This window comes from Intrasporangium sp. Soil_C_50 (genome assembly GCF_057656595.1).
The window spans coordinates 1-55574 of sequence record NZ_JBDGKB010000015.1; the positions used below are offsets into that span (position 1 = coordinate 1).

General features: G+C 72.5%; 53 protein-coding genes and 4 tRNA genes (1 of these 57 running past the window's edge). 22 read left to right on the forward strand and 35 right to left on the reverse strand.

The features are described from left to right. Positions 1 to 81 precede the first annotated feature (81 nt). Positions 82 to 1479, forward strand: coding sequence for an SRPBCC family protein (locus AC3A5R_RS20265; RefSeq protein ID WP_487622583.1), 1398 nt, complete (start codon positions 82 to 84; stop codon positions 1477 to 1479). A gap of 19 nt (positions 1480 to 1498) precedes the next feature. Here AC3A5R_RS20265 and yczE read toward each other — a convergent pair whose 3' ends face one another. After that, positions 1499 to 2215 (reverse strand): membrane protein YczE, encoded by a 717-nt coding sequence (yczE, locus tag AC3A5R_RS20270; RefSeq protein WP_487622584.1) that lies wholly within the window; start codon positions 2213 to 2215, stop codon positions 1499 to 1501. Between the two features lie 61 nt (positions 2216 to 2276). Between yczE and yczR the strand changes: the two genes are divergently transcribed. Together yczR and AC3A5R_RS20280 are read left to right on the forward strand one after the other, a co-directional pair. Next, positions 2277 to 3719: a MocR-like transcription factor YczR gene (gene yczR / locus AC3A5R_RS20275; RefSeq protein ID WP_487622585.1), complete on the forward strand. Its 1443-nt coding sequence runs from the start codon at positions 2277 to 2279 to the stop codon at positions 3717 to 3719. Between the two features lie 39 nt (positions 3720 to 3758). Continuing rightward, positions 3759 to 4775, forward strand: a complete 1017-nt coding sequence (locus tag AC3A5R_RS20280; RefSeq protein WP_487622586.1) for a magnesium transporter CorA family protein — start codon at positions 3759 to 3761, stop codon at positions 4773 to 4775. A 55-nt stretch (positions 4776 to 4830) separates the two neighbouring features. Here AC3A5R_RS20280 and ettA read toward each other — a convergent pair whose 3' ends face one another. The 6 genes from ettA to AC3A5R_RS20310 all read right to left on the reverse strand — a co-directional run bounded on the left by ettA (position 4831) and on the right by AC3A5R_RS20310 (position 12410). Next, entirely contained in the window at positions 4831 to 6513 is a 1683-nt protein-coding gene (ettA, locus tag AC3A5R_RS20285; RefSeq protein ID WP_323099568.1) for an energy-dependent translational throttle protein EttA, read from the reverse strand. 103 nt (positions 6514 to 6616) lie between these two features. Beyond that, entirely contained in the window at positions 6617 to 7192 is a 576-nt protein-coding gene (locus tag AC3A5R_RS20290) for a single-stranded DNA-binding protein (RefSeq protein ID WP_487622587.1), read from the reverse strand. A gap of 221 nt (positions 7193 to 7413) precedes the next feature. Continuing rightward, positions 7414 to 9168: a GTPase gene (locus AC3A5R_RS20295; protein WP_487622588.1), complete on the reverse strand. Its 1755-nt coding sequence runs from the start codon at positions 9166 to 9168 to the stop codon at positions 7414 to 7416. Then, entirely contained in the window at positions 9165 to 10874 is a 1710-nt protein-coding gene (locus AC3A5R_RS20300; protein ID WP_487622589.1) for a dynamin family protein, read from the reverse strand. Before AC3A5R_RS20300 ends, AC3A5R_RS20295 begins: the two co-directional genes overlap by 4 nt. Positions 10875 to 11003: 129 nt before the next feature. After that, positions 11004 to 11076: transfer RNA gene (locus tag AC3A5R_RS20305), tRNA-Arg, on the reverse strand. An 89-nt stretch (positions 11077 to 11165) separates the two neighbouring features. Beyond that, entirely contained in the window at positions 11166 to 12410 is a 1245-nt protein-coding gene (locus AC3A5R_RS20310) for a PrsW family intramembrane metalloprotease (RefSeq protein ID WP_487622590.1), read from the reverse strand. 84 nt (positions 12411 to 12494) lie between these two features. Between AC3A5R_RS20310 and orn the strand changes: the two genes are divergently transcribed. Together orn and AC3A5R_RS20320 are read left to right on the forward strand one after the other, a co-directional pair. Then, entirely contained in the window at positions 12495 to 13118 is a 624-nt protein-coding gene (gene orn, locus AC3A5R_RS20315) for an oligoribonuclease (RefSeq protein WP_487622591.1), read from the forward strand. A 112-nt stretch (positions 13119 to 13230) separates the two neighbouring features. After that, positions 13231 to 13306, forward strand: a tRNA-His gene (locus AC3A5R_RS20320). A 73-nt stretch (positions 13307 to 13379) separates the two neighbouring features. On the opposite strand, the gene AC3A5R_RS20325 is transcribed toward AC3A5R_RS20320, so the two are convergent. From AC3A5R_RS20325 to AC3A5R_RS20350, 6 genes are all read right to left on the reverse strand, one after another. Beyond that, positions 13380 to 14078 (reverse strand): class F sortase, encoded by a 699-nt coding sequence (locus tag AC3A5R_RS20325; protein WP_487622592.1) that lies wholly within the window; start codon positions 14076 to 14078, stop codon positions 13380 to 13382. A 35-nt stretch (positions 14079 to 14113) separates the two neighbouring features. Then, on the reverse strand, positions 14114 to 14929 hold the full coding sequence (locus AC3A5R_RS20330; RefSeq protein WP_487622593.1) for a DUF4397 domain-containing protein: 816 nt from the start codon (positions 14927 to 14929) through the stop codon (positions 14114 to 14116). Between the two features lie 181 nt (positions 14930 to 15110). Then, the gene (locus tag AC3A5R_RS20335) at positions 15111 to 16628 is read right to left on the reverse strand and encodes a lipase family protein (RefSeq protein ID WP_487622594.1); all 1518 of its coding nucleotides are present in this window, start codon (positions 16626 to 16628) and stop codon (positions 15111 to 15113) included. 177 nt (positions 16629 to 16805) lie between these two features. Next, on the reverse strand, positions 16806 to 17258 hold the full coding sequence (locus AC3A5R_RS20340; protein WP_487622595.1) for a hypothetical protein: 453 nt from the start codon (positions 17256 to 17258) through the stop codon (positions 16806 to 16808). Then, a complete protein-coding gene (locus AC3A5R_RS20345) occupies positions 17255 to 18730 on the reverse strand; it encodes a right-handed parallel beta-helix repeat-containing protein (protein ID WP_487622596.1) in 1476 nt (491 codons plus the stop codon). Before AC3A5R_RS20345 ends, AC3A5R_RS20340 begins: the two co-directional genes overlap by 4 nt. 150 nt (positions 18731 to 18880) lie before the next feature. Further along, positions 18881 to 19756, reverse strand: a complete 876-nt coding sequence (locus AC3A5R_RS20350; protein ID WP_487622597.1) for a GNAT family N-acetyltransferase — start codon at positions 19754 to 19756, stop codon at positions 18881 to 18883. A 139-nt stretch (positions 19757 to 19895) separates the two neighbouring features. Between AC3A5R_RS20350 and AC3A5R_RS20355 the strand changes: the two genes are divergently transcribed. Genes AC3A5R_RS20355 through AC3A5R_RS20365 form a run of 3 tightly spaced genes read left to right on the forward strand, consistent with a single transcriptional unit; the run spans position 19896 to position 21928 of the window. Then, the gene (locus AC3A5R_RS20355) at positions 19896 to 20303 is read left to right on the forward strand and encodes a YciI family protein (RefSeq protein ID WP_487622598.1); all 408 of its coding nucleotides are present in this window, start codon (positions 19896 to 19898) and stop codon (positions 20301 to 20303) included. Between the two features lie 3 nt (positions 20304 to 20306). Beyond that, entirely contained in the window at positions 20307 to 20693 is a 387-nt protein-coding gene (locus tag AC3A5R_RS20360) for a YciI family protein (RefSeq protein WP_487622599.1), read from the forward strand. Next, positions 20690 to 21928 carry an RNA polymerase sigma factor gene (locus tag AC3A5R_RS20365; RefSeq protein ID WP_487622600.1) on the forward strand — a complete coding sequence of 413 codons (1239 nt, stop codon included), beginning with the start codon at positions 20690 to 20692 and terminating at the stop codon, positions 21926 to 21928. The genes AC3A5R_RS20360 and AC3A5R_RS20365 overlap by 4 nt, the downstream gene beginning before the upstream one ends. Before the next feature lie 50 nt (positions 21929 to 21978). Here AC3A5R_RS20365 and ppsA read toward each other — a convergent pair whose 3' ends face one another. Beyond that, the gene (ppsA, locus tag AC3A5R_RS20370; RefSeq protein WP_487622601.1) at positions 21979 to 24408 is read right to left on the reverse strand and encodes a phosphoenolpyruvate synthase; all 2430 of its coding nucleotides are present in this window, start codon (positions 24406 to 24408) and stop codon (positions 21979 to 21981) included. 74 nt (positions 24409 to 24482) lie between these two features. After that, positions 24483 to 25340: a pyruvate, water dikinase regulatory protein gene (locus AC3A5R_RS20375; RefSeq protein WP_487622602.1), complete on the reverse strand. Its 858-nt coding sequence runs from the start codon at positions 25338 to 25340 to the stop codon at positions 24483 to 24485. Between the two features lie 243 nt (positions 25341 to 25583). On the opposite strand from AC3A5R_RS20375, the gene AC3A5R_RS20380 reads away from it, so the two are divergent. Both AC3A5R_RS20380 and AC3A5R_RS20385 read left to right on the forward strand, forming a co-directional pair. After that, a tRNA-Lys gene (locus AC3A5R_RS20380) sits at positions 25584 to 25656 on the forward strand. Between the two features lie 112 nt (positions 25657 to 25768). Beyond that, on the forward strand, positions 25769 to 26410 hold the full coding sequence (locus tag AC3A5R_RS20385) for a hypothetical protein (RefSeq protein ID WP_487622603.1): 642 nt from the start codon (positions 25769 to 25771) through the stop codon (positions 26408 to 26410). Positions 26411 to 26435: 25 nt separating this feature from the next. On the opposite strand, the gene AC3A5R_RS20390 is transcribed toward AC3A5R_RS20385, so the two are convergent. Then, complete coding sequence (locus AC3A5R_RS20390; protein ID WP_487622604.1) at positions 26436 to 27179, reverse strand: ABC transporter permease; 744 nt, start codon at positions 27177 to 27179, stop codon at positions 26436 to 26438. Further along, positions 27176 to 27904, reverse strand: coding sequence for an ABC transporter ATP-binding protein (locus tag AC3A5R_RS20395; RefSeq protein ID WP_487622605.1), 729 nt, complete (start codon positions 27902 to 27904; stop codon positions 27176 to 27178). Before AC3A5R_RS20395 ends, AC3A5R_RS20390 begins: the two co-directional genes overlap by 4 nt. A 207-nt stretch (positions 27905 to 28111) precedes the next feature. Here AC3A5R_RS20395 and AC3A5R_RS20400 point away from each other — a divergent pair, with 207 nt between their 5' ends. The 4 genes from AC3A5R_RS20400 (at position 28112) to AC3A5R_RS20415 (ending at position 31520) form a co-directional block, all read left to right on the forward strand. Next, entirely contained in the window at positions 28112 to 29290 is a 1179-nt protein-coding gene (locus tag AC3A5R_RS20400) for a sensor histidine kinase (protein ID WP_487622606.1), read from the forward strand. Further along, a complete protein-coding gene (locus AC3A5R_RS20405; RefSeq protein WP_487622607.1) occupies positions 29287 to 29994 on the forward strand; it encodes a response regulator transcription factor in 708 nt (235 codons plus the stop codon). Before AC3A5R_RS20400 ends, AC3A5R_RS20405 begins: the two co-directional genes overlap by 4 nt. A 38-nt stretch (positions 29995 to 30032) precedes the next feature. Next, positions 30033 to 30539 (forward strand): hypothetical protein, encoded by a 507-nt coding sequence (locus AC3A5R_RS20410; protein WP_487622608.1) that lies wholly within the window; start codon positions 30033 to 30035, stop codon positions 30537 to 30539. A gap of 99 nt (positions 30540 to 30638) precedes the next feature. Next, positions 30639 to 31520 carry a hypothetical protein gene (locus AC3A5R_RS20415; RefSeq protein ID WP_487622609.1) on the forward strand — a complete coding sequence of 294 codons (882 nt, stop codon included), beginning with the start codon at positions 30639 to 30641 and terminating at the stop codon, positions 31518 to 31520. Between the two features lie 21 nt (positions 31521 to 31541). Here the strand turns inward: AC3A5R_RS20415 and AC3A5R_RS20420 are convergent, their stop codons facing one another. From AC3A5R_RS20420 to AC3A5R_RS20435, 4 genes are all read right to left on the reverse strand, one after another. Further along, complete coding sequence (locus tag AC3A5R_RS20420) at positions 31542 to 31835, reverse strand: GroES family chaperonin (protein WP_083707007.1); 294 nt, start codon at positions 31833 to 31835, stop codon at positions 31542 to 31544. Between the two features lie 65 nt (positions 31836 to 31900). After that, complete coding sequence (locus tag AC3A5R_RS20425; protein WP_487622610.1) at positions 31901 to 32155, reverse strand: DUF3618 domain-containing protein; 255 nt, start codon at positions 32153 to 32155, stop codon at positions 31901 to 31903. Positions 32156 to 32185: 30 nt separating this feature from the next. After that, on the reverse strand, positions 32186 to 32659 hold the full coding sequence (gene bcp, locus AC3A5R_RS20430; protein WP_487622611.1) for a thioredoxin-dependent thiol peroxidase: 474 nt from the start codon (positions 32657 to 32659) through the stop codon (positions 32186 to 32188). Positions 32660 to 32712: 53 nt separating this feature from the next. Continuing rightward, positions 32713 to 32792: transfer RNA gene (locus tag AC3A5R_RS20435), tRNA-Leu, on the reverse strand. Between the two features lie 40 nt (positions 32793 to 32832). Between AC3A5R_RS20435 and AC3A5R_RS20440 the strand changes: the two genes are divergently transcribed. Continuing rightward, positions 32833 to 33237, forward strand: a complete 405-nt coding sequence (locus AC3A5R_RS20440) for a RidA family protein (RefSeq protein ID WP_487622612.1) — start codon at positions 32833 to 32835, stop codon at positions 33235 to 33237. Here AC3A5R_RS20440 and AC3A5R_RS20445 read toward each other — a convergent pair. The 7 genes from AC3A5R_RS20445 to clpS form a co-directional block, all read right to left on the reverse strand. Beyond that, complete coding sequence (locus AC3A5R_RS20445) at positions 33218 to 34789, reverse strand: molybdopterin-dependent oxidoreductase (protein WP_487622613.1); 1572 nt, start codon at positions 34787 to 34789, stop codon at positions 33218 to 33220. The genes AC3A5R_RS20440 and AC3A5R_RS20445 overlap by 20 nt on opposite strands. Further along, the gene (gene rdgB / locus AC3A5R_RS20450) at positions 34786 to 35406 is read right to left on the reverse strand and encodes an RdgB/HAM1 family non-canonical purine NTP pyrophosphatase (RefSeq protein WP_487622614.1); all 621 of its coding nucleotides are present in this window, start codon (positions 35404 to 35406) and stop codon (positions 34786 to 34788) included. Before rdgB ends, AC3A5R_RS20445 begins: the two co-directional genes overlap by 4 nt. Next, positions 35403 to 36143 carry a ribonuclease PH gene (gene rph / locus AC3A5R_RS20455; RefSeq protein ID WP_487622615.1) on the reverse strand — a complete coding sequence of 247 codons (741 nt, stop codon included), beginning with the start codon at positions 36141 to 36143 and terminating at the stop codon, positions 35403 to 35405. Before rph ends, rdgB begins: the two co-directional genes overlap by 4 nt. Before the next feature lie 96 nt (positions 36144 to 36239). After that, positions 36240 to 37109: an aldo/keto reductase gene (locus tag AC3A5R_RS20460; RefSeq protein ID WP_487622616.1), complete on the reverse strand. Its 870-nt coding sequence runs from the start codon at positions 37107 to 37109 to the stop codon at positions 36240 to 36242. A 97-nt stretch (positions 37110 to 37206) separates the two neighbouring features. Continuing rightward, a complete protein-coding gene (locus tag AC3A5R_RS20465) occupies positions 37207 to 37974 on the reverse strand; it encodes an MBL fold metallo-hydrolase (RefSeq protein WP_487622617.1) in 768 nt (255 codons plus the stop codon). 122 nt (positions 37975 to 38096) lie between these two features. Next, positions 38097 to 38753: a DUF2017 domain-containing protein gene (locus tag AC3A5R_RS20470; protein WP_487622618.1), complete on the reverse strand. Its 657-nt coding sequence runs from the start codon at positions 38751 to 38753 to the stop codon at positions 38097 to 38099. Next, positions 38753 to 39055 (reverse strand): ATP-dependent Clp protease adapter ClpS, encoded by a 303-nt coding sequence (clpS, locus tag AC3A5R_RS20475; RefSeq protein ID WP_076259177.1) that lies wholly within the window; start codon positions 39053 to 39055, stop codon positions 38753 to 38755. Before clpS ends, AC3A5R_RS20470 begins: the two co-directional genes overlap by 1 nt. 158 nt (positions 39056 to 39213) lie before the next feature. On the opposite strand from clpS, the gene AC3A5R_RS20480 reads away from it, so the two are divergent. Next, positions 39214 to 40464 carry a nicotinate phosphoribosyltransferase gene (locus AC3A5R_RS20480; protein ID WP_487622674.1) on the forward strand — a complete coding sequence of 417 codons (1251 nt, stop codon included), beginning with the start codon at positions 39214 to 39216 and terminating at the stop codon, positions 40462 to 40464. A 3-nt stretch (positions 40465 to 40467) separates the two neighbouring features. Further along, the gene (locus AC3A5R_RS20485; RefSeq protein WP_487622619.1) at positions 40468 to 41088 is read left to right on the forward strand and encodes an isochorismatase family protein; all 621 of its coding nucleotides are present in this window, start codon (positions 40468 to 40470) and stop codon (positions 41086 to 41088) included. Between the two features lie 141 nt (positions 41089 to 41229). Here AC3A5R_RS20485 and AC3A5R_RS20490 read toward each other — a convergent pair whose 3' ends face one another. Further along, positions 41230 to 41889 (reverse strand): IclR family transcriptional regulator, encoded by a 660-nt coding sequence (locus tag AC3A5R_RS20490; RefSeq protein ID WP_487622620.1) that lies wholly within the window; start codon positions 41887 to 41889, stop codon positions 41230 to 41232. A gap of 16 nt (positions 41890 to 41905) precedes the next feature. After that, positions 41906 to 43177 carry a homogentisate 1,2-dioxygenase domain-containing protein gene (locus AC3A5R_RS20495; protein WP_487622621.1) on the reverse strand — a complete coding sequence of 424 codons (1272 nt, stop codon included), beginning with the start codon at positions 43175 to 43177 and terminating at the stop codon, positions 41906 to 41908. Between the two features lie 94 nt (positions 43178 to 43271). Between AC3A5R_RS20495 and AC3A5R_RS20500 the strand changes: the two genes are divergently transcribed. From AC3A5R_RS20500 to AC3A5R_RS20510, 3 genes are all read left to right on the forward strand, one after another. Beyond that, the gene (locus AC3A5R_RS20500) at positions 43272 to 44114 is read left to right on the forward strand and encodes a hypothetical protein (RefSeq protein ID WP_487622622.1); all 843 of its coding nucleotides are present in this window, start codon (positions 43272 to 43274) and stop codon (positions 44112 to 44114) included. 74 nt (positions 44115 to 44188) lie between these two features. Continuing rightward, on the forward strand, positions 44189 to 45427 hold the full coding sequence (gene fahA, locus AC3A5R_RS20505; protein ID WP_487622623.1) for a fumarylacetoacetase: 1239 nt from the start codon (positions 44189 to 44191) through the stop codon (positions 45425 to 45427). Positions 45428 to 45483: 56 nt separating this feature from the next. After that, positions 45484 to 46332, forward strand: a complete 849-nt coding sequence (locus AC3A5R_RS20510) for a DinB family protein (RefSeq protein WP_487622624.1) — start codon at positions 45484 to 45486, stop codon at positions 46330 to 46332. A 62-nt stretch (positions 46333 to 46394) separates the two neighbouring features. Here AC3A5R_RS20510 and AC3A5R_RS20515 read toward each other — a convergent pair whose 3' ends face one another. From AC3A5R_RS20515 to hppD, 3 genes are all read right to left on the reverse strand, one after another. After that, on the reverse strand, positions 46395 to 47972 hold the full coding sequence (locus AC3A5R_RS20515; protein WP_487622625.1) for a DHA2 family efflux MFS transporter permease subunit: 1578 nt from the start codon (positions 47970 to 47972) through the stop codon (positions 46395 to 46397). Between the two features lie 199 nt (positions 47973 to 48171). Further along, positions 48172 to 49017, reverse strand: coding sequence for an RDD family protein (locus AC3A5R_RS20520; protein WP_487622626.1), 846 nt, complete (start codon positions 49015 to 49017; stop codon positions 48172 to 48174). A gap of 91 nt (positions 49018 to 49108) precedes the next feature. Beyond that, positions 49109 to 50341, reverse strand: coding sequence for a 4-hydroxyphenylpyruvate dioxygenase (gene hppD / locus AC3A5R_RS20525; RefSeq protein WP_487622627.1), 1233 nt, complete (start codon positions 50339 to 50341; stop codon positions 49109 to 49111). A 107-nt stretch (positions 50342 to 50448) separates the two neighbouring features. Between hppD and AC3A5R_RS20530 the strand changes: the two genes are divergently transcribed. Beyond that, positions 50449 to 50976, forward strand: a complete 528-nt coding sequence (locus tag AC3A5R_RS20530) for an Lrp/AsnC family transcriptional regulator (protein ID WP_487622628.1) — start codon at positions 50449 to 50451, stop codon at positions 50974 to 50976. After that, positions 50973 to 52307, forward strand: a complete 1335-nt coding sequence (locus tag AC3A5R_RS20535; protein ID WP_487622629.1) for an alpha-amylase family glycosyl hydrolase — start codon at positions 50973 to 50975, stop codon at positions 52305 to 52307. The genes AC3A5R_RS20530 and AC3A5R_RS20535 overlap by 4 nt, the downstream gene beginning before the upstream one ends. A 74-nt stretch (positions 52308 to 52381) precedes the next feature. On the opposite strand, the gene AC3A5R_RS20540 is transcribed toward AC3A5R_RS20535, so the two are convergent. Next, positions 52382 to 54235, reverse strand: coding sequence for a bifunctional metallophosphatase/5'-nucleotidase (locus tag AC3A5R_RS20540; protein WP_487622630.1), 1854 nt, complete (start codon positions 54233 to 54235; stop codon positions 52382 to 52384). Positions 54236 to 54397: 162 nt separating this feature from the next. Next, positions 54398 to 55574 carry the 3' portion of a DEAD/DEAH box helicase gene (locus AC3A5R_RS20545; RefSeq protein WP_487622631.1) on the reverse strand. It continues 584 nt past the right edge of the window, so only the last 1177 of its 1761 coding nucleotides appear in the window; its start codon lies beyond the right edge, outside the window; its stop codon occupies positions 54398 to 54400.

Genomic DNA, 55574 nt, shown 5'->3' on the forward strand with positions numbered 1-55574 from the left:
CTCACCTCACCCGGAGGTTCTCCTCGTCGTCAACGCCGAGGTGTCACCAACCTGCTGGCCGAGTACACCTAGGGTGGGGCCATGACGGCCTTCGCTTGGCAGCGCACCCGGTCCCAGCACGTCGAGGCCCCCGCCGCGGCGGTGTGGGACGTCGTGTCCGACCTGCGGCGCTGGCCCGAGTGGGCCACGTCCATCGGCGGCGTCGAGGCCCCGGAACGGCTCGCGCCCGGCTCGACCGCGCACTACCTCCCCGCGGCCCGGTGGGCCGCCGAGCTGCACGGAAGGACGGCACCGCCGCTGCGCGTCGTCGACGTCGAGGCCGGCCGCCGGCTCGTCGTCGAGCAGCCCAACCCGGTCGGCGCGATGCGCGTCGAGTGGACCGTCGAGCCCTCGGGCGGGGCCGCCTGCTCGGTGACTCAGCGGGTCACGTGCACCGGGCCGCTGTCGCCGCTCGTCGTGCGCGGCGTGGCCGGCCCCCTTGCCCGGCAGTGGCCGGAGTCGGTGACGCGCCTCGCCGCGCTCGCCGGGGTGCGGCCGCCGCCCGACGCGCTGCGGGTCGTCGTCGCCGGCGGCTCGGGCACGCTGGGGCGAGCGCTCTCGGCCGACCTCGCCTGCCGCGGCCACGAGGTCGTCGTGCTGACCCGCTCCCCACAAGACGACCTGCCACACCGCCAGCTCCCGTGGGACGGCGAGACCGTCGGACCGTGGGCGGACGTGCTGCGCGAGGAGCCCGCCCGCACCGCGGTGGTCAACCTCGCCGGTCGCCTCGTCGACGTCCGCCCGACGGCTGCCAACGTCCGCGACCTGCGGGAGTCGCGAGTGCGGCCCACCCTCGCGCTCGTCGAGGCGAGCCGCTCGGCGCCGTCGCCGCTCGCCGCGTGGGTGCAGGGGTCGACGACCGCGATCTGGTCCGATGCCGGCGAGACGCTCGTCACCGAGGGGACGCCGCTGCCGACCGGCACCGACGCGCTGCCCCAGATGACCGGGGTGGCCCGTCCGTGGGAGGACGCCACCGACGGGGCGAACGCCTCGCGGCTCGTGCTGCTGCGCACCTCAATCGTCCTGCACGACGGCTCCCCGGCCTTCGACCGGCTTGCCGGACTGACGAAGCTGGGCCTCGGCGGTCGCGTCGGGTCGGGACGTCAGTGGTTCAGCTGGGTCCACGCCGACGACTGGCTCGCGATCGTGCGACGCGCCCTGGGCGTCGATCCAGGGCCGACGCTCGACGGCGTCGTGGTCGCGGCGGCTCCCGGGCCGGTGCGCAACGCCGACCTCATGGCTTCGCTGCGCCACCACCTGAACCGGCCGGCCTCTCCCCCGACGCCCGAGCTGCTCGTGCGGGTCGGGTCGGTACCGCTGCGGACCGACCCAGCCCTCGGCCTGACCGGGCGGCACTGCACGAGTGCGGTGCTCGCGGCGTCAGGCTTCACGTTCGCCCACCCCGACCTCGACGGCTCCCTCGCCGACCTGCTGTCCTGACCGCGAGGGGACGCGTCGGTCAGTCGGCAGGGCAGGGCGCCGGCACGGGTGCTGCCGCCGTGACGGGGGCGGTGTCGAGGCGGTCCTCGATCGGGTCGGTGCCGAGGTCGACCGTGAGCCGGGGCAGGTAGAACTGAACGAGCGGGCCGATCGACACGGCATACAGCACGGTGCCGAGGCCGACCGCGCCGCCGAGCAGCCACCCGACGAGGAGCACGACGACCTCGATCGTCGTGCGCACGAGGCGGATCGACAGGCCGGTGCGGCGGGCCAGGCCCGTCATGAGGCCGTCGCGCGGGCCGGGGCCGAGCTGGCTGCCGATGTAGAGGCCACCGGCGATGCCATTGAGCACGAGGCCCGACAGCAGCAGCGCGGTTCTCGCCCACCACGCGTCGGGCTGGGCGATGAGGGCCAGGCCCGCGTCGGCGGCCAGGCCGATGACGACGACGTTGGCGACGGTGCCGAGCCCGGGCCACTGGCGCAGCGGCACCCAGAGGAGCAGCACGAGGGCGCCGACGACGATGGTCACCTGACCGAACGTCAGCGGCACGTGGCTCGCGACGCCCATGTGGAAGACGTCCCACGGGTCGAGCCCGAGCGCGCCGCGCACCATCATCGCCATCGAGACGCCGTAGAGCGTCAGCCCCACGAGCAGCTGGGCGATGCGCCGCGGCAGGTGGGGCGCCCGCAGCTGGGCGACCGGACCGAGGTTCCGCAGGGGCACGTGGCGTCTCATGGTCACCATGCTGGCCGGGATTGGACTGCCCGTTAAGGGCCAGTCGTGCGACAGTGGACCCATGCGCTCCGTCTCCGCCCGGACCATGTCGGCGCTGCTCGGCGCCGAGCCGCTCCCCCGCCCGGCCTACCGCGGCCTCGCCGACGCCGTGCGCCGGCTCGTGTCCGACGGTCGCCTCCTCGTCGGCACCCGGCTGCCGAGCGAGCGCACCCTCACCGCCGAGCTCGGGCTGAGCCGCACGACCGTCGTGGCCGCTCTCGACGCCCTGCGTGACGAGGGGTTCGTCGTGACGCGACGCGGCTCGGGCAGCGTCATCGCGCTGCCGACCGGCGCGTCCGGACTCGCGCTCTCCGGCGCCGGGCTCATCCCCACCGACGTGCCGCCTGACGTCATCGACCTCACCTATGCCGCCCTTCCCGCGGCCGCCGGCATCACCGCCGCCTACGAACGCGCCCTCGCAGAGCTGCCGCGCCACCTCGCTACAGCCGGCTACCAGCCGCACGGCCTACCCGAGACCCGCGCCGCGATCGCCGAGTGGTTCACCGGGCGCGGGCTGGCCACCTCGGCCGACCAGGTCGTCGTCACCTCGGGCGCGCACGCTGGGCTGTCGACGGTGCTGCGCGCCGAGCTCGACGTCGGCGACCGCGTCCTCGTCGAGACCCCGACCTACCCCAACGCCGTCGTCGCCGTCCGGCGCTCCGGCCTGCGCCCCGTGCCCGCCCTGCTGACCCGCGACGGCTGGGACCTCGACGCCATCGAGATCGGCCTGCGGCAGAGCGGGGCCCGGATGGCCTACCTCATCCCGGACCACCAGAACCCGACCGGCCTGCTCATGGATGCCGGCACCCGCACTGCCGTCGGCGAGGTGCTCGCCCGGGGCCGCGCCGTGCCCGTCGTCGACGAGACGTTCGTCGAGCTCGGCCTCGACCAGCCGGCCGGCGACCGCGTCGCACCGTTCGCGGCGTCGGCTCCCGGCACGTTCACGCTCGGCAGCGCCGGCAAGACGTGGTGGGGCGGCATCCGGGTCGGGTGGGTGCGCTCGCCGCGCGAGGCCGTCGGGTCGGTCGTCGAGTCGCGGCACAGCCTCGACCTCGGCAGCGCCGTGCTCGAGCAGCTCGTCGTCGCGGACCTTCTGCGCCAAGGCGATTCGGTGCTGGACGAGCGACGCCGCGAGGCGCGCACCCGGCGCGACGCCATGGTCGTGGCGCTGCGCCGTCACGTGCCCGACTGGCGCTTCGACGTGCCGGTCGGCGGCCTCAACCTCTGGTGCGAGCTGCCTGTCGCGCGGGGCGAGCAGCTCGCGCGCGTGGGCGAGCAGGCCGGCGTCCGCCTCGCGCGCGGCAGCCAGTTCGCCGCCGCCGGCGGGCTCGGACGCTGGGTGCGGATCCCGTTCTGCGTGCCGGCCGACGAGGCCGACGAGGTGGGCCGACGCCTCGCGGCGGCCTGGGACCTCGCGCTCGCCGGCCGACCCAGCCGCGACGACGCGCCGCCACTCATCGCCTGACCCGCCGGTCCCGCCGCCCTCTCCTGCCACACTGGGAGCGTGAGCCAGGCTGACGCGACGGTGCGAACGCGCCGCTGGGAGGACGGCACCGTCCTCGAGGAGGACTTCCCCCTCGAGGAGGTGTCCGACCACCTCGACCGCGAGGGGTCGCTGCTCTGGGTCGACCTGTGCGAACCCGACCGCGCGCACCTCCAGCGCCTCGCCGACGAGCTGGGCCTGGACCCGCACGCCGTCGAGGACGCCGTGACCGTCGGCGAGCGACCCAAGGCCACCCGGCACGCCAAGCACACGTTCCTCACCGTGTACGCCACCCGGCTCGACGCGCCCGACGACGACCCCGCGTCCCGCGACTCACGCCTGCGCCTCACCCGCATCTCGGCGTTCGTGCTGCCGCGCGGCATCATCACGGTCCGCTCGAACAGCTCCTTCGACATGGACCCGGTGCTCGAGCGGTGGAACGAGGACCCCGACCTGCTGCGCTTCGGCGTCGGGGCGCTCGTTCACGGCCTGCTCGACACCGTCGTCGACGGGCACTTCGAGACGATCCAGCAGCTCGACGACGCGATCGAGGGCCTCGAGGACGACCTCTTCGACGACCGCGGGCACTCCCGGGTCGTCCAGGTGCGCACCTACCGGCTGCGCAAGGAGCTCGTGGAGCTGCGTCGGGTCGTGCTGCCGATGCGCGAGGTCGTCAACGCCGTGCTGCGCCACCGCAGGGACCTCGACGAGCGCCGGCCCGAGCTCGACGGGTTCTACGAGGACCTCTACGACCACGTCCTGCGCGCCGCCGAGTGGACCGAGTCGCTGCGCGACATGGTGACGACGGTCTTCGAGACCAACCTGTCGCTGCAGGACGCCCGGCTCAACACCGTCATGAAGAAGCTGACCGCGTGGGCGGCGATCATCGCCGTGCCGACGGCCGTCACCGGCTGGTTCGGGCAGAACGTGCCCTACCCCGGATTCGCCTCGCAGGCAGGCGTGCTCGTCAGCGGCGGGATCATCGTCAGCGTCGCGACGCTGCTCTACGTCGTCTTCCGCCGCAAGGGCTGGATCTAGCGCGACGGCCACCTCCCCGGGAGTCCGGGGAGGTGGCCGTCAGGGGCTGCGAGTATCAGTCGCGCGTCAGCTTGCGGTAGGTGACGCGGTGCGGGCGCGCGGCCTCCGGGCCGAGGCGCTCGACCTTGTTCTCCTCGTACGACGCGAAGTTGCCCTCGAACCAGTACCACTTCGCCGGGTCGTCCTCGGTGCCCTCGTAGGCGAGGATGTGCGTGGCGATGCGGTCGAGGAACCACCGGTCGTGCGTGATGACGACCGCGCAACCGGGGAAGTCGAGCAGCGCGTTCTCGAGGGACCCGAGCGTCTCCACGTCGAGGTCGTTGGTGGGCTCGTCGAGCAGGAGCAGGTTGCCGCCCTGCTTGAGGGTGAGCGCGAGGTTCAGACGGTTCCGCTCGCCACCGGACAGGACGCCCGACAGCTTCTGCTGGTCGGGCCCCTTGAAGCCGAACTGCGAGACGTAGGCGCGCGAGGGGATCTCGACGTTGCCGACCTTCATGTAGTCGAGGCCGTCGGAGACGATCTCCCAGAGGTTCTTCTTCGGGTCCAGGCCCTCACGGCCCTGGTCGACGTAGGAGATCTTGACCGTCTCGCCGATCTTGACCTCACCCGAGTCGGGCTGCTCGAAGCCGACGATCGTCTTGAACAGCGTCGACTTGCCGACACCGTTGGGACCGATGACGCCGACGATGCCGTTGCGGGGCAGCGAGAACGAGAGGTTGTCGATGAGGACGCGGTCGCCGAAGCCCTTCTTGAGGTTGGCGACCTCGATGACCGTCGAGCCGAGGCGCGGGCCCGGCGGGATCTGGAGCTCCTCGAAGTCGAGCTTGCGGGTGCGCTCGGCCTCGGCCGCCATCTCCTCGTAGCGAGCCAGTCGTGCCTTGCTCTTGACCTGACGGCCCTTGGCGTTGCTGCGAACCCACTCGAGCTCCGTCTTGAGGCGCTTGGCGAGCTTGGCGTCCTTCTTGCCCTGGATCGTGAGGCGCTCGGCCTTCTTCTCGAGGTACGTCGAGTAGTTGCCCTCGTACGGGTAGAGGCGCCCGCGGTCGACCTCGGCGATCCACTGCGCGACGTTGTCGAGGAAGTAGCGGTCGTGGGTGACGGCGATGACGGCGCCGGGGTAGGACTCGAGGTGCTGCTCGAGCCACAGCACCGACTCGGCGTCGAGGTGGTTGGTCGGCTCGTCGAGCAGCAGCAGGTCGGGCTTCTGCAGCAGCAGCTTGCACAGCGCCACGCGGCGGCGCTCGCCACCGGAGAGGTTGGTGACGGGCGAGTCGGCGGGCGGGCAGCGCAGGGCGTCCATCGCCTGCTCGAGCTGGGAGTCGAGGTCCCACGCGTCGGCGTGGTCGATGTCCTCCTGCAGCTTGCCCATCTCGGTGAGCAGCGCGTCGTAGTCGGCGTCGGGGTCGGCCATCTCGGCCGAGATCTCGTTGTAGCGGTCGAGCTTGGCCTTGATCTCGCCCGCACCCTCCTCGACGTTGCCCAGGACGGTCTTGTCCTCGTTGAGCGGCGGCTCCTGCAACAGGATGCCGACCGTCGCGCCGGGGGCCAGGCGGGCCTCGCCGTTGCTGGGCTGGTCGAGTCCGGCCATGATCTTGAGGATCGTCGACTTGCCGGCGCCGTTGGGACCGACCATGCCGATCTTCGCACCCGGGTAGAACGACATGGAGACGTCGTCGAGGATGACCTTCTCGTTGTGCGCCTTGCGCGCACGGGTCATGGTGTAGATGTACTCGGCCATGCGCAGAAGGCTATCTGCCGCACCGCGCACGGCCGAATCGCCCTCGCCCTCGCCTGGAAGAAGCTGACGGGGTGGACGGCGCGGAACGGCAGGTCGGCAGCGCTCAGGCGGGCACCTGCTCGATGTCGTAGTCGTCGGTCTCGGGGTCGCCGAGCAGCGACGAGGAGTCGTGGCCGTCGCCCGCCGCGTCGACCTCGTCCGAGCCGTCGAGGACGACGCCGTTCTCGTCGACGTTCGCCGGGCGGCCGTCGCCGGCCATCTCGGCGACCGCGTCACGGACATCGGGGTCCGCGGTGCGGTCGTGGCCGAGGGCCGCGGCGCGGCTGATCCGCTCGAAGGCGGCTCGCCCCCACGACAGGTCGTGCCCGACGTGGTCGGCGTCGATCTCGGCCGAGGTGCGCTGCTGGCCGTCGGTACCGAGGTACTGCTTGATCGAGAGGTTGCCCTCGACGACGACCGGCTGGCCCTTGTGCAGCGAGGCGGCCACGTTGGCGGCCAGTGCGTTGAAGACGATGACGGAGTAGAAGCTCGTGTCGAGGTCGACGAACTTGCCGTCGGCCGTGCGGCGGAAGGGCGTCGTGGCGATCCGGAAGGTCGTGAAGACGTGGCCGCTGCGGCCGAGCCGCTCGACGGGGTCGCTGACGACGTTGCCGTGGACGGTGACGCGGGTCTCGTTCATGGGCAGTGCTCCCTGTTCGGGTCCGGCCCGCGGGCCGGCTCGGTGTCGGCGGGCGGCGACTGCCACCCGCGACCACCGTGCCGTGCCGGGAACGAGCACGCCGAGAGGTGGCTCCTCACCTGTGGACGGAGCCCCCTGCGAGACAGGGGGTGTGGACGAGCCACCGGCCGAGCGACCCGCCGAGCCGGGCGCCGAGCCACCCGAGGGCGGCGCGACCGGCGTCAGCGAGTCGCCGCGTCGAGGTGCTCACGGGTGTCGCGATGGCGCGCCAGCACCTGGTCGACCGGCACGAGGACCCGGTCGTCGGCGACGGCCGCGACCGCGTCGCTGAGGCGCCGCGCGACGACCTTGCGTCGACGCCGCGCCCCCACCTGCGCCCAGGCCCGCGACAGCGCGCCGAGCACGAGCCCGAGAACGACACCCCCGAGGAGCAGCACGAGCGGCAGCGGCAGCACCCACAGCGTCGGGACCTCGGGGCGCGGCAGGGCGAGCACGCCCATGACCCAGAGCACGACGTACCAGAGCAGACCCCCGAGGGCCGCGAGCCCGAACACCCACTGGAGGGCGTCGACGACGAACCACCAGATCCGGCGGCGGTCCTGCAGCGGGGTGTCGACCATGGCGCGGTCGAGCGCGTCGGCGAGGCCCTCCTCGCCCTGTCGGACCGAGTCCTCGACGGCGGTGCCCCAGCGCACGGGGAGGTCGTCGGCCGCCTCGCGCACGAAGGAGCGCGTCGCCAGGTCGACCGCCGAGACGGCCGCTGCGGTCGGCGCCGGGATCGAGGAGCGGCCGAGGGCCGCCCGCACGTCGTCGCCGCCGATCTCCACGGAGATCGGGCGGGCCCCGGCGCGGTCGAGGCGCAGCCGGCGGATCGGGTCGGGCGTCAGGGCGCGGGCCCACCGGGCGTAGAGCCACGCGGTGTGGCCGAAGGCCGCGCGTCGGTGGTCACGCTCGACGGCGTCGAGGACGATCGGCACTCCGGCGGCCCGGGCGAGCGACGCATCGAGCTCGGCACGCGGCAGGCGCCCGACGTCGGGCTCGTGGTCGGCGACACCGCTTCGGAGCGTCGTGGCCGCTGCGACGACGTCGGCGCTGAGGCGCTGGCGCGCCGCGGCGTGGCCGGCGACGACGTTGGCGATGCGCTGGGCGAGCTCGGCGACGCCCTGGCCGGTGACGGTCGAGGTGGCGAGCACCGCAGGACGCGCCACGCCGTCGGCCTCGAGCAGCTTGGCGAGGTCTGCGGTGAGGGTCGCCGTGGCGTCCTTCGGGAGCCGGTCCACCTGGTTGAGCACCCCGAGCGTCACGGCGTCGTGGTGCGAGAGGTGGGTGACGAACTCGTCGTGCAGCCTGGCGTCGGCGTACTTCTGCGGGTCGGTGACCCACACGAAGACGTCGACGAGACCGAGGATGCGCTCGGCCTCCTCGCGGTGGGCCTCCTCGCGCGAGTCGAAGTCGGGCAGGTCGAGCAGGACGAGCCCGTCGAGCGAGCCGACGACACCGGCCACAGCCGAGGAACCGGCCGAGGCGGACGCGTCAGAACCGTTGGGTCCCAAGGCATCCGGGCCGTCAGCCTGCTTCTTGTCGCCGCTGATGTCGGCACCGACGCCGTAGCGGGCCTTGACGCCGAGCCAGTCCAGCAGACGGGTGGCGTCGGCATCGCCCCAGACGGCGGCCGTGGGCTTGGACGTCGTCGGACGGCGTGCACCGATCGTCGCGACCTCGGCGCCGACGAGGGCGTTGAAGAGCGAGGACTTGCCGCTGCCGGTGGCGCCCGCGAGGGCCACGACCGTGTGGTCGGCGCCGATGCCCGAGCGCTCGACGGCACGGTCGACGACGCGTCGCGCACGGTCGGACTCGGTGGGGTCGAGCTGCTCGCCGCCGGACAGGATCGCCCGGGACAGTGCCGTGGTGCGGGTGCCGAGCTCGGCGGCGCTGACGCGGGCCACCTGGGCGCGGCCCATCCGGATGGGGCTCATCGGGCCTCCTGGACGGCCGCGGCCGCCCGACGCAGCGCGGTGGCGTGTTCGGTCTCCGGCTGCACGGTGCTGACGGCTCCTTCGAAACGGGTCTGCTCGGCGGCGTACAGCGCCTCGACGCGCTCGACGAGCTGCTCGCGGGCCTTGCGGGCGAGGTCGCGCACGGCCTGGTCGCCGAACACGGCCTCGAGCAGCTTCTGCCCGACGACGGCCGTGCCACCCGCGATGCCGACCTCGGCCCCGGTGATGCCGGCGGTGCTCGCGAACGTCACGAGCATGAGGACGACCCCGAGCCCGTTGACGCCGTAGGCCATGATCCGCGCGGTGGTGCGTCGGTCGCGGCCCTCGTCGCGCACCATGGCGAGGATGTCGCCCTGCCAGTCGCGCACGAGGCGGGCGATGCGGTCCTCGATGTCGGGCGTCGACCGCTTGAGCCCGGGGTGCGTGGAGAGCAGCTGCTCCCCACCGGGCAGCGCGTGCCAGGCACGGGTGGCAGTCCGGGCAGCCACCTCGGCGCGGTCGGCGACGAGGGTCGCGACGCCCGACTGGAGGGCCTCGCCGAGCTCGTCGGCCTTGGCCGGGCCGCCCTTGAGGAAGGCGGCGAACCGGTCGCGGACGCGCGAGACGGTGGACTCGACCTGGCGGAAGAACTCCCCCGTGCCGACGAACTCCTGCCAGCGGGCGAGGACCTCACCGCGCAGGAGGGTGCCGTCGGCGACGGCGTCGCGGACGGCGTCGACGGCCTGGCCGTAGGCGCTCGACGCGGCGCCGGCGAGGGCGCCGGCGGCGTCGCGCTGGGCGTCGGTGGCGGTGACGACGGCGTCGACGCGTCCGGTGAGCACGTCGAGGGCGCCGTCGAGGGTCTGGCGCACGACGGCGGCCCGCGACTGCGCGTCGCCGGCGAGCGCGGCGAGCCACCCCTTGAGCCGGTCGGTCTGGTCGCCGGGCAGCAGCCCGTCGTGAAGCGGCGACTCGACGATGGTGAAGATCGGTGCGGTGCCGAGGCCCTGCTCGCGCAGCATCGAGGCGAGGTGGGTGCGGATGTCGTCGAGGGCGTCGGCGGCGACGCGGTCGAGGACGATCGCCACGGACGCGCCGCGCTCGGACGCCTCGCGCAGCAGCACCCACGGCACGGCGTCTGCGTAGCGGGACGCCGTCGTGACGAAGATCCACAGGTCGGCGGCGGCGAGGAGCTGGCCGGCGAGGTCGCGGTTGGCCTCGACGACGCTGTCGACGTCGGGGGCGTCGATGACGGCCAGGCCCGCCGTGACGGCGTCGGTCGGCACGAGGCGCAGGGCGCCGGGACCGTCGGAGGCGTTGTGGCGCCCGGTGATCCGGGCCAGGCTCGGCAGGATCCGGGGCCCGGCGAACCACCGCTCGTCGTCGGGGTGGTGCACGAGCACCGGCGAGCGCGTCGTCGGGCGAAGGATGCCGGGCAGCGTCACCTCGCGACCCACGAGGGAGTTGACGAGCGTCGACTTGCCGGCGCCCGTGGAGCCGCCTACGACGGCGAGCAGCGGCGCATCGAGCGAGGCGACGCGCGGGATGACGTAGTCGTCGAGCTGGGCGAGCAGGCGTCGGCGCGTCAGGCGCGCGGCGTTGGCCCCCGGGAGGTCGAGGGGGAAGGTGACGTCGTCGATGGCAGCACGCAGTGCCCCCACCGCCGAGAGAAGGCGGGCGCCACCCACCCCTGACTCACCTGCCACGACCCAATCCTCCCGTGTCACGCCATCACATCCAAACCGGACGAACGGCGTGTTCCGGACGCGCGTCGCAGTTTTCTCCGGCTGCGGACCTGCGGCCGCCCGGCCGCGATCGGGTCCGTACCCGTTCGGCGCCCCCGGCAGGACTCGAACCTGCGACCAAGAGATTAGAAGGCTCTTGCTCTATCCGCTGAGCTACAGGGGCACAGCCCGTTGCGGGCGCGGTCCAATGATAGGCACCCGCCCCGTCGCCCCCGCGCCCTCAGGCCCTCCCGCGCCCGGCGCGTCACGGGTTCACGTGACGGGCGAGCCGACGAACGCGCGGCGGTGCGCCGTGATCGACTCGAGCAGGACGAGCTCGCGACCCTGGGCGTCGGGCTCAGCGGTGCCGTGCACGAGCCGGGAGCGCAGGAGGGCAAGGTCGCTCGCGCTGTCCTGGAAGGCCTCCATCGACCGCTTCGCCGGCCGGCCGCCGGTCTGCCGCGCCCACTGCCGCGCGGCCCGACGCAGCCGCAGCTGCGAGAGCATCGTGACCTCGGCGTGGGTCAGCCAGCCGGCGTCGGCGTACGGCGAGAGGTACTGGCCGATGAGCCGGCCCTCGCGGCGACGCAGCCACACGAGGAAGCCGACGAAGGCGAGGAAGAGCGGCACCTGGTAGGTGGCGTAGGCCTCGAAGAAGCCCTCCATGCCCGCAAGCGCCGACAGGTTCCACAGTCCGTGCAGCACCATGGCGCAGAGCCAGCCGACGACGACGGCGAGCACGCGGGTGGCGGGCCGGCGCGCCGACACGGCGATGCCGATGCCGATGCCGGTGAGGGACGTGAAGAGCGGGTGCCCGAACGGGCCCATCAGCCCGCGCACGAGGAAGGTGGCGGTCAGACCCTCGTTGCCGAACTCGTTGTAGGCCTGGCCGAGGTAGAGGATGTTCTCGCTGAACGCGAAGCCCGCGCCGATGAGCCCGGCGTAGACGATGCCGTCGATGATTCCGTCGAACTCGCGGCGACGGAACAGGTAGATGAGCAGGATGCCGAGGCCCTTGAGGGTCTCCTCGACGACCGGCGCGAGGTAGACCGCACCGGTCGCGAGCGGGTCGGTCCACCGCGCTTCGACGAGCAGCTGCAGGCCCAGGGTGTTGAGGAAGAAGGCGCCGACGACGGCGACCAGAGCGCCCCAGAGGAAGGCGAACACGAGGTAGCGCGTCGGCTCGGCCTCGTACCGGTCGAGCCAGAGGTAGGTCGGCACGATGACGAGCACCGGGATGATCGCCATGAGTGCCGAGGTGATGATGACCTGCGCGGTGAGCCGTTCGCCGAGGATGCCGACGAGGACGAGCAGGCACACGAGGAACACGGAGGCCGCGACGCCGATCGTCAGCAGCGAGCGCAGCACCGGCCGACGCGTCGGGTTGCGGGCCGCGCTCCACTGCGACACCGCGCTCCCACCCGGCCCGGTCGGGGCCGGCCGTCCGGTCGTCACGTCCTCCGTCACGTCCTCCGTCACGTCCTCCGTCACGTCCCCTGTCACGTCCCCTGAGGTCATGGCCGAAGGCTAGTGCAGGGCCCGTCGCGGGCGCGGGCGCAAACACCGCGGTGGGTCCGGGCGCCCAGCCTCTATGGTGGTCCGGTGAGCGAGACGAACCACCGCGCCATCGCGGACCGCATCATCTGGGTCGACTGCGAGATGACCGGGCTGTCCCTGCAGTCGGACGCCCTCGTCGAGGTGGCCGCCCTCGTCACTGACTTCGAGCTGAACCAGCTCGGTGAGGGCGTCGACGTCGTGATCCGCCCGCCCGACGAGGCGCTGGCCCAGATGGACGACTTCGTCCGCGACATGCACACGACGTCCGGCCTCATCGAGGAGCTCGCCGGCGGCGTCACGCTGAAGCAGGCCGAGGACCTCGTCCTCGACTACGTGCGGACCTTCGTGCCCGAGCCGCGCAAGGCCCCGCTCGGGGGCAACACCGTGGCCACCGACCGCGGCTTCCTCGCCCGCGACATGCCCGACCTCGAGCAGTACATGCACTACCGGATCATCGACGTCAGCTCGATCAAGGAGCTGTCCCGGCGCTGGTACCCCCGGGTGTACTTCAACGCGCCGAAGAAGTCGGGCGGGCACCGCGCTCTCGCCGACATCCGCGAGTCCATCGCCGAGCTGCGCTACTACCGCCAGGCGGTGTTCGTCCCGCAGCCCGGCCCGGACAGTGCCACGGCGAAGGCGCTCGCGCAGCCCCACGTCATCGAGCACTGACGCGGTCGCCGAGCCCTCGCCGGGGTGGTCACGACCACCCCTTGGGGCCGTGTACGATTGGCGTCGCTGTCCCACGACGCCGAGCTCTCGGGCCCGGCTCGCGGCATGCATGGTGGGTGTAGCTCAGCTGGTAGAGCACCTGGTTGTGGTCCAGGTGGCCGCGGGTTCAAGTCCCGTCACTCACCCCATGTCCCCCGCACGAGCGGGGCGTGTCTGTGGCCCGTGCCCTTTCCGGAGGGGCACGGGCCACAGTGCTTTTCGTCAGGCCGGCCGTGCCACGACGACGACGTTCTCGTCGTAGCGCCGCTGGACGGGATCGAAGCGGCCGCCGCAGGTCACGATGTGCAGGCTCGGCGGCCCGTCGGTGCGGAACAGTGCCGCGAGGTCGAGCCGTGCCTTGCGCACCGCCTGGACCTCGATGACGACGTACCGGTGTGCGGTCGGGCCGGCGTCCAGGACGACGGTGTCGCCCGGGCGCACGTCGGACAGACGACCCAACGGGCCCGTGCCGTACCACGGTTCGTCGAGGTGGCCCGCGATGACCGTCGCGCCCTGCGCGTCACCGGGGGTGGCACCGAACCGGTACCACCCGGCCTGGGCCGGGCTGCGCGGCAGTGCCATGGCACCGTCGGTGGCCACGCCGACCGGGACCACCGGCATCCTCACCCCGACAGCGTCGATGACCAGCGCGGTCGGTGTGGAGGACGACGGCCGGGTCGCGCTCGGCGTGGCGGGCCTCGCGACGACGAGCGGTCGAGCGACCCCGGTCGGCGCTCCGGCAACGGGAGCGCCATAGCCCTCGCTCGGCGCCGGCGCCGGCACCTGCCAGGTCGGCGTGACAGCCGTCTGTCTCGTGCCGAGCAGGGCGGCGCCGAGGGCCGCGGCGTCGCCGGCCTGCGGGCGCGTCACCCACGCCGTCAGCAACCCGGCCGCGAGGGCGGCGACCACGGCGGCCGCCACCCTCGCCGTTGTGGTTCCGGTTCGCACTGGGCCTGTCAGCGGGTCGGGACGGCGCGACGCCGCGCGAGCAGGACGGCTCCGGCAGCCAGCGCCGCGGCGCCGCCGATGCCGGCGTACCGGGCGAGGTCGGCCGCGGCCTGGCCCTGGCCGCCTTCACCGGCGGGGATCCCGCCGGGGGCCGAGTGCATGCCCCCGATGGTCTGCACCGCCAGCTGCAGGTTCGTGTCCTTCGCACTGCCCCAGGCGTAGACGATGGTGTTGGCGCCTTCCTTGAGGGTGAGGTCCGCGGGGCCGATCGCCACCGTCGAGGTGCCCGCCAGGACGACGTCGGCCTTGACCGTGCCGGCCGGCACCACGCCGGTCGCCTGGTTCGGGTTCGTCAGGTTCTTGAAGACGGGGGCGCCGTTCGCCCGAACGTCGACGGCCGGCGCGGCCGCGACGTGACGGACCGTGACCCGGGCCTTGCCGGCCGGCACCATCGAGGTGTCGTTGACGAAGGGCGTCAGTTCCGGCTTGCCGGAGGCGTCGAGGTGGGCGACGACCGTGACGTTGGCGCCACCGGGGACCTTGACGCCGTCGGCCTGCATGATCGCCTTGCCGGACGCGCCGGCGCCGGCCGCCGTCACCTTGAGGTCGTAGGTGCCGGCCGGCAGCATAAGGGGGTCCGTCAGGGTCCCCGGCTTGAACCCGGTCAGCAGCGCCTTGCCGTTGGCATAGACGTCGACCGTGGCACCCGGGACCGCGTGCAGGATCGAGACCGTCGCCTCCGAGGCGGCATGGGCCGGAAGAGCGGCGACGGCGAGGGGGGCCAGCGAGAGTGCGGCGACGGCCGCGACACGAGGGGTCTTCACGAGCTTTCTCCTTGCTCTGGTCAGTCCGAGACGGTGATCGAACAGCGAGGCTGCTGCTGCTGCCGTCGCTGTCTGGTCTTCGACGCGACGTGTCGTCCGGATGGGCCGGAGCCGGGATTTCTTCTCCCCCGGGTGGGGCGGTGGTGGACCGCCCGCATGCCCGGTGTCCGCGCGACCGGCGTCAGCAGGTGTCGCGGGCCGGATCTCCCCGGAACCGTTCCTCGGTCCACCGGAGGAGGTCGGCGACCGCGGGTGAGTCCGGCTCGACGAGCGCGACGTGGTCACGTCCGGCGTAGGTGCGGTAGTCCACGGGGTAGCCGGCCTCGCACCGGGCCCTGACGTAGGCGTCCTGCGAGGCGGCGAACAGCTCCCCGCCGGTCACCGAGCCGAGGTTGTCGATGAGGCCGGGCAGGTTGCTGGCCGGGGCCAGCGCTGCGACGCCGTCGAGCCTCACGTCCGGCGCATAGGTGGGCGCGAGGATCCCGGTCCACAGCGCGGCGTGGCCGCCCTGGGAGTGCCCCCACACGACGGTGTCGTCGGCCAGGGTCACCTCCTTGAGCTGGTGCGCGGCCCGGACGGCGTCCAGGACCGAGCGGCCCTCGCCCTCACCGATGAGGTACGGGTGCGGCCCCGCGGTGCCGAGGCCCACGTAGTCGGTGGCGACCATCGTCCACCCGCGGTCGATGACCTTGTCCTGGATCATCATCGCGCCGGAGGACAGGCTGTCGGGCAGGATCGACGGCGCACACCCGCGCGCGAACCCCGTCGTGCCGTGCGCCCACGCGATGACGTCGCTCGGGGCCGATCCGGGCGTGCCCGCCAGGGCGGACGACGGAGCGATCACCAGACCACTGGCCGCGGCCGGTTGTCCCTGGTCGCGGGTGGTCGTGTAGAGGATCCGCCAGGCCGATGCTCCCGCCGGGATCTCCGGGTTGGTGTACGGCTCGCTGCGCAGCAGCTGCCCCGGCGCCCGGGGGACGTCGGCGGGCGGCTCGTAGAAGGCGTCCGGGGAGGGCGCACCCCGGTGGAGCGCCAGACTGACGACGAGCAGCACGACGGCGACCACGGCCCCCAGCGTGGTGCCCGTGAGCCGCAGCCGGCCGCCCTCCGGCGCCACGCCCCACGACGGACGCCGCAGCAGCTGGACGTCCTCGCCCTTGACGGCGGCGACGGTCTGACGCACCCCGGTGATGAGCATGCGCGCACCGAACACCACGGCGATGACGAGCAGGGTGACGTCGGGCCAGGAGAGCGCCAGCAGGCCGAACACGATCGAGGCGGAACCGCCCACGACGCCGTTCGCCCGCGCTGTGCCGCCGAGGCGCCGCGATGCCGCCAGGTCGGCGATGCCGTGCACGAGCAGTGTCAGCGACACGACCACGGCGATGATCCGGATCGTGGCCGCGGGCCAGGCGAGGATCGACACCCCGGCCACGACGTACGCCCCCGCTCGCAGCCAGGGCCAGGCGCCCTCGGCCGGGTCGCGGCGCAGCACCTCGGCGATGCTCGCGACAACGAGCGACGCCACGAGCAGCACGACCAGCACCGCCAGCGACGCGAACGGCCTGAGCACGAGCGCTGCCCCCAGCAGGCCCAGCACCACGCCGACCAGCAGTCGGAGCCACCTGAGCAGCGACCACTGGCGCCCGTGCTCCTGCCCCGACGACGACTCGTCCAGGTCGACCGTGGGCGCGCCCACCGACCACCTCCTGCATCGCTCTCGCCGCGGCCGGACACCCGTCCGCGTCCCGCCGGCTGGTTCGGAGGACCAGCATGACGACGCTAGCAACGTGGACGGCATCGATGGCATCAGGCAGACCCGAACCACCGCGGCGAGCCGGATCCGGCGATCGTCCAGCCGAACGTGATCGCGGCGTCAGCGGGCGCAGAGCCGGCGCAGCGCGGCGAGGTCGTCACGGACCATGACGCCGATGTCGGCGCGACGCGCGGCCTGGTCCGCCGAGGCCGGCGACGCCACGGCGACCCGGTAGGCCGCGAGGTCGTCGGCGAGGTTCTGCGCCAGCTCCCGCACGTCGTCGGAGGTCGTCGACCGCGCGACGGCGACGGCCCGCCCGCGCGCCCCGCTCGCCGCGTCGGGCCCGGCACCGGGCGCGGTCCCGGCGACCGCAGCGGACAGGACGCTGCCCATCGAGGCGCAGTCGGACACGATCGACGAGACGGGCGGAGGGCCGCCGCTGCGCGACGGTACGGTGCCGGCGTCGCTGGCCGCGCCGTTCGCGACGACGGCTGTCGCCACGGCGACGCCGATCGCGACGGCGAACCCGGCCACGGGGTGACGGCGCCGCAGGGATGCTGCTGTCGGGCTCATGGCGTGCTCCCGGTGGAGGTGGTGGGCTGGTACTCGTACGCGCCGCGGTCGTCATAGCTGCGGACCCCGACGCCGGTGTTCGGCGTGGAGGGGTCATCGACGCGCGGCTGCCCGGCCGCGTCGGTCGCGAGGTGACCCGGCGCCCCCGAGTTCGCCGAGTCGATGGCGGGCGAGCCGGGCTTGAGGGTGAACACCCCTCCGGGCGCGTTCGCGAAGCGGGGGTCCGCCTGCAGCCCACGAGGTTCCTGGCCGCTCGCGGACCGGAAGGCCGACAAGGAGGTGTAGGAGGTCGAACCCCACACCATCATCGTCCCCGCGACGCTGAGGTTGACGAGGTCGAAGTCGACGCTCGTGCCGATCTGCGAGGTCGCGTCGACGCGGATGTTGCCGCGCGTCCTCGGGCACTTGAACGTCCCGCCGGCGCCGTCCGGGCACCCGATGGCGTTGTCGACGGCGATGTTGTCGGCGATGGTGTAGCCGGCGGTGGTGCCCGAGGCGACGCCCTCGAGGTTGATTCCCGCGGACACGTTGGCATAGACGGTGTTGCCGACGACCGAGCCGCCGGTGACCCCGTAGTTGTCGATGCCGTGGTCGCCGGTCAGGCAGCCGGCCGTGTTGCCGGTGGGTGGAGCGCTGCAGTTGCTCTGGACCGTGGTCGTGAACCCCATGTTGTGGTAGCTGACGTTGTCGACGACGGTGTTGCCGTCACCACCGGGATACGACTGGATGCCCGAGTCCTCGTTGTCGTGGACGAGGTTGCCCCTGACGACGTTGCCCGGCGCGCGCAGGTCGATGCCGACCGCGTTGCGCACGTAGCCGTAGGCGTTCCACGAGCTCTCGTTGCCGACGATCTGGTTGCCGGTGGAGCCGTTCGTCAGGAAGATCCCCGACGCCGAGTTGTTCGTCACGAGGTTGCCGCTGACCACGGAGCCGGTCATCGCGTTGAGGTACATCCCGTAGGCCGTGGACCCCGACACCCGCTGGCCCGAGGTACTCACGGTGTTGCCCGTGACCGTCACGCCGGTGGCGTTGTAGACGTAGATGCCGTCCCTCGGAGAGTTCTGGATCGTGAAGCCGGACACCGTGATCCAGCTCTGGTTGGAGATCGTGAAGCCGTGCTTGGCGCCGGAGATCGTCACCGCGGCGCCGGGCGCCGGCCGGAACACGATGGGCGAGCCCGAGGTGCCCGAGTGCCACGGGAACACCTCGTCGGTGTACGTGCCGCTGGACACGAGCACGGTCTGGCCGGCCACCGCGACCTTGGCGGCCTTCGCGATGGTGCAGTAGGGCACGCTCGCGGTTCCGGTGCCCGCGTCGGAGCAGCCGGCGCCGCCGACGTAGAGGGTCGTGACGGCACCGTCGGCGGCCCCGAGCGGCACCGCCGCCAGACCCAGGCCTGCGACGAGGACACCGGCCGCCAGGGCCGCGCTCCGTCGAGGTGTTCGCGTGTGGTCGAGAGCCGCTGGTGCCATCGCCGGAACCCCGTTTCCGTCCGTCGTGCGTCTTGCCCGTCCAGTGTGGGCAGGACAGCCGGCGGTTCCCCCGGCCGGGTGCCCGAGCTCGCCGTACGTCAGGTGCTGTACTCCCCCGCCAACACCTCGATGCCGGCGTGACCGGCGTCGTCAGGCGTACCGGCGCAGGTCGCGGGAGTCGTCCGTGCGCGTGAACCCGGCCCGGACGTAGGTGGCGACGCCGCCGACGTTCGCGCTCGGGGTGCAGACCGTGGCGCTCGAGCTGCCCATCCCCTGCAGCACCGACGCCGCCGCGAGCGTCACGGCGGTGCCGTGCCCGCGCCCGCGGTGCTCGTGGTGCACGCCGAGCGGCTCGATGAGTCCGGGCCGGCCGGGGCCGGCAGACCACACCGTCGCGGCGGCGACCGCGACGTCGTCGGCATCGTGCACCACGAGGCAGCGGGCGTCGGCGTAGGCGGGCCCCGAGGCCACGGCGTGCCAGCGCTCGGTGGTGAACGTCGAGCGTGCGAAGGCGGCGCGGTGCACTGCGACGCGGGTCCCGATCGCCGCGTCGTCGCCGGCCTCGACGACCTCGACGCGGAGCCCACAGTCCTCGACGGGCCGGGCGAGGCTGCGCGCCAAGGGAGCCCACGGCTCATCCGGCACCCAGCCGTCCGCGAGCAGACGCTGACGGAAGGCGCCGCCGAACCGTGCCTCGACGGCGACGGAGCCGTCCGGCAGCACGCCGCGGCCGGGCATCGACACGTCGGCGACGAGCCGGTCGGCGAGCTCGGCGTCGTGCCAGCCCGAGGGCGTGACCGCGAGTCGCAGCACCGTCGACTCGTCGAGCAGGCCCACCGCGACCACCTCCCCGTCGCGGCTCCACGTGCGCAGGGCCGCGGCCATCGCCTCGGCCCCGAAGCCCTGGTTCCAGCCGAGGTCTCCGGGGTGCAGCTGGACCGGGCTCCCCTCGTGCTGCCACGAGCGGAGCGCCCCCAGCATGTCGTGCAGGTCGCCGGGCTCCGGCGTCGTCAGCTCGAAGGTCACCCGGCGATCCAACACCGCCGACCCGCTCCGTCTCGCATCATTTTCCGCAAGGGTGTCGTATCGGGACCGGCGTGTTCGTGGACAGGGTGACGGCGGCCGACCCGGCCACCGGACGACAACGACGACGAGGAGGCATCAGATGCCCGAGTACCTCATCAGCTTCAACGACGAGTGGGTGCAGGAGCACACCGAGGACGAGATCAGGGCCAAGGCGGTCACCAGCAAGGCAGTGGTGCGCGAGATGCAGGAGCAGGGGGTGCTCATCTTCAGCAACGGCGGCCTCGACGCCGACACCGCCATCTGCAGCGTCGTGGCGCAGGAGGGCCGGCCCGTGTTCACCGACGGCCCCTTCGTCGAGACGAAGGAGCACCTCGGCGGCTTCTGCGCCATCGACGTGCCCGACGACGAGACGGCGCGCTACTGGGCCGGGCGCCTGGCCGTGGTCCTCGACTGGCCGCAGGAGATCCACCGCTTCCGCGGCACGGGCATGGCCCGCGCCGAGCCCTCGCAGCCCTCGCAGCCCTCGCAGCCCTCGCAGCAGGACTGAGCCGTGCCGCGGTACCTGCTGTCGGTGTTCGGACCGGCCGAGCCGGCCGAGTTCGGCTCCTACCCGACGCGCGAGGACATGCTCGAGGCCTTCGCGGACACCGGCGCCTTCAACGACCGGCTCCAGCGCGACGGCCACTTCGTCTTCGCCGACGGGCTGGAGCCGGCCTCGACCGCCACGACCGTCGACGGCCAGCACGAACGGCCGGTCTTCACCGACGGGCCCTACCTCGAGACGAAGGAGCACCTCGGGGGCTTCTGGATCATCGAGGCGGCCGACCTCGACGTCGCCCTCGCCCTGGCGGCCGAGGGGTCCAGGGCCTGCCGCGGCGTCGTCGAGGTGCGACCGTTCCGCAGCGCGGAGTCCGTCCAGGCGCTCGTGGAGCCGTGACCGACGTCGCGCAGGCGATCACCCGGGCCCACTACGAGGAGTGGGCCCGGGTCGTCGCCGGCCTCGCCCGCCGCTTCGGCGACCTCGACGTCGCCGAGGACGCCGCGGCCGAGGCCTTCGCCGCTGCGGCCGAACGGTGGCCACGCGACGGCGTCCCACCGAACCCGGGCGGGTGGCTCACCACCACCGCCGCCCGCAAGGCGATCGACCGGCTGCGCCGCGAGTCCACGCGCGACGCCAGGCACCAGGCGGCCCTCATGCTCCACGACGACACCCCGGCGCAGCCCACCGGCCCGGTGCACGACGACCGGCTCCGGCTCGTCTTCACCTGCTGCCACCCCGCCCTCGCCCTCGAGGCCCGGGTGGCCCTGACCCTGCGCCTCCTCGGCGGCCTCACCGTCGCCGAGATCGCCCGCGCCTTCTTCGTCCAGGAGACGGCGATGGCCCGTCGGATCACCCGCGCCAAGGGCAAGATCGCCGCGGCGCACATCCCCTACCGGGTGCCCTCCGCGGCCGACATCGAGGAGCGCCTCGCCGGCGTGCTCTCCGTCGTCTTCCTCGTCTTCAACGAGGGCTACCTCACGGGTGGGGGCGACGACCCGCTGCGCGTCGACCTCACCGACGAGGCCATCCGGCTCGGCCGCCTCCTCCGGGCGCTGCTGCCCGACGACGGCGAGGTCGCCGGGCTGCTCGCGCTCATGCTCCTCATCGACGCGCGTCGGTCGGCGCGGGTGTCGAGCACCGGCGAGCTCGTCACGCTCGTCGAGCAGGACCGCGGGTCGTGGGACCACGCCCTCGTCGCCGAGGGCACCGCGCTGCTCCGGGAGCGGATCGACGCCGTGGCCGCCGGCGGCGCACCGCCCGGGCGCTACCAGCTGCTCGCAGCGATCAACGCGGTCCACACCGCCGCCCCGACCGCCGGCGACACCGAGTGGTCGCAGATCGTCGCCCTCTACGGCCGTCTGGCCCGCATCGACGCCTCGCCGGTCGTCCGTCTCAACCGGGCCGTCGCGCTCGCCGAGGTCGACGGCCCTGCGGTCGGGCTCGCCGAGGTCGACCGGCTCACGGGCGACCTCGACGGCTACCACGCCTTCCACGCCGCGCGCGCCGACCTGCTCCGACGCCTCGGACGCAGCGGCGAGTCACGCGCCGCCTACGACCGGGCCATCGGGCTGACCGGCAACGCGGCCGAGCAGGCCTACCTGGCGCGCCGGCGCGACCAGCTCGGAGGCTGACCGCGCCGGACGCGCCGGACGCGCCGGACGCGTCGGGGCGCCGTCCGCCCTCAGCCCTGCGACGGGACCGCGGCCGCCTCCTTGCGGTGCCGGGCGAGGCGCAGCCACGTCTCGACGACGGTGTCGGGGTTGAGCGACATCGACTCGATGCCCTGGTCGAGGAGCCACTCGGCGAGGTCCGGGTGGTCGCTCGGGCCCTGGCCGCAGATGCCGACGTACTTGCCGCGCTCGCGGCAGGCGGTGATCGCCATGGCGAGCATCTTCTTCACGGCAGGGTCCCGCTCGTCGAACGAACCGGCGACGAGCGAGCTGTCGCGGTCGACGCCGAGCGTCAGCTGGGTCAGGTCGTTCGAGCCGATGGAGAAGCCGTCGAAGTGGTCGAGGAACTCGTCGGCGTTGACGGCGTTGCTCGGCACCTCGCACATCATGACGACCTGCAGGTCGTTCTCGCCGCGGACGAGGCCGTGCGAGGCGAGCAGGTCGATGACAGCGGCACCCTCGGCGACCGTGCGCACGAACGGGATCATGACCTTGACGTTGGTCAGGCCCATCTCGTCGCGGACGTACTTGAGGGCCTCGCACTCCATCGCGAAGCACTCGGCGAAGTCGGGCGAGACGTACCGGGCGGCGCCGCGGTACCCGATCATCGGGTTCTCCTCGTGCGGCTCGTAGCGCTCACCCCCGAGCAGGCCCGCGTACTCGTTGCTCTTGAAGTCGGACATCCGCACGATGACCGGCTCGGGCGCGAACGCCGCCGCGATCGTCGCGACGCCCTCGGCGACCCGCTGCACGAAGAACTCCCGCGGCCCGGGGTAGGCCGCGATGTGGGTCTCGATCTCGGCCTTGAGCGCCGGCTCCTGGTCGTCGAGCTCGAGCAGGGCGCGGGGGTGGATGCCGATCTGCCGGTTGATGATGAACTCGAGCCGGGCCAGGCCGACGCCGTGGTTGGGCAGCCGCGCAAACTCGAACGCCTGCTCCGGCGTGCCGACGTTCATCATCAGCTTGACCGGCAGGTCGGGCATGTCGTCGAGGGCGGTCTCGCTGACGGTGAAGTCGCGCAGCCCCTCGTAGACGAAGCCGGTGTCGCCCTCGGCGCACGAGACGGTGACCTCGTGGCCGTCCTCGAGGGCCTTGGTGGCCGAGCCGGTCCCGACGACGGCGGGGATGCCGAGCTCGCGGGCGATGATCGCCGCGTGGCAGGTGCGGCCACCACGGTTGGTGACGATCGCGCTCGCGCGCTTCATGATCGGCTCCCAGTCGGGGTCGGTCATGTCGGCGACGAGCACCTCGCCCGCCTCGAAGTCGTGCATGGCCTCGATCGAGTCGAGGACGCGCACGCGTCCGGCCCCGATCTTCTGGCCGATGGCACGACCCTCGACGACGACCGGCCCGCGCTCGTCCATCCGGAACCGGCGCAGCGTCGAGCCGGACTCGCGCGACTGCACGGTCTCGGGGCGTGCCTGCAGGATGTAGAGCCGGCCGTCGACGCCGTCGCGGCCCCACTCGATGTCCATCGGGCGGCCGTAGTGCTCCTCGATGCGGAGGGCGTGCCGGGCCAGCTCGGTGACCTCGTCGTCGGTGATCGACAGCAGGTGTCGCTGGTCCTCCGGCACCGGCACGAACTCGGTCGTGCGCCCGACGCTCGCGTGGGACGTGTAGACCATCTGGGTGGCCTTGCCCCCGACGCCGCGCTTTAGGATCGCCGGACGCCCCTCGCGCAGCGCGGGCTTGTAGACGTAGAACTCGTCGGGGTTCACGGCGCCCTGCACGACCGCCTCGCCGAGGCCGTAGCTGCTCGTGACGAAGACGGCGTCGCGGAAGCCCGACTCGGTGTCCATCGTGAACATGACCCCGGAGGCGCCGATGTCCGAGCGGACCATCCGCTGCACGCCGGCCGACAGGGCCACGACCGAGTGGTCGAAGTCGCTGTGGACCCGGTAGGCGATGGCACGGTCGTTGTAGAGCGAGGCGAAGACGAGCTTGATCGCGTGCAGCACGTTGTCGATGCCGCGCACGTTGAGGAAGGTCTCCTGCTGGCCAGCGAACGACGCGTCCGGCAGGTCCTCGGCCGTGGCACTCGAGCGGACGGCGAAGCTGGGCTCCTCGGCACCCTCGCCGGACGCAGCCTCCGGGGCCGCCTGCTCGTCGACGAGGCGCTCGAAGGCCCCGCGGATGTCGCGCTCGAGGTCCTCGGGGAAGGCCTGCTTCTCGACCATCTCGCGGATGCTCGCGCCCACCTCGGCGAGGCGACGCGTGTCGTCGACGTCGAGGTCGGCCAGCAGCGCGTTGATGCGGTCGGCGAGGTCGTCCTCGGCGAGGAAGCGGCGGTAGGCGTCGGCGGTCGTGGCGAAGCCGTCGGGCACCGACACCCCCGCCTTGGCCAGGTGCTGGACCATCTCGCCCAGCGAGGCGTTCTTGCCGCCCACCGACTCGACGTCGCCCAGTCCCAGCTCGGCGAACCTCACCACGTTCTCGGTCACTGCAGGTCCTTCCGGTTCCGGCCCGCGGCGGCGGGCCTTGTTGTCGTGCACGGGTTTTCGCTCTGGTTTGTGGGTCAGGCGCCGTCGCCGAGGCGACGAGCCTGCATGATGACGGCCGAGATCTCCTCGACCGACATGTTCGAGGAGTTGACGACGGGTACGCGGTGGGCCTTGTACATCGCCGCCGCGCGGCGCAGCTCGTAGCTGCACTGGGCGAGGCTGGCGTACGTCGAGCCGGGGCGACGCTCCCCGCGGACCTGGCTCAGGCGCGCGGCCGTGGACAGCAGCCCGAAGCACTTGGCGGCGTAGGGGCGCACCGGGCGCGGCAGGTCGCTCGACCCGAAGTCCTCCTCGACGAGCGGGTAGTTGGCGACCTTGATGCCGTGCTGGAGCGCGAGGTAGATCGACGTCGGGGTCTTCCCGCAACGGGAGGGCGCGATGAGGATGAGGTCGGCCTGCTCGAGGTTGCGCATGCTCTGGCCGTCGTCGTGCTCCATCGCGAACTCGACGGCCCGCATCCGCGCCTCGTAGCGACCGACGTCGCCGACGCCGTGCAGAGCCCCGACATGGTGGGCGGCGTTGACGTGCAGCACTCGCTCGACCGTGACCAGGTGCGAGCCGAACAGGTCGATGAAGGCGCACCGCGTCCGCTGCAGCTCGGCGCACACCTCCTCGTCGGAGACGGTGGAGAAGACGAGCGGCGTCACCGTGTCGGTCATCGCGGCGTCGAGCTCGGCGACGACCTCGCGAGCCCGCTCGACCGAGCGGATGAACGGGATCTTGCGACGGACGAACCCGACCGTCGGGAACTGCTGCAGCATCATGTTGCCGAGCGTCTCGGCCGAGATGCCGGTACCGCCGGCGAGGAAGAAGGCCGGCGTGGGTGCGAGGGTCGGCCCGGGAACGGACACGGGCGTCGACAGTGAGGCCACGGGGCCACTGTCGCACAGCCCGATCATGCGGCCGTCCCCGATGAGCCCCCTCGGACGCCGGACACCGCCGCCGGAGCACGTGCGCCTTCCGTGACGTGACGCACCTCACCGGGCTCAGCGGCGCCGCGCCATCGACGGGACAGGTCGCGGGAGGGCGCCTCGGGCCCCTCCGGACGCCGCTCTCGGCGGGTGCCGGCCCGATTTTGTCGGGCGAGCCTCTCACTGCTAACGTTTCCCCTCGTTGCGCCGCTAGCTCAATTGGCAGAGCAAGTGACTCTTAATCACTGGGTTCGGGGTTCGAGTCCCTGGCGGCGCACTTGTGAGAATGCACAGCGAAGGCCCCGGAGACAGTGTCTCCGGGGCCTTTGCCATGCGGCCCGTGCGGGAGGAGCGTTGACCGCCCGCGCGGCAGAGAAGACGCTGGTCCCATGCCGCCCCTCCCGGACCTCAGGCTCGTCGACGACGTCCACGTCGCCGTCGTCTTCGGCGGGCCGGGTGGACCGGAGGAGGTCTTCGTCCTCGACCTCCACCTCGCTGACCCTGCCGAGGCCGCCGATGACGCCACCTACCTGTCCGCGTTGTCCCGCGTCGTCTCCCTGGTCGGCCCAGGTCAGGGCTGCACGCTGCGGATCGGCCGCGAGCACCGGCTCGGCGACCGGAGGACCAGCGCCGTCACCGTCTGCCTCTCGCTACCGATGCCGCTGCCCCGGGCCGACGAGACCGACCCCGCCGAGCGCAGCCACGAGCAGCAGGCGCTCGAGGTGGCCGTCGCGGTCGCCTTCCGGGCCGTCATGAACGAGACGGCGGACGCGCCCACGCACGTGCTCAGCCACGACGAGGCCATGGCGACTGCACGGCGCCGGCTGGCCGACATCTACCCCGACGTGCTGAGCCGGCCCCTGTCGGTCAGCGCCGAGCAGCATCTCGGCAGCGAGTGGGCGGTCCGCCTCGTCGGGCCGTCCGGCCCCGGCTTCGACGTCCGGATCGGCTTTGTCGACGGCCACCCGGGCACGACACGGGTCCGCCGGATCCGGACGGGCGAGGTGGTCGACTCCGTCGGATCCGGCTGAGGACCAGCGCGCCCTCCCTTGTCCGTCAGTGGGATTCGCGGCTCAGGGTGAACCGGGCTGCGACGGCCGACAGGGCGACGGCCCAGGCGGTCAGGACCGCTGCCGACGCCACCGGCGGGAGCAGTGCCGACCCCGCGCTCCCGACGCTCGTGAGAGCGAGCGCGGCACCGGCGGGCATCCACTTGGCGATGTCGGGAGCGACGTTCGCGAGGATCCCGGTCTCCACCAGCATGGCCCACGCCAGACTTCCGAGGATGGCGGCGACGGTGTTCCGGGTGATCGCACCGATGGCGACGCCGAGCATCCCCCACAGTGCCGACGAGGCCGTGGCCCCGAGCCAGAGCTGGGTCGCGTCGACGGGAAGGGACTCGACGCCGCGGGCGCCGTAGAGCAGGTGAGCCTCGAGCAGTGCCATGCCGAAGACCGAGGCGCCGAGCAGTGCACCGAGCCCGGCGGCGGTGACGAGCTTGGCCGCGAGCACCCGGCCGCGGCGGGGGTGGGCGAGGTAGGTCGAGACGATGGTCCGGGTGCGGTACTCCCCCGCCATCATGATGATCCCGATGACGAGCATGACCATCGAGGTGAGCGCCGCGACGGACAGTGCGTGGTTGACCTGGTCGGTCGAGCCGAACGGTGGGCCGCTCGGGTTGGGGACGAGCGCGTTGGACGCGACCGACATCCCCCCGAGGACGAGGGTGACCGCGAGGCTGACCCACGCGGCGGGCGTGGTCCGGAGCTTGTGCAGCTCGAGGACGATGAGACGGGTCATGACCAGGACTCCTCGGCGGTCGCGGCGTGGGTGGGGTGGGTGACGCTGTGGAAGAGGGACTCGAGGTCGCTGTCGGCGACGAGGTCCGCGAGCTGCCCGGCGGCGGCGAGCCGGCCGTTGCTGATGACGATGAGGTCGTCGGCGACGGCCTCGACCTCGCTGAGCAGGTGGCTGGACAGGAGTACGGTTCCGCCGCGGTCGGCGAAGGCGCGCAGGAAACGACGCATCTCCCGGATCCCGTCCGGGTCGAGCCCGTTGAGCGGCTCGTCCATCACCAGCACCGAGGGGTTCGCGACCACGGCCGTGGCCAGCGCCAGACGCTGCCTCATGCCGAGGGAGTAGCCGCCGACGCGCCGGCGGGCGGCTGCCCCGAGGCCGAAGCGCTCGAGCAGCTCGTCGGCCCGTCCGGGATCGACGCCGGCCTGCAGCGCGGCGATCCGCAGGTGGCTGCGGGCGGAGCGGTTCGGGTGGAACCCCTGGTCGAGGACCGCCCCGACGACGCGGGCCGGGTAGGGCAGGTCGCGGTACGCGACGCCGCCGATGGTGGCGGTCCCACTCGTCGGCTCGGCGAGGCCGAGCAGGATTCTCAGGCTGGTGGTCTTGCCGGCGCCGTTGGGACCCACGAAGGCCGTGACCCGACCGGGCATCGCCACGGCGGTGAACCCGTCGACGGCGGTGACCGTTCCGTAGCGCTTCGTCAGCCCGTGGAAGGACAGGGTGGACATGGCGGCTCCTGAGGTTGTCGGGTGCTCCCCGTTCGGGGTCGTCCACCACGGTCCGCCCCGGGCCGTGTCGTCGTCGTCGGCCGAGAGGGCGGTTCTGCGGGTCCGCCCGAGAGCCGACGAGGGAGCCCTTGGGCCCTGCGCCGTACGCCTCCGGACGTACGCCCGAAAGCCGATCCGGGTTGCTGTCCGCGCGCCTAACGTGGACGCATGGCCGGACGCTGGCGGCGGATGCCGCGCATCGACCCACGGCTCTTCGACGCGGTCGTGGCGGCGGTGCTCCTGGCCCTGCTCGTGCTCTCGTTCCCGGGCCACGTCATGCCGGGGCAGCGACCCGCCGACGGGCTCGCCTGGTTGCTCGCGGTCGGCCTCAGTGCCCCGTATGCCGTCCACCGCCGGGTGCCTTCTGCGGCCCTGGCCGTGGCCCTCGCCGCGCTCCTCGCCTGGTCGGCGGCGCACTTCGCGCCGTACCCGGCACTCGGCGTCTTCGCCGTGCTCTTCGGCACCACGCTGCACGGCGAGCGCCGCCGGGAGTCCGTCATCTCGCTCGCGACCACCCTCGTCGCGCTCGTCGCCGCCCTCGCGCTGCAGCCGCCGGGAGTGGCGGGTCCGAGCGACTGGTCCGCGACGCTCCTCGCGGCCCTCGTGGCCTGGCTGGCGGCGCACAACCTCCGGCAGCGGCGGCTGCGGTGGGCAGCGCTCGAGGAGCGGGCCCACCTCGTCGAGCGTGAGCGCGCCGAACGCGAACGGGCCGTGGTCGCCGCCGAAAGGCTCCGCATCGCCAGGGAGCTGCACGATGTCGTCGCCCACTCGATGTCCCTCATCGCCGTGCAGGCCGGCGTCGGCGCGCACGTCATCGACACCGACGTCGCCGGCGCCCGGGCGGCGCTCGAGGTCATCGGGACGACGTCGCGCGACGCGCTGACGGAGATGCGGCGGATGCTCGGCGTGCTGCGGGACGGATCCGAGCCTGCCGACGTGCGTCCGGCACACGGTCTCGCCGACCTCGACGACCTCCTGGCCGAGGTGCGACGGTCCGGTCTCGGCGTGCTGGTCGAGCGCAACACCGACGTGGGCCTGCCGGCGTCCCTCGACCTGACGGCCTACCGCGTCGTGCAGGAGTCGCTGACGAACGTGCTCAGGCACGGGGGCCCGGTGGCGCGCGTGCGGGTCGGGGCCACGGACCGGTGCGTGACGATCGAGGTGACCGATGACGGGCGCGCGTCGGCAGAGGGTCTCGAGGCCCCTGTCGCCGCAGGCCGCGGACACGGCCTGGCCGGGATGCGCGAGCGCGTCGCGCTGTACGGCGGCACGCTCGAGGCGGGACCACTGCTCGGCGGTGGGTTCCGGGTGAGGGCGCTCATCCCCCGTAGCGCGGCACCACGATGACCGACGCGGAGCAGATCCGGGTCGTGGTCGCGGACGACCAGACGCTCGTGCGCGGCGCGTTCGTGCTGCTCGTCGACTCGGCGCCCGACCTCGAGGTCGTCGGTGAGGCGGCCGACGGATCCGAGGCCCTCGACCTCGTGGGCTCGCTCGAGCCCGACGTGGTGCTCATGGACATCCGCATGCCGGTTCTGGACGGCCTGACAGCCACGCGCAAGATCAGCGAGCTCGACTGCGCAACAAAGGTGCTCGTGTTGACAACCTTCGACCTCGACGAGTACGTCTTCGCGGCCCTGCGCGCCGGGGCGAGCGGGTTCCTCCTCAAGGACACGCCCCCCGCCGGCCTCCTCGACGGCATCCGCGTCGTGGCCCGAGGGGACTCCCTGCTGGGACCGACCGCGACCCGGCAGCTCATCGAGGAGTTCGTCACGCGAGGGACACCGGACCCGGGCGTGCCCACGGCCGCACCGCAGTCCCTCGGCGCCCTGACCGACCGTGAGCGCGAGGTCCTCGGCCTCGTCGCGCGGGGGCTCTCCAACAGCGAGATCGGCGAGGCGCTGTTCGTCACCGCGGCGACGGCGAAGACCCACGTCAGCCGTCTCCTGATGAAGCTGGACGCCCGCGACCGCACCCAGCTGGTCGTCATGGCCTACGAGTCGGGCCTCGTCGGTGGCGGTTCTCCCCGGAGCTCGCCCGGTCGCGCCTAGGCTGGCGCCACGGGCGTCGACGTGGTGAGGAGCAGGCAGTGGACGACGACGACTTCGGTGGTCCCGAGTCCCATGCCGGAGACGCGCACCGGCGGCGCGCGTCCCACCTCTACGGCCTCGTCGTCACGGGCGCGGTGCTGGCCACCGCACCGGACGACGTCGCCATCCGCCGGGTGGCCCTCCTGCTGCTCGGCACCCTGGCCATCTACTGGGTGGCCGAGACGTTCGTCCACTGGACGGCGACCCGCACCGTGCTGCACCGCGACCTGACGCGGCACGAGCAGCGAACCGTCGTCCTCGACGGCTGGCCGCTGGTGGCGGCCTCGGCCGTGCCCTTGGCCCTGCTGTTCCTCGAGGCGGTGCTCCGGGTCGAGACCGGGACTGCGGTGAACATCGCCCTGGCGGCCACCGTGGTCCTGCTCGTCGTGGTGGGCTACCAGATGGGCAGCACCGGCGGTCTGCGCGGCGTCCGACTGCTGGGCGCCTCGTTGCTCGTCGGGCTGCTGGGCGTCGCGATGATCGTGCTCAAGACTCTCCTGCACTGACGCTCCCGAGGCCTGCCGGGACATTTCGGGCACCTTCGTGTATCACCCGGACGCACCCCGACCTCCGAGGCAACGATGAGTGTTGGAGGAGGAACGACGATGAGCACGAGCAACCAGTCCGAGGAGTTCGAGCCGTTCGAGCCGGCCTCGGAGCTCGAGCCGGCCCACGGGTTCGACGGGTTCGACGGGTTCGACAAGGACCTCGACCGCGGAGACCAGGGCGAGCAGGTCACCGAGCCGGACCTGCCGTGGTCCGACGAGGGCGGACCCGGCGACGACGGTTCCGAGGGCGGCGGCACCGACCGGGGCCCGGTAGTCGTCCGCGGTCCCCGGGCCAGCGTCGGCAAGGCCCGCGCCTTCACGACCTACCTGCCCTCGGGGATGTGCTGCAACTTCGTGTGGAACTGCATCGCGGCGCCGCACTCGTTCGGACTCGCCGACGCCAACGCCGCGTGGAACCGGTCGACGCAGCGTCGATCCGGGACCGCTGCCCCGGCGGGGGCGCCGGTGTACTGGGCCGGCGGCAAGCACGGCCACATCGCGCTGTCGGTCGGGGGCGGCCGCGTCCGCTCCACCGACTGGCCGCGCAAGGGCAAGGTCGGCGAGGTCGACATCGACGAGATGACCCGGGTCTGGCGTCTGGGCTACCGGGGGTGGTCCGCCGACTTCGCCGGCGCCGCCATCCCGGACCTCGGCAGCACGGTGCTCGACGACGAGCTGATCCGACCGGGCCGGCGCAACGCCGCCGTCCGCATCTTCAACGCGGCACTGTGGGACTCGATGCCGGCGAGCTACCAGGCCTCGCACCGCAAGGCGTGGATGACCGAGGCTGCCGACCTCTACGGGCCGGTGTCGCAGCAGGTCTGCTACGACCGCTACGCACTGCTCCACGCCGCCGACCCGAAGCGGTGGCCCATGCCGACCAAGCCCGTGTGGCCCGGCCCCGGCCTGCTGCGTTGGCTCAAGCTGCAGCCGGACTGACGCCGCCGCCCGGGGACCGGCTCAGAGGTAGAGGCCGGTCTGCCCGTCCTCGACGCGCTGGGCCGCCACGGCGTGGATGTCGCGCTCGCGGAGCAGGACGTAGTCCTGCCCGTGCAGCTCGACCTCGGCGCGCTCCTCGGGGTCGAACAGGACGCGGTCGCCGAGCTGCACCTGGCGGACGCTTGCGCCCGTGGCCACGACGCTGGCCCACGCCAGACGCCGGCCGACCGACGCGGTGGCGGGGATGAGGATGCCGCCGCCGGAACGCCGCTCCCCCTCCGACTCGAGGGAGACGAGGACCCGGTCGTGCAGCATCCGGATCGGCAGCTTCTCGGCGGCCGACGCCGCGGACTTCTTCGCCACGTGAGCGACCCGACGGCTCAGTGCCGGCGGCGGCGCAGCAGGCCGACGACGACCGCTGCCACGACGACCGCTGCCGCGACGGCGGCGACGCGCTCGATGCGCAGCTCGCCGTCCGGGGTGTGGGTGGCCTCGTCGAGTCGCAGCTTGAGGCCCTGGAGCCCGCGCTGCGCGATGACCGCGGGCTGCGCGCGGTAGGCCAGCTCGTTGACGGTGCCCTCGAGGCGGGCTCGGGTGGCCTGGATGTCCTGCTCGATCCGTGCGGTGTCAGTCATGCCGTGGTCCTTTCCCGTTCCGGCCCGACTCTAGTCGGCGAGGCCGAGGTCGCGACGCAGCTTGGCCACGTGCCCGGTGGCCTTGACGTTGTAGAGGGCGTGGCTGACGGTGCCGTCGGTGTCGACGACGAACGTCGAGCGCAGGACGCCCTCGACCGTCTTGCCGTAGAGCTTCTTCTCGCCGTAGGCGCCGTAGGCGCGGTGCACCGACAGGTCCTCGTCGGACAGCAACGGGATCGTCAGGGCGTCGCGCTCGCGGAACTTCGCGAGCTTGGCCGGGGCGTCCTTGGAGATGCCGACGACCTCGTAGCCGTCCTTGCGCAGCGACTCGATGGACTCGCTGAAGTCGCACGCCTGCTTGGTGCAGCCGGGCGTCATCGCCGCCGGGTAGAAGTAGACGATGACCTTGCGGCCCGCGAAGTCGTCGAGGCCGACCGTGGCCCCGGTGTCGTCGGGCAGGCTGAACGCAGGGGCCTTGTCGCCCGGCTCGAGGCGGTCGCTCACGATGTCTCCTTCGTCGGGGTGCCCCAGGGTGGCGCGTGGGTGCGGCGCGCTCGTGCGGACGGCGGGACTTGAACCCGCACGCCGAAGCACAGGAACCTAAATCCTGCGTGTCTGCCAGTTCCACCACGTCCGCTCGTGATCCGCGGCCCAGCCTAGTTGCCTAGGCTTCGGGCATGCGCGAGCAGGTGGTGAGGCGGGTCGGCAGCGGCACCGCATGGGAGGCGTCGGTCGGCTACTCACGCGCGGTGCGCGTCGGTGACCTCGTCCACGTGGCCGGCACGACGGCCGTGCGCCACGGCGAGGTGGTCGGCGTGGGCGACGCCTACGAGCAGACGCGCGTCGCCCTGCAGATCGTCGGCGAGGCGCTCGACGCGTGCGGCGCCTCGTTCGCCGACGTGGTGCGAACTCGCCTGTACGTCACGGACATCGGGCGTTGGGAGGAGGTCGGTCGGGCCCACGGCGAGGTCTTCGCCGACGTGCGGCCCGCCGCGACCATGGTGCAGGTGTCCGCCCTCATCGACCCCGACCTGCTCGTCGAGGTCGAGGCCGAGGCCGTCGTCACTCCACCCGGACGTTGACGACGTGGATGCCGGTCGAGCCGTCCGGCGCCGGCGGTGCCTCGTACGGCGACTGGACCTGCCCGGTGTCGTCGTAGGCGCGCACCCGGATGTCGTGGCTGCCCGGCGTGGCGTCCCACTCGTAGACCCACTGGCGCCACGCGTCGATGCCGGCGTCGGCGGCGAGGCGGGCCTCCGTCCACGGCTGCTGGTCGACCTGCACCTCGACCTTCGAGATGCCGGTGTGCTGGTGCCAGGCGACGCCGGCGACCGCGACGGTGCCGGCCTTGACGACCGCGCCGGCCTGCGGCACGTCGATGCGTGAGGCGGTCTTGATCGGCCCCAAGGCCGACCAGCCCCGCGGCGTCCAGTAGGCGACGTCCTCGGCGTAGGTCGTCACCTTGAGCTCGGTGACCCACTTCGTCGCCGACACGTAGCCGTAGAGGCCCGGGACGACGACCCGCACGGGAAAGCCGTGCTCGAAGGGCAGCGGCTCACCGTTCATCCGGACCGCGAGCAGCGCGTTGCGGTCGTCGGTGAGCGCCGTGAGCGGGGTGGAGACGGTGAACCCGTCGACGCTCGTCTGCAGCACCATGTCGGCGCCCGCCTTGGGCCCGGCTGTCTTCAGCAGCTCACGGACCGGCCACCCGGTCCACAGGGCGTTGCCCACGAGGTCGCCGCCGACCTCGTTGGAGACGCACGTCAGCGTGATGAGCGCCTCCTGCATCGGCTTGGACTGCAGGGTCTTCCAGTCGATCTCGACTTCGCGCTCGACCATCCCGGTGACCTTGAGCGTCCAGTCGTTGGCGTCGACGCGCGGCACGACGATGGCGGTGTCGATCCGGTAGAAGTCGTCGTTGGGAACGATGAACGGCGTCAGGCCGGGGATCTTGAGGTCGGCTCCCGCGGGGACGGGCACCGACGCGGCACGGGCGGGTGCTGCCGCCACGGCCTCGCGCGAAGCGGTGGCGGCCGTCGAGCTGCCGCCGAGGACGCCGCCGACCCACGCCGCGACAGCACCGACGGCACCACCGAGCAGCCAGCGCCGCGATGGGCCGCCGGCGCCCGCCGCTCCCCGGCCTGACGCACGGGGCGCCACGGACCGGCGCAGGAACCACAGCCCGACGAGGGTGCCGAGCAGCGTCGGCACGGCATCGAGCGCGCTCGCGCCCGGGCGCGAGAGCACCGCCGCGACACCGACGGCCCCGAGCACCGCGAAGGCGACGAGCGCGGCCGTCAGGTTCCGGTGGGCCAGCACTCCGAGCGCGGCGCACGCGAGTGCGAGCACGAGGACGACCCCGACGAGGAGGGCACGCTTGTCGTTGGTGCCGAAGGTCGACACCGCGAAGTCCTTGAGCCACGGCGGGGTCCGGTCGATGAACGCCCCGCTCACGGCGGCGACCGGACCGGGCTGGCCGCTGCTGGCGCCCGTCCACGTGAGCAGCGCCGCGAGCAGGGTGCCGATGCCGACGGTGAGCAGCCCGGCCACCACGCCGTCCACCGCGCCTACCCGCGCGGGGGTGCGCGTCGTCGGGCTGCTGGGGACGGTGGGGGCCGGGCTGGTCGTCGTCATGGCCTCAGGAGCTCCTTCAGGTGCGGCACGATCGCCCGGAACGCGAGCGAGCGGTGCGACACGCCGTTCTTCTCGTCGGCGTCGTACTCCGCCAGTGTGCGTTCGGAGCCGGCCGGCTGTCCGGATGGGACGAAGATCGGGTCGTAACCGAAACCGTTCGTGCCACGGGCCTCTCGCGCCACGGTGCCGGGGAAGTGCCCGAGCTCGGCGGTCGACCGGCCGTCGGGCAGCACGAGGGCCGCCGCGCAGACGAACGCCCCGCCGCGGTGCTCGTCACGGACGTCGCCGAGCTGGGCCAGGAGCAGCTCGAGGTTGGCGCGGTCTCCCCCGCCTCCGGACCACCGGGCGCTGAAGATCCCCGGCGAGCCGCCGAGCACGTCGACGGCCAGACCGGAGTCGTCGGCGAGCGCCGGCAGACCCGTGACGTTCGCCGCCGAGGCGGCCTTGAGGATCGCGTTCTGCTCGAAGGTCACCCCGTCCTCGACGACGTCGGGCGCGTCGGGGAACTCGTCGAGGCCGACGATGTCGAGCCCGAGCTCGGCGCAGACGTCGGAGAGGATCTCGCGCAGCTCCTCGACCTTGTGGTGGTTGCGGGTGGCGAGGACGACCTTCGTCACCGAACCACCTCCTCGGCGAGCGCCGCACGCTGGCGCTCGGTGAGGTCGGCGCACCCCTTGGCCGCCAGCTCGAGCAGGCCGTCGAGGAGGGCGCGGTCGAACGGCTCGCCCTCCGCGGTGCCCTGGACCTCGACGTAGCGCCCGTCCCCGGTCATGACGACGTTCATGTCGGTCTCGGCGGTCGAGTCCTCGGGGTAGTCGAGGTCGAGGACCGGCTGTCCCGCGACGATGCCGACCGAGATCGCCGCCACCGAACCGGTCAGCGGCTGCGCGTTCTTGCCGATGAGGCCCTTGGCGCGGGCGTCCTCGATCGCGTCGGTGAGGGCGACGAAGGCGCCGGTGATGGCGGCGGTACGGGTGCCGCCGTCGGCCTGGAGCACGTCGCAGTCGAGGACGATGGTGTTCTCGCCCAGCGCCTTGGTGTCGATGACGGCGCGCAGGCTGCGGCCGATGAGGCGGCTGATCTCGTGGGTGCGGCCACCGATCCGGCCCTTCACGCTCTCGCGGTCCGAGCGCGTGTTCGTGGCCCGTGGCAGCATCGCGTACTCGGCGGTGACCCAGCCGGTGCCCTTGCCCTTGAGCCAGCGCGGCACGCCCTCGGTGAAGGACGCGGCACAGAGGACGCGGGTGCGCCCGAACTCGACGAGGACGCTGCCCTCCGCGTGGTCCAGCCAGTTGCGGGTGATCCGCACCTCGCGCGTCTGGTCGGGGGCACGGCCGTCATGTCGGTCAGTCACGCTCCCGAGGCTAGTCATGACCCCACGCTAGGTCCGAACCGTCCCCCGGCCGCGGGCACGGCAGTCCTCGTTCGCAGGCCGTAAGACGCCGCCCGGTCAGCCGCGGGTGGCGGCCTTGAGGGCAGCGAGCTCCTCGGCGGACAGCGCGAGGTCGGCGGCGCGCACCGAGTCGGTGATGCTCTCGGGGCGAGAGGCTCCCGGGATCGGCACGACGACCGGCGACAGGGCCAGCTCCCAGGCAAGGGCCACCTGCTGCGGGCTGACGCCGCGAGCGTCGGCCACCTGCTGGAACGCGTCGTGCTCGCTGCCGAGGTCGCCGGCCTTCCTGATGCCACCGAGCGGGCTCCACGGCAGGAACGCGAGACCGAGCTCGTCGCACAGCTCGAGCTCGGGGCGGCTGCTGCCGAACGCCGGCGAGAACTGGTTCTGCACCGAGACCAGCCGGCCGCCGAGCACCTGCTGCGCCTCGCGGATCTGGTCCGGGTTCGCGTTCGAGATGCCGGCCATCGCGATGACGCCCTCGTCGAGCAGGTCGGCGAGCGCGCCGACCGACTCGGCGTACGGCACGTCGGGGTCGGGGCGGTGGAACTGGTACAGGCCGATGGCGTCGCCACCGAGGCGTTGGAGCGAGGCCTTGGCCGCCTGCTTGAGGTGGTCGGGACGTCCGTCGAGCGTCCACGACCCGTCGCCGGGGCGCAGGTGGCCGCCCTTGGTCGCGACGAGGACCTCGCCTGCGTCGCCGGCCCAGGAGCCGAGCGCCTTGGCGATGAGGGACTCGTTGTGGCCCACCTCGCCGGCATCGCGGTGGTAGGCGTCGGCGGTGTCGATGAACGTGACGCCGGCGTCGAGCGCGGCGTGGATGGTGCGGACGGACCGGGCCTCGTCGGGCCGGCCCTCGATCGACATCGGCATGCCGCCGAGCCCGATCGCGCTGACGGTGCGGTCTCCGATGGTGCGTTGCTGCAACGTGACTCCCTGGACGATGGGTGGGTCGCTGGTGTTCACCCGGGTGCGTACCCACGCCGCGGGCGACCGGCACGGCACCGACCGGCAGGTGGACGCCTCAGAGCGAGTACGTGGCGTCGGGCGCCGCGAGCTCGACGTCGCCGGGCCACACCTCCGCGGCCTGCGCCCGGCACACCTCGGGGTCGTTCCACGCCGGGATGTGGGTGAGCATGAGCCGGCGGACGCCGCCCGCCGCGATCGCGGCCTCGGCGGCGCGACGGCCGGACAGGTGGATGCCCGGAACCGTGTCGCGGCCGTCGACGAACGCCGAGTCGGCGAGGACGAGGTCGGCCCCGGTCATGAGGTCGGACAGCGCCGGACACGCGTCGGTGTCGCCGGTGTAGACGAGCGTGCGCCCACCCGCCTCGACGCGGAACCCGAAGGCCTCGACGGGGTGCTCGACCCGCATCGGCGTGATGGTGAAGGGCCCGACGGTGAAGCACTCGCGGTCGCGCAGGTCGTGGAAGTCGAAGGCCGCGAGGAGCGCCTCGGACTCGCCGCTGCCGTAGGCGCGGGCCAGGTGGGCGCCGGCGCCGGGTGGGCCCCACGTCGGCAGCGGTCCGCGGCCGGTGCCGCCCGGGACGTAGCGCGTCATGACGTAGAGCCCGCACATGTCGATGCAGTGGTCGACGTGCAGGTGCGAGAGGACGACGGCGTCGACCTCGTAGGGGACGACGTGCCGCTGGAGGGCGCCGAGCGCCCCGTTGCCGAGATCGAGCACGACGCTCCACGTGCGGCCCTCGTGCTCGGCCCGGACGAGGTAGGAGGACGCGGGAGAGTCGGGGCCGGCGAAGGACCCCGAGCAACCGACGATCGTCACGTCCACGGCCCGAGCCTAGGTGCCGGGACCGACGCGGGCGCGTCCACGCGCGTCCGGTGTGTCGGACGCCACGCCCGGCACGGTGGTGTCGTCAGTCGCGTCGTCGGTCGGTGTCGTCAGTCGCGTCGTCAGTCGGTGTCGTCGTCGGTGTCGACGTCGATGCCGAGGGCGTCGAGCCGACCACCCATGAGGGCCTGGGTCAGGGTCTCCTGCAGCCAGGTGAGGAAGTCGTACCAGGCCATGGCGTACCCGAGCGGGTCGTCGCCGTCGACCGACTCGAGCGCGTCGTAGAGCGCCTCGGCGTCCTCCTCGGTGCGCATGCCCATCCGCTCGCCGAGGAGCAGGCGCACGTCGGTGAGCGCCACGAGGAAGGGCGGCGCCTCCTCGGGGGCAAGCTCGACGCGGTCGTCGGCGGCGGCCTCGATGCGGCGAAGCGCCAGGTCGAGGTTGCCGCTCTTGCGCTGGCGCAGCCCCTCCTCGGTGAGGCGGCGGAACTCCGCCGCGACGGCGTCGTCGCCACGGTGCGCCGTGGGCAGCAGCCGGTCGAGGGCCGGGTCGCGCCCTTCCTCCTCCGTGCCGGCGTCGTCGGTGCCGTCGGATGCGTCGGCAGCCTTGAGCGACAGGCCCATCGAGGCGACGAGGTCGTCAAAGGCGTCGCCGGTGGGCTCCACCTCCGGGGACAGCAGGATGCGCGTCTGCTCCATGAGGCCGCGCAGCACCGTGCGCTCGAGGTCGTCGAGGAGCGCGACATACCGGTCGTCCTCGCGCAGGAAGGCGCGTGCCATCACTCGTCCTTCTCGAAGGTGGCCCACAGCCCGTAGCCCTGCAGCGCCTCGGCGTCACGTTCCATCGACTCGCGAGGGCCGTTGGCCACGACGGCGCGGCCCTTGACGTGCACGTCCATCATGAGCTTCTCGGCCTTGGCCCGCGGGTAGCCGTAGTAGGTCTCGAAGACCCACGTCACGTAGGTCATGAGGTTGACCGGGTCGTTCCAGACGATCGTCACCCACGGCACGTCGGGCGCGACGACCTCCTCCACGGAGGTGGTCTCCTCCTCGACCGGGGCGAGGGACAGGCTCGGCGTCACGGGACCACCCTAGGTCCCCCGACACACGCGCCCGACGCCTCCGGCCCGGCCGGCTCCACCCGGATGCCCGGGACCGGCGCGCATAGGGTGGGCGCGTGAGCCCGACGAGCCCTCGCGCCGCGAGCACGGCGCTGCTGACCGACCACTACGAGCTGACGATGCTCCAGGCGTCCCTCGCCTCGGGCGAGGCCCACCGACGGTGCGTCTTCGAGGTGTTCGCGAGGCGGTTGCCCGACGGGCGACGCTACGGCGTCGTCGGCGGCACCGGGCGCGTCCTCGAGGCCCTCGAGGAGTTCCGCTTCGGCGACGACGAGCTGCGCTTCCTCGAGAGCGCCGGCGTCGTCGGCCGGCCCACCCTCGACTGGCTCGCGGGCTACCGGTTCTCCGGCGACGTCACGGGCTACGCAGAGGGCGAGTGCTACTTCCCCGGCTCGCCGGTGCTCGTCGTCGAGTCGACCTTCGCCGAGGGCGTCCTGCTCGAGACCCTCGTGCTGTCGATCCTCAACCACGACACCGCGATCGCGTCGGCGGCCTCGCGCATGACGGCCGCCGCCGGTGACCGCCCGTGCATCGAGATGGGGTCGCGGCGCACCCACGAGGAGGCCGCCGTCGCCGCCGCGCGCGCGGCCTACGTGGCCGGGTTCGGCACGACGAGCAACCTCGAGGCGGGCCGACGCTTCGGCGTGCCCACCGCGGGCACGGCCGCGCACGCCTTCACCCTCCTCTACGACTCGGAGAAGGAGGCGTTCACGGCCCAGGTCGACTCCCTCGGCAAGGGCACGACGCTGCTCGTCGACACCTACGACGTGCACACCGCCGTCGACCTCGCCCTCGAGGTCGCGGGGGCCGAGCTCGGCGCGGTCCGCCTCGACTCCGGCGACCTGCTCATCCAGGCCCAGGAGGTGCGAGCGCAGCTCGACGCCGCGGGCAACCGCGACACCCGCATCATCGTGACGAGCGACCTCGACGAGTTCGCCATCGCCGCCCTCGCCGCGGCGCCGGTCAGCGGGTACGGCGTCGGCACGGCGCTCGTCACGGGCTCGGGCGCCCCGACGGCCTCCATGGTCTACAAGCTCGTCCAGCGCGAGGACGGCTCGGGCGCGATGGCTCCGGTGGCCAAGAAGAGCAAGGACAAGACGTCGGTCGGTGGGCGCAAGTGGGCGATGCGGCGCCGCAACGGGGCCGGGGTCGCGCAGGCCGAGGTCGTCGGCATCGGCGAGCGGCCCCAGGACGACGGCGACGACCGGCCGCTCATGGTCGAGCTCGTGCGCGACGGTGAGGTCGTCGACCACCAGGACATCCACGAGGCTCGGGCTCGCCACGCGGCCTCACGCGCCGAGCTTCCACGCGCCGCGGCCCAGCTGTCCCGCGGTGAGCCCGTCATCCCCACGATCTACGAGGAGCACTGAGCCATGGCCGGATCCGCGAGCCCGACCGACGCGAGCACGCGCGCGCTCGTCATCGTCGACGTGCAGAACGACTTCTGCGAGGGCGGCTCCCTCGCCGTCGCCGGTGGCGCTGCGGTGGCCGAGGCCGTCAGCGCGCACGTCAGCGCCCACGCCCGCGACTACGCCCACGTCGTCGCCACCGCCGACTGGCACATCGACCCGGGCGCGCACTTCAGCGCCGAGCCCGACTACGTCGACTCGTGGCCGGTGCACTGCGTGGCCGACTCGGAGGGGTCGCAGTTCCACCCGTCTCTCGCCGGGGCGCTCGGCCACGTCGAGGCGGTCTTCCGCAAGGGCCGCCACGAGGCGGCGTACAGCGGGTTCGAGGGCGTCAGCGACGACGGCGAGCACACCGACCTGGCGTCGTGGCTCCGCACGCGCGGCGTCACGGCCGTCGACGTCGTCGGCATCGCCACCGACCACTGCGTCCGCGCCACCGCCCTCGACGCGCGGGGCGCCGGCTTCGACACCTCCGTCCTGCTCGACCTCACCGCCGGCGTCGCGCGACCGACGACCGACGCCGCCCTCGAGCAGCTCGACGCGGCCGGCATCAGCCTCGTCGGCACCCCGACCGTCGGGGACTGACCCGCTCGTGGGTCGAGGTGTTCCGTCGCGGTGGAGCGCGAACGGCGACCTTGACCGAGGCTGGGTCGAACGGGTCGAGGTATCACGTCGCGCCGGGGCGCGAGCAGATACCTCGAACCCGTCGAGGCCGCCGTGTGCGGGTCAGACGAGGACGGCGCGCAGCGCCCTGGCCGCACGCTCGAGACGCGGCCCGACCGTCCGCACCTCGAGGGGCTCGAGGGCGACGACGCCCACGGACGCCTCGACGGCGTCGGGGTCACCGGTCAGGACCGGAACGGCGAGCCCGTGCGCCCCGGGCTGCAGCTCGCCGTCGGTGGCGACGACGTCGCGACGCCCCTCGCGTCCGGCGAGGATCGCGCGCCCGGCGGCCCCCTGGTCGAGGCGGTGCCGCGCCCCGGAGCGGTAGGCCACGTGGAAGTCGGTCCACGTGGGCTCGACGACGACCAGCGCGAGCGCTTCGTCGCCGTCGGCGATCGTCAGGTGGGCCGTCGCGCCGACGGCGTCGGCGAGCTCGCGCAGCACCGGACGCGCCTCGGTGCGCACGATCGGCGTGACGGCAGCACCCAGACGCGTCAGGCCGAGGGCGAGCCGCACCCGACCGTCGGCCACGCGCGAGACCAGCCGGTGCTCCTCGAGGGTCGCGACGAGCCGGTAGACGACGGGTCGTCCGACCCCGAGCTCGCTCGCGAGCTGGGTGATCGTCAGCCCGCCGGACCGCCCGGGCAGGGCGAGCACCTCGAGCACCCGGATGCCGCGGTCGAGGGTCTGGGAGGACTCGCTGCGTCCTGTGGGGTCGGCCACGACGTGCCCGTCCTCCTCAGCCCTCGGAGTGGGCGCCACCGGGCGCCGGGTGACCGAGACCCTTCGACCACGACATCGCATAGAGCCCGTCGTCGACCGCCAGGCCGGCCTCGCCGAGCTCGAGCGGGCGGAACGTGTCGACCATGACGGCGAGCTCCTCGAACCGCTCGACACCGAGCGAGCCCTCGGTGGCACCCGGCTGCGGGCCGTGTGGGTGTCCGCCGGGGTGCACCGAGATCGAGCCCTTGCCGATGCCCGAGCCCTTGCGCGCCTCGTAGTCGCCGTCGACGTAGAACATGATCTCGTCGCTGTCGACGTTGGAGTGGTAGTACGGCACCGGCACGGCGAGCGGGTGGTAGTCGACCTTGCGTGGCACGAAGTTGCAGATGACGAAGTTCCAGCCCTCGAAGACCTGGTGCACGGGCGGCGGCTGGTGGATGCGGCCCGTGATCGGCTCGAAGTCGCGCACGTTGAAGACGTACGGGTAGAGGCAGCCGTCCCAGCCGACCACGTCGAGCGGGTGGAACGGCAGCGTGTGGACCGTGCCGACGACGCCACCGGGGCCGTTGCCGCGGTGCTTGATGTGGACGTCGGTCTGCTCGTCCGGGCTGGCCCCGATGTCCTCGGCCAGGAGCGGCCCGGCGGGTTGCCGCAGGTCGCGCTCGCAGTAGGGGGCGTGCTCGAGCAGCTGGCCGTACTTGCTGAGGTAGCGCTTCGGCGGGGCGATGTGGCTGTTGGCCTCGATGCAGTAGGCGCGCAGCGGCTCGTCGCCGTCGGCGACGGGCAGCCAGCGGTGCGTCGTGGCCCGCGGGATGACGACGTAGTCGCCCTCGGCGACGTCGAAGGCGCCAAAGACGGTCTCGCAGCGGGCCGCGCCGCGCTCGACGTACACGCACTCGTCACCGATGCCGTTGCGGTACCACGGGCTCGCCTGTGCGGCAACGGCGTACGAGATGCGCACGTCACCGTTGCCGAGCACGAGGCGGCGCCCGGTGACGACGTCGGTGCGTGCGACGGCGTCGGCGTCGAAGAGGTCGTGCAGCCGGAGGTGGCGCGGCGTCAGCGGGTGGTTCGGCGTCGTCGACTGGTCGGGCAGCTCCCACACCGCGGTGGCGACCGTCGTGGACGGGATGTTGCGGTGGTAGAGCAGCGAGGAGTCGGAGGAGAAGCCCTCCTCCCCCATCAGCTCCTCGTAGTACAGCTCGCCGGGCTGCCCGTCGGCGCCGGGCCGGCGGTGCTGGGTGTGCCGCTTCGGGGGGATGTCACCTACGGCGTGGTAGTGCGCCATGGACCACTGGCCTCTCTGTCGTCCGCACGCCGACGCGTCCGCTCAACGGACGTCGACGTATCACTACGGCAACAGTGGAGTACGCTCCGGAACCATGTCAAGGACGCCGTTCGCGCCCCTGTTCGACCGTCTCGTCGACGACGCGGCGGTCTTCCCACCCGGAAACGCCGCGCTCGACGTCGCCGTGCGCGAGCACCTCGACCGTCGCACGACCGACCACGGCCCGCACGTCGGGCCGCTCCTAGCCCCTGCGTCTGCCGCCGCTGATCTCGCCGCGTTCGCGGCCGCCGACGAGCGCACTGCCAACGAGCCCTTGGCGGTGTCGCTCGTCGTGCGTCCCGGCTCGCCCGAAGAGGCGCTCGCCGACGCCGTCGGCCTGCTGCGCGAGGACGACCGGGTGCTCGTGACGGCCGGCGAGGTCGGCTGGTCCGCCGGCTGGCGGGCCCTGCTCGACCTCGAGGTGCCGCTCGTCGTCGAGGTCGGCACGGGGGCCGAACAGGAGCGGGCGCTCGACGACGTCGCGGAGGCCGTCGACGACGACCACGACGTCCGGGCCAAGTTCCGCACCGGGCCGACGCCGACGTGGCCGTGGCCCGACGAGGTCGCGCTCGGCGCCTTCCTCGACGCCGCCGTCCTGCGCGGCCTGTCGTTCAAGCTGACCGGCGGCCTGCACCACGTCGTACGCGGCCGCTACGCCGGCGAGCCGATGCACGGCCTGCTCAACGTCCTGCTCGCCGTCCACGAGGCCCTCGACGGCGCCGAGGCGCCGCACCTGGCCGCCACGCTCGCCCGCACCGACACCGAGGTGCTCGTCGGCGCCGTCTCCTCGCTCGGGCACGAGGATGCAACCCGCGTCCGTCGCGCGTTCGCGTCGTACGGATGCTGTGGCGTCCTCGACCCGCTACACGAGCTCGAGGCCCTCGGCCTGGTCCCCTGAGCGCCTTCACGCCCTTCACGCCCTTCCACCACGCCTGACCACCACGAGTTCCCCACCACGACAAGGAGATCGACGTGACGACGACGTGGCTCGACGTCCCCGCCGACCACCCCTTCGGCATCCACACCCTGCCATACGGCGTTCTCAGCACCGCCGACGACCCGAGCCGGCGCGTCGGCGTGCGGATCGGCGACCTCGTTCTCGACGCCGGGAAGGTCGCGGCGATCGGCCGCGACGCCGGGCTCGTCGGCGAGGGGCCGGACCTCGCCACCGCGTGGCTGACGCCCAGCCTCAACGCGTTCCTCGCCCTCGGCCGCCCCGCGTGGACGGTCGCCCGGCAGTGGCTCACCGAGATCCTCACCGACGACGTCCACCGCGACGGGGTCTCCCCCCACCTGCACCCGCTCGCCGACGTCACCCTCCACCTGCCGGTCGAGGTGGCCGACTACGTCGACTTCTACGCCAGCGAGGACCACGCGAGCAACGTCGGGAAGGTCTTCCGACCCGACAACGCCGCCCTTCCCCCGAACTGGAAGCACCTGCCGATCGGCTACCACGGGCGCTCTGGCACCGTCGTCGTCTCGGGAACCGACGTCGTCCGGCCCACCGGGCAGCGCAAGGGGCCGAACGACCCTGCGCCCGTCTTCGGCCCGAGCATCCGCCTCGACATCGAGGCGGAGCTCGGCTACGTCGTCGGCGGCGCCACGGAGCTCGGCAGCCGGGTGTCGGTCGACGAGGCAGCAAACCACCTCTTCGGCGTCGTCCTGCTCAACGACTGGAGCGCCCGCGACCTGCAGGCCTGGGAGTACGTGCCGCTCGGCCCCTTCCTCGGCAAGTCGTTCGCGACGACGGTGTCGGCGTGGGTCACCCCGCTCGACGCGCTCGAGACCGCCCGCGTGCCACTGCCCGGCCAGACCGACCCGGAGGTGCTGCCCTACCTGCGCGGGGACGCCTTCGGTCTCGACGTGCACGTCGAGGTCGCGCTCAACGGCACCGTCGTCAGCCGGCCCGAGCACCGCGTCATGCACTGGTCGCCCGCCCAGATGCTGGCCCACCTCACCGTCAACGGCGCCTCGCTGCGCGACGGCGACCTCTTCGGCTCGGGCACGATCTCCGGCCCCGAGAAGGGCTCCCGCGGCTCCCTGCTCGAGCTGACGTGGAACGGCACCGACCCGCTGCAGCTGCCCGACGGGTCGACGCGCGGGTTCCTCGAGGACGACGACACCGTGACCATGACGGCCTGGGCCCCCGGGCCGGACGGCGCGCGCATCGGCATCGCCGAGGCCACCGGCACGATCCGCCCCGCCCGCTGACCCGAACGACGACACTCCGGACGCCGAACGTCCGGTTCCCGGTCTACCGTCGCGCCATGAGCGACACCGCAGGGAGCCCGGGACAGCCCGGCCAGGAGCACGTCGAGCAGGACCTGCACGAATCGCGTTTCGAGCGGGTCGACCTGAGCGACAGCACGTTCCGAGCCGTCGACCTGCGCGGGTCGGGGTTCGAGCAGGTCCACCTCGCCGACGCCACCTTCCGGTTCAGCGAGCTGCGCCGGGTCGTCATGCGTGGGGTCGAGCTGCAGGACGTCGACATCACCGGCGAGCTGCTCAACGTCACGGTCAACGGCGTGGACGTCGTGCCCCTCGTCGAGGCCGAGCTGGACCGGCGCGACCCCGACCGACCGAAGATGCGCCCGACCGACCCCGACGGTTTCCGCGAGGCATGGGACGCCGTCGAGCGGCTCTGGGCCGGCACGGTGGAGCGCGCCCGCACCCTGCCGCCGGAGCAGCTGCATGCCTCGGTCGACGGCGAGTGGTCGTTCGTGGAGACGCTGCGCCACCTCGCCTTCGCGACCGACGCGTGGGTCGGCCGCGGCGTCCTCGGCGACCCGGCACCGTGGCACCCGCTGGACCTGCCGTGGGACGACATGCCCCCGACGCCCGGGGTGCCTCGCGACCGGCAGGTGCGCCCCTCCCTCGAGGAGGCGCTGGAGCTGCGGCACGAGCGGATGGCCACGGTGCGCGAGGTCGTCGACGGCATCGACGCGGTGGGACTGGACCGGATGACGACCCCGGTCGACGCGCCCGGTTGGCCGCCGCCCGGTCGGTCCTTCGCGGTGCGCGACTGCCTCCTCGTCGTGCTCAACGAGGAGTACCACCACCGGCTCTTCGCCGAGCGCGACCTCGCGGCCCTCGCCGGCCGCCCCGACGCGCCCTGACCCGGAAGCGCCTCGTGCCCCGACCAGCCGGTCGGGGGCACGAGGCGCAACGTCGTGCAGCGTCAGTGGATGACGACGGGAGCCGCAGGCGCCTGCGCGTCCTCGTCGAGCAGGTGCGACTGCTCGTGCCGGCGCGGCAGGAACCACGCCGCGACGAGCGTCGCCGCGCAGAGGATCGCCGCGATGAGGAACGTGCGGCCGTAGACGTCCGCGAGCTCGGCGACGGCCTGAGCCATCCCCTGCGGACCGAGCCGGTCCTTGACCGACGGGTCGAACTGGGCGCCCAGCACGGCCCCGGCCTTCGGCGAGTCGTTGAGGTAGGTGGTGAAGACGACCGAGATGACGGCCACCCCGATCGAGCTCGCGATCTGCTGGGTGATGTTGAGCAGCGTGGACCCGCGCGCCACCTGGTGGTGGGTCAGCGTCTTGAGCGCCGAGGTCATGATCGGCATCATCGTGCCGCCCATGCCGAGACCCATGACGAACAGGACCGGGATGACGAAGCCCCAGTAGCTCGTGTCGGGACCGACGTGCGTCAGCGCGAACATGCCCGCGACGATGGCGGCGAGGCCGAACGGGACGATGCGTCCGACCGGGAAGCGGTCGGCGAGCGCACCGGCGACGGGCATCGTCAGCATCGCGCCGATGCCCTGCGGCACCATGAGGTAGGCGGAGTGGAGCGGGGTCTCGGCCCGCACCTGCTGCAGGTACTGGGGCACGAGGAGCAGGCCGCCGAAGAACGCCGCCCCGAAGAGGAACATCGTGATCGTCGCGACCGTGAGGCGCCGGTTGGAGAAGAGGCGCAGGTCGAGCAGCGGGTGCTGCGGCCGGAAGCTGTAGAGGACGAAGGCCACGATCATGGCCAGCCCCACGAGCCCCGGTCCGTAGACCTTGGCCGAGGTGACGCTGCCCTCGCCCGGGATCGAGCTGACCCCGTAGAGGAAGAGTGCCAGGCCCGGCGACATGAGCAGCATCCCGATGAGGTCGAAGGACTCGGACGGCTGGGGCCGGTCGGACGGCAGCGCCCACAGCGCGTACCCGACGGCGACGAGGCCGATCGGCACGTTGATGAGGAAGATCCAGTGCCACGAGTAGTTGTCGATGAGCCAGCCGCCGAGGATCGGGCCGAAGATCGGGCCGAGCAGCATCGGGATGCCGAGCACGGCCATGAGCCGGCCCATCCGGTCGGGACCGGCGGCACGGGTCATGATCGTCATGCCGAGGGGCATGAGCATGCCGCCGCCGAGGCCCTGCAGCACACGGAAGCCGATGAGGACCTCGATCGACCCGGCGGCTGCGCACAGGGCCGAGCCGGCGGTGAAGAGGATGACGGCCATGATGTAGAGCCGCTTGGTGCCGAAGCGGTCGGCGGCCCAGCCGGTGAGCGGGATGACCGTCGCGAGCGCGAGCGTGTAGGCCGTGACGGTCCAAGCGACGGTGGAGTACGCGAGGGGCTGGCCGCCGGGCTCGGCGAAGACGGTCTGGAACTTCGTCAGCGCGATGTTGACGACCGTGATGTCGAGGATCGACATGATCGCCCCGAGCACGACGACGCCGGCGACCTTGAGGACCGCGGCGTCGAGCTTGTCGGGATGGCTAGGCGAGAGGCCCGCGGGGGTCGTGGTGGTGGATGAGGACACAGCGGCGCTCCGGACTCGAGGTGGAGTGTGGGCACGGCGTCGGCGCCGTGGGCAGCGGTGATGACCGCGCGAGCGACATTGTGCCCGGAACCACCGACACCGGGACAAACCCTTTTCGCCGTCGGCGTGACGACCGCGTGGCGGAACGCCGACGCGCCCCCACCCGGCGAGGTGGGGGCGCGTCCGTGCGGGCGGAGGGTCAGCCCTGCTTGCGCGGCTGCTTGCCCTCGACGACCTGGGTGCTCGCGACCTTGTCGTGCAGCGCCTGGCGCTTGTCGTCCCAGAGCGGCCACAGGTAGTCGATGAGCGTCAGGATGCCGACGAACTGCCCGGCGAGCGGCACGAGGCGGCGCAGCGCCGCGGTACCCAACGGCAGCGGGCCCGGCTCGGAGACGCGACGGACGCTGATGCCGAGCGCCATCTTCCCCGGGGTCTGGGCCACGGTGGTCCAGAACGCCACGCAGTACACCGAGACGAAGATCCACGTCGAGATGCCGATCCGCAGGGACTGCGACGTGAGGTCGCTGACCATCCGCTGCATCGCCGCCTGGTCCTGCGTGGCCGCGACGTTCATGAACCGCTGGAACGTGTCGGTGAAGTCGGGGGCGACGATCCGGGTGAGGATCACCGAACCGATGAGGAGGATGACGCCGTCGATGAGCCAGGCCGCGAACCGCTTGCCCCAGGACGCGAGCGGCACGCCGTCGGCGGTCGTCTTGACGTTGTACAGCCACTGCGCGCCCGGCCCGGGAGCGGTGTACTGGGGCGCCTGCTGGTACGGGGACTGCTGGTAGGGCTGTTGCCCCTGCTGCCAGCCACCCTGCGGCATGGGCGTCGTCGGGGTCGGCGCCCCGGACGCGGTGGGCGCCGCGGCCCCGGTGGCATCGCTTCCGGCGTCGGCGCCGTACGCGCGCCCGATCGTGCTCTGCGAGGCGGTCGGCGACTTCTTCGGCGCGGTGTGGTTGGTCCACGTGACCCCGTCCCAGTACCGGAGCATGTCGGGGTTGCTGGGGTCGTCGTACCACCCGGAGGGCTGCTGGCTCATGGCTCAACTCTGCCACGCCGTCGGCCCCATTCCGGCGCCGCCGCGTCGGACCCGCCACCCCGCGGGGTGACGGGTCCGGGGAACGGGCGTCTCAGAGGTTGCCGCGCTTGTCCTGCTCGCGCTCGATCGCCTCGAAGAGGGCCTTGAAGTTGCCCTTGCCGAAGCCGAGCGAGCCGTGCCGCTCGATGAGCTCGAAGAAGACCGTCGGGCGGTCCCCGAGGGGCTTGGTGAAGATCTGCAGGAGGTAGCCGTCCTCGTCGCGGTCGACGAGGATCTTGCGCGACTGGAGCTCCTCGATCGGCACGCGGACGTTGCCGATGCGCTCGCGCAGCTCGGGGTCCTCGTAGTAGCTGTCGGGGGTGTCGAGGAACTCGACGCCGTTGGCGCGCAGGGCATCGACGGTGGCGAGGATGTCGTTGGTCGCGACGGCGAGGTGCTGGGCCCCGGCGCCGCGGTAGAACTCGAGGTACTCGTCGATCTGGCTCTTCTTCTTGGCGATGGCCGGCTCGTTGAGCGGGAACTTGACCCGGTGGTTGCCGTTGGCCACGACCTTGCTCATGAGCGCCGAGTAGTCGGTGGCGATGTCGTCACCGATGAACTCGGCCATGTTCACGAAGCCCATGACGCGGTTGTAGAAGCCGACCCACTCGTCCATGTGGCCGAGCTCGACGTTGCCGACGATGTGGTCGAGCGCCTGGAAGAGACGCTTGGGCTGGCCCTCGCGACGGACGTACGTCGAGGCCGCCGGCTGGTAGCCGGGCAGGTAGGAGCCGGCGTAGGTCTGGCCGTCGACGGTGCGCTGGACGAGCGTGTGGCGGGTCTCGCCGTACGTGGCGATGGCGGCGACTCGCACGGTGCCGTGCTCGTCGGTGTGGTCGGCCGGCTCCTCGAGCACGGTGGCGCCGGCCTTGCGGGCCTGGGCGATGCACTTGTCGACGTCGGGCACCTCGAGGGCGATGTCGACGACGCCGTCGCCGTGCCGGCGGTGGTGGTCGGCGAGGGGGCTGTCGGGGTCGACGGCGCCCTTGACGACGAAACGGATCGAGCCGCTGCGCAGGACGAACGCCTTGTGGTCGCGGTTGCCGTTCTCGGGGCCCGAGTAGGCGACGAGCTCCATGCCCCAGGCGCTCTGGTAGTAGTGCGCGCTCTGGGTGGCGTTGCCGGCGACGAAGACGATCGCGTCCCAGCCGGTGACGGGGAAGACGTCGGTGTTCTCGTCGTACTCGACGAGGCCGACGAGCTGCTTGAGCTGGTCGAGGTCGAGGTCGGCCTCGCGCTCCTGGGTGGTGAGGTCGGCGGCCTGAGACGGCATCGTGTCAGTCATGGCGGGAGCGTGACCCACCTCGCGGCGGTGGTCAACTGGGCGACACGCGGATAGGCAGCATGCACAAAGTGTTGCCTGATGGCCGCCTTGTACTGGACAATGTGCCCATGTCCACGCCGCCCACCGGACCCGCACCCCGGCCGCCCGTCGACGCCCTCGACTGCCGCATCCTGCTGCTGCTCCTGAACGAGCCCGGCATCGGCGTCCTCGGGGCCTCACGCCGGCTCGGCGTGGCCCGCGGCACCGTCCAGGCCCGGCTCGACCGGCTCCAGCGCTCCGGCGTCCTGCGGTCGATGGCTCCCGACGTCGACCCGGCCGCCCTGGGGTACCCCGTCACCGCCTTCTGCACCCTCGAGATCCGCCAGGGCCGTGGCGGCCACTCCCCCGTCGTCGAGCACCTGGCCGCGATCCCGGAGGTGCTCGAGGCGCACACCATCACCGGGTCCGGCGACGTGCTCATCCGCATCGTCGGGCGCGACAACGCCGACCTGCAGCGCGTCATCGACCTCGTCGTCGACGACGAGCACGTGACGCGCGCGTCCACCGTCATCTCCCTCGCCACCCGGCTCGACCACCGCACCGTCCCGCTCGTCGAGCACCTGCTCGACCTCGCCCGAGGAGGCACCACACCGTGACGCCCGACCACCCCCCGGTCACCGCACCCGACCTCACGACGCCGCTCCCCGACGTCCGACTCACCCACCCTGAGTGGAGCCGGTCGGCGACGATCTACCAGGTCAACCAGCGCAACCTGACGCCCGAGGGCACCTTCCGGGCCGCCGAGGCGCACCTGCCCCGCATCCGGGACCTCGGCATCGACGTCGTGTGGCTCATGCCGGTCAACCCGATCGGCGAGCTCAACCGCAAGGGCCCGCTCGGCAGCCCCTACGCCGTGCGCGACTACCTCGGCGTCAACGCCGAGTTCGGCACCTTCGAGGACCTGCGCCACTTCGTCGACACCGCCCACGGCCTCGGCCTCAAGGTCATCCTCGACTGGGTCGCCAACCACACCGCCTGGGACAACCCCCTCGCCGAGGAGCACCCCGAGTGGTACGCCCGCGACTGGAAGGGTGACTTCCGCCCGACTCCCTGGTGGGACTGGGAGGACATCATCGACCTCGACTACGACCAGCCCGGCCTGCGTCGCTACATGGCCGACGCCATGGCCTACTGGGTGCGCGAGGCGGACGTCGACGGGTTCCGTTGCGACGTGGCCGGCTTCGTGCCGCTCGACTTCTGGGAGGGCGTGCGGGCCGAGCTCGACGCCATCAAGCCGGTGTTCATGCTGGCCGAGTGGGAGTCCCGCGACCTGCACGCCCGCGCCTTCGACATGACGTACGCGTGGAGCTGGAACGAGACGATGCACCGCATCGCGATGGGCAAGGCCGACGTCGAGGCCCTCAAGGTCTACTACGCGTGGAACGACCGCTTCTATCCGCGCGACGCCTACCGCATGACCTTCGTCAGCAACCACGACAAGAACGCGTGGGAGGGCACCGAGTACGAGCAGTTCGGCGACGCCCTCGAGGCCGCCATCGTGCTGTCGGTCGTCGGCGAGGGCGTGCCCCTCGTCTACAACGGGCAGGAGGCCGGCAGCGACAAGCGCCTCGCGTTCTTCGACAAGGACGTCATCGAGTGGCGCGAGGACCCGCAGGGCGAGCTGTACCGCAGCCTCTTCACGCTGAAGAAGGCGCACCGGGCGCTGTGGAACGGCGCCTGGGGAGGGCGGATGGTGCGCGTGCCCAACACCGACGAGGCATCGGTCATCGCCTTCGTCCGGGAGGTCGAGGGCGACCGCGTCTTCGCCGCGTTCAACCTTTCCCCCGACGACGCCACCGTGACCCTCGGCGAGGGCCCGCAGGCCGGCTCCTGGGTCGACGCCTTCGACGGGACGCCGGTGTCGCTCGCCGTCGGCGACACCGTGACCCTGCCGGCGTGGGGCCATCGGGTGCTCGTCGGGGCCTGACCCGCTCCCCCGCGACGCGAGAGGCTCCCACGACCGGGTCGTGGGAGCCTCTCGCGTGCCGGGTCAGGGCTCCGTCAGGAGTTCGTGACCGTGATCGGGGCGCCGTTGCTGACGAGGCGCCAGTCCATGCTCGAGAACGTCGCCGGGTCGATGACCTTGTTGGTGGTGGCCCAGTCGATGAGCAGCTGGCGGATCTCGATCTGCCGGTTGTAGACGACCGGGGCCGTCGTGACGCCCGGGAAGCCGCCACCGCCGGACTGCCGGTAGTTGTTGATCGCGACGACGAACCGCGCGTCGGCGGCGACCGGCGCCCCGCCGTAGGCGAGGTTCGTGATGCGCGAGCCGACCGCCTTGGCGATGTCGACGTCGTAGGTGAGGTCGGCGTCGAGCCCACCCATGATGTCGTAGTTGTAGTCGGGCGTGCCGCCGGCGCCGGTGATGGCGTCGGCCGCGACCGGACCGGTCCCCGAGTACTGCACGAAGTACGACGCGCTCTTCTCGAGGTAGTCCTTGACCTGCGCGCCCGTCAGCACGATGCCGAGCAGCGTGTTGTCGTAGATGTAGAGGCCCGCGACGTCGCGGATCGTCACGTCGCCCTCGGGGATCGACGCGAGCTTGTTGAACGGCGCCGCGATCGACAGCATCGGCAGCGCGCCCTCAGGCGTACCGGCGAGGGCCTTCTTGACGGCATCGGCCTGCACGAAGTTGATGAAGTCCATGGCCGGGGTGTCCTCGTACCGCGAGGTGGCCGCCGACATGGCCTGCTTGCACGTGCCGATGACGCCGTTGACGTAGGCCAGGACCTTCTCGTGGGCGCTCTTGACGGCGCCGGTGACGGCCGGGTCCTCGGGCACCGCGTTGGCGTTCCAGAGCCGCCCGGCGGAGTCGACGACCTGCCACTGGCCCCGGACCTTCTGCAGCGAGAGCGTCATCTCGGCCACCCGCATGCCCCAGTAGAGCGGCTCGACGAGCAGCACCGGCTTGCCGGTCTGGGCGTTCGTGGCCTTGTCGACGACCTCGACGTGCGAGTGCCCGACGAGGACGGCGTCGATCCCCGGCACCTGCTCGGCCATGAGCCGGCTGGCGTTCTCGACGTAGGGCAGGGCGTCGCCCCAGGACGACTTGCCGTTGGTGCCCGAGTGGCACGACACGATGACGACGTCGGCGCCGGCGGCCTTGAGACGCGGCACGAAGACCTTGGCCTGCTCGATGATGCCGGGGAACTTCAGCTTGCCGTCGACGTTGGCCTTGTCCCAGATCGCGACGCCGGGGGTGACGAGGCCGAGGATGCCGACCTTGATCGGCTTGCGGTCCTCGAGCTTAACGGTCTTGATGACCCAGGGCTTGAAGGCGGGAGCGCCGGTGTTCCAGTCGACGGTGTTGGCCGACAGGAGCGGGAAGTTCAGCTGCTTCTCGAAGGCGCGCAGGGTGTCGATGCCGTAGTTGAACTCGTGGTTGCCGAGCGCCGCGGCGTCGTAGCCGACCTGGTTCATCGCGGCGGCCATCGGGTGGGTGGCCCCGCCGGTGATGGGGTCGATCTTGGCGTAGTAGTACGCGAGCGGCGTGCCCTGGATGGTGTCACCGGCGTCGAGGGTGAGCGTCGAGGCGGCGCCGAGGTCGGCGCGGCGCATCTTGACGATCGAGGACGCCTTGGCGATGCCGATGTCGTTGTGCGTCTTGTCGTCGTACTCGCGGTTGTTGAAGTAGTCCCAGTTGAAGACGTTGCCGTGCAGGTCGGTGGTGCCGAGCACGGTGAGGGTGACGATCTCGCCGTCGGTGCCGGCGCCCTTGCCGGCGGTGCCCGCTGCGCCGGCGGGCGAGGCGGCGGCCACGGTGGCGATGCCCGCCCCGCCGACGGCGGCCATCGCGAGCAGCTGCCGACGGGTCGTGGGCGAGGAGAGGAAGTCGGGGGTCTCGTTGGTGCTCATGTCGTCCTTGTCTGCCGCGCCGGGGTGATGCGCGGGGTCACGATGCGGTGTGGGGTCGGCCCCGCCGGGGCGGGACGGGCCTGACCCTAGCCGCGGCCGGGGACGAACGGGGCGATGAGGACGGGGCGCCTTCGTGAACAGCGACTGACGCCGCGCGACGGCTCAGCGGCGGCCGACGAGCCAGAGCCGGATCTTCTCGATCCTCTCGGTGACCTGGTCGCTGCTCGCGGCCGCGAGGTCGGGCCCACCGCACGCGCGCCGCAGGTCCATGTGGACGTTGGCGTGCGGGTAGCCCTTCTGCCGCGCGTAGGCGCCGACGAGCTGGTTCAGCTCCTTGCGCTGCGCGGCGAGCGCCCGGTGCGCGGCAACGGGAACCGGCCCGACGGCGTCCTTGGGCGCCTTGCGCACCTGCTTGCTCTGCCGCTCGCGCAGCAGCTGAGCCACCTGGTCGGGCTCGAGCAGGCCGGGCAGCCCGAGGTAGTCCTGCTCGTCCTCGGAGCCGACCTCGGCGTGCATCCCCCACTGCTGCTTGTCGAAGAGCACGTGGTCGAAGTGCGCCTCGGACTCGAGGGCCTCGAACTGTCCCTCGGCGAGGTCGCCGCTCGCCTTCTCCGGTCGCGCGGCCTCGTCGAGCAGGGCCTGCTCCTCGGCCCACATCTGCGCGACGTCGTCGGGGTTGGGCTTGCGGTCGAGGGCGTGGTCGCGCTGCTCCTCGAGGCGCTGGGCGTGGTCGAGGACGACGGGGACCGAGGGCAGGAACACCGACGCCGTCTCGCCGCGCCGGCGCACCCGCACGAAGCGACCGACAGCCTGGGCGAAGAAGAGCGGCGTCGAGGTCGAGGTGGCGTACACGCCGACGGCGAGGCGCGGCACGTCGACGCCCTCGGACACCATCCGCACGGCGACCATCCACCGCGACGTGCCGTTCGAGAACTCCTCGATGCGTTTCGAGGCGCCCTGGTCGTCGGAGAGGACGACGGTCGGCGACTCGCCGGTCAGCCCTCGCAGGTGGGAGGCGTAGGCCCGGGCCTGGGTCTGGTTGCTGGCGATGACGAGGGCCCCGGCGTCCTCGATGTGCCGGCGCACCTCGGTGAGGCGCTTGTCGGCCGCGGCCAGCACCGCCGGGATCCACTCGCCCTTGAAGTCGAGCGCCGTGCGCCACGCGTTGGCGACGGCGTCCTTGGTCATCGGCTCGCCGAGGCGCGCCTCGAGCTCGTCGCCGGCGCGGGTGCGCCACCGCATCGTGCCGCCGTAGGCCATGAAGAGGACGGGTCGCACGACGCCGTCGCGCAGCGCCTCGGCGTAGCCGTAGGCGTAGTCGCTCGAGCTGACGAGCACG

Bases quoted from the DNA above. Each gene is read 5' to 3' on its own strand.
- hppD (WP_487622627.1), bottom strand. From the start codon at position 50,341: ATGACTGACACGATGCCGTCTCAGGCCGCCGACCTCACCACCCAGGAG.
- AC3A5R_RS20500 (WP_487622622.1), top strand. From the start codon at position 43,272: ATGTCAAGGACGCCGTTCGCGCCCCTGTTCGACCGTCTCGTCGACGAC.
- AC3A5R_RS20390 (WP_487622604.1), bottom strand. From the start codon at position 27,179: ATGACCCGTCTCATCGTCCTCGAGCTGCACAAGCTCCGGACCACGCCC.
- AC3A5R_RS20395 (WP_487622605.1), bottom strand. From the start codon at position 27,904: ATGTCCACCCTGTCCTTCCACGGGCTGACGAAGCGCTACGGAACGGTC.
- AC3A5R_RS20485 (WP_487622619.1), top strand. From the start codon at position 40,468: ATGGCCGGATCCGCGAGCCCGACCGACGCGAGCACGCGCGCGCTCGTC.
- AC3A5R_RS20440 (WP_487622612.1), top strand. From the start codon at position 32,833: ATGCGCGAGCAGGTGGTGAGGCGGGTCGGCAGCGGCACCGCATGGGAG.
- AC3A5R_RS20295 (WP_487622588.1), bottom strand. From the start codon at position 9,168: ATGAGCCCCATCCGGATGGGCCGCGCCCAGGTGGCCCGCGTCAGCGCC.
- AC3A5R_RS20480 (WP_487622674.1), top strand. From the start codon at position 39,214: ATGCTCCAGGCGTCCCTCGCCTCGGGCGAGGCCCACCGACGGTGCGTC.
- AC3A5R_RS20510 (WP_487622624.1), top strand. From the start codon at position 45,484: ATGAGCGACACCGCAGGGAGCCCGGGACAGCCCGGCCAGGAGCACGTC.
- yczR (WP_487622585.1), top strand. From the start codon at position 2,277: ATGCGCTCCGTCTCCGCCCGGACCATGTCGGCGCTGCTCGGCGCCGAG.
- AC3A5R_RS20405 (WP_487622607.1), top strand. From the start codon at position 29,287: ATGACCGACGCGGAGCAGATCCGGGTCGTGGTCGCGGACGACCAGACG.
- AC3A5R_RS20340 (WP_487622595.1), bottom strand. From the start codon at position 17,258: ATGAGCCCGACAGCAGCATCCCTGCGGCGCCGTCACCCCGTGGCCGGG.
- AC3A5R_RS20265 (WP_487622583.1), top strand. From the start codon at position 82: ATGACGGCCTTCGCTTGGCAGCGCACCCGGTCCCAGCACGTCGAGGCC.
- AC3A5R_RS20415 (WP_487622609.1), top strand. From the start codon at position 30,639: ATGAGCACGAGCAACCAGTCCGAGGAGTTCGAGCCGTTCGAGCCGGCC.
- AC3A5R_RS20470 (WP_487622618.1), bottom strand. From the start codon at position 38,753: ATGGCACGCGCCTTCCTGCGCGAGGACGACCGGTATGTCGCGCTCCTC.
- AC3A5R_RS20385 (WP_487622603.1), top strand. From the start codon at position 25,769: ATGCCGCCCCTCCCGGACCTCAGGCTCGTCGACGACGTCCACGTCGCC.
- AC3A5R_RS20530 (WP_487622628.1), top strand. From the start codon at position 50,449: ATGTCCACGCCGCCCACCGGACCCGCACCCCGGCCGCCCGTCGACGCC.
- AC3A5R_RS20540 (WP_487622630.1), bottom strand. From the start codon at position 54,235: ATGAGCACCAACGAGACCCCCGACTTCCTCTCCTCGCCCACGACCCGT.
- AC3A5R_RS20520 (WP_487622626.1), bottom strand. From the start codon at position 49,017: ATGAGCCAGCAGCCCTCCGGGTGGTACGACGACCCCAGCAACCCCGAC.
- AC3A5R_RS20425 (WP_487622610.1), bottom strand. From the start codon at position 32,155: ATGACTGACACCGCACGGATCGAGCAGGACATCCAGGCCACCCGAGCC.
- AC3A5R_RS20400 (WP_487622606.1), top strand. From the start codon at position 28,112: ATGGCCGGACGCTGGCGGCGGATGCCGCGCATCGACCCACGGCTCTTC.
- AC3A5R_RS20355 (WP_487622598.1), top strand. From the start codon at position 19,896: ATGCCCGAGTACCTCATCAGCTTCAACGACGAGTGGGTGCAGGAGCAC.
- AC3A5R_RS20345 (WP_487622596.1), bottom strand. From the start codon at position 18,730: ATGGCACCAGCGGCTCTCGACCACACGCGAACACCTCGACGGAGCGCG.
- AC3A5R_RS20495 (WP_487622621.1), bottom strand. From the start codon at position 43,177: ATGGCGCACTACCACGCCGTAGGTGACATCCCCCCGAAGCGGCACACC.
- AC3A5R_RS20290 (WP_487622587.1), bottom strand. From the start codon at position 7,192: ATGAACGAGACCCGCGTCACCGTCCACGGCAACGTCGTCAGCGACCCC.
- yczE (WP_487622584.1), bottom strand. From the start codon at position 2,215: ATGAGACGCCACGTGCCCCTGCGGAACCTCGGTCCGGTCGCCCAGCTG.
- AC3A5R_RS20445 (WP_487622613.1), bottom strand. From the start codon at position 34,789: ATGACGACGACCAGCCCGGCCCCCACCGTCCCCAGCAGCCCGACGACG.
- AC3A5R_RS20420 (WP_083707007.1), bottom strand. From the start codon at position 31,835: ATGCTGCACGACCGGGTCCTCGTCTCCCTCGAGTCGGAGGGGGAGCGG.
- ettA (WP_323099568.1), bottom strand. From the start codon at position 6,513: ATGGCCGAGTACATCTACACCATGACCCGTGCGCGCAAGGCGCACAAC.
- AC3A5R_RS20310 (WP_487622590.1), bottom strand. From the start codon at position 12,410: ATGACCTCAGGGGACGTGACAGGGGACGTGACGGAGGACGTGACGGAG.